Here is a 57,671-nt window from a genome sequence, read left to right as displayed (position 1 = left end):
TCCGTGAGCCAGATATTGCCGCCGATAATTGAACCTTCGCCGATAATCGTCTCCCCGCCGAGAATAGTGGTGTTGGCATAGATGATGACATTGTCCTCTATGGTTGGATGGCGCTTTTTATTGCGCATTTCTTCTCCGGCATTGCGGGGCAGCGACAGGGCGCCGAGGGTAACTCCCTGATAAATACGTACATTATCGCCGATTATGGTGGTTTCACCAATGACCACCCCGGTACCATGATCGATAAAAAAGTTTGAGCCGATGGTCGCACCGGGATGGATGTCAATGCCGGTCAGGCTATGGGCATACTCGCCCATGATGCGGGGAATGATCGGCACCTTGAGCAGGTACAGTTCATGGGCCAACCGGAAGACGACTGTCGCCAGCAGTCCCGGATAACAGAAGATGACCTCGTCCGGGCTTTTTGTCGCCGGGTCCCCGCGCAGTGCCGCACGAATATCGGTTGCCAGAATCGCCGCAACTTTAGGCAGGGATTCAATAAAAGCCAAGGCCATTTTATGACTCTGCGCCTCGCAATTGGTACAGAGCCGATCATTTCTACGGCAGTCATGGCGGATGGCCATGACGATCTGCTCGGCTACCTTGTCATAGAGATCGGTGGTCTTTTTGCCGATATAATATTCCAGGTTGGAGGCATGCAGTTTGGTATGGGAAAAGTAGCCGGGAAAGAGGATGCGCCGTGCCTGCTCGACAATCTCGATGATTTTCTCCTGGGAAGGAATGGACACCGGACTGATATGTTCATAGCACTCTTTGGTGCTCCACGAAGACAGCAGTTCCGTGACCACCCTGGGCACCTTGTCATGCTGACTGCAACTGGTGACCTGGATGTGATCGCACAGTTCGGGGATCGATGCGGCATTACTCAACGAAAGAATTTTCTCTGACATGGCTTTTTGCTCAGTTAAGTGTTATTTCCTGATTTTTTCAATAATGTAAATACCGTACGTTGCCCGGAGATCACTAAAATAGCGAATAACAGAGCCTTCACTGTTGGCCGGGTTGGTACGGATGGTAATTTCTTTCAAGATATTATAACCAACATCGCGGGAAAATTTCCTGAAATCCTTTAAGGTGATCACCCGAATATTCGGCGAATCGTACCACGAGTAGGGCAGCTGGTCGTTTTTCGGGGCAACGCCTTTGTATAAAAGCTGCAGTCGAATAGTATAGTGACTGAAATTCGGGAAACTGACGATCACTTTTCTGCCGATTCTGGCCAGGGAGCAGAGCAGCCTTGCCGGCTCAAACACCTGCTGCAGCGTCTGGCTGAGAATGACATAGTCGAAACTGCAGTCGGGGTAGTCTTCGACCTCTTCGTTGAGATCGCCCTGCAGGACGCTGAGGCCGCGGCTGATACAGTGCGCCGCCTTTTTCTTGTCCTGTTCGATGCCGGTGCCGACAACATTTTTGCAGGCGGCCAGCCAGGCCAGCAGATCCCCGCTGCCGCAGCCGAGATCAAGTACCCGGCTGCCGGGCTCGATCATCGAGGCAATGATGCGCAGGTCAAAACGGATATTGTGCGATTCAGGAGATACCATCGAGAAATCCCCCGATCAGCCTGGTGAACCGTTGGTCCGGGATGAGAAACGCATCGTGGCCGCAGTCCGCTTCAATTTCACAAAAACTGACATTTTGCCCGCAGCGCTTGAGGCTCTGCACCAGTTCTTTCGCCTGATAGGTCGGGTAAAGCCAGTCGGAGCTATAGGAGACGACGAGGTATTTAATTTTGCTCGCTTCCCCCCCCTTGGTGAATCCGGGCGTGCAGATCTGCTCGACTACATCGAAATAGTCCGAGGCCTTGGTGATGTAGAGCACGGAGTTGGCGTCAAAGCGGTTGACGAATTTGGAACCCTGATGATGCAGATAGCTCTCCACCTGAAAATCACCGTCGAAGCCGAAGGAGAAATTGGCCTTGTCCTGCAGTCTTCTGCCGAATTTTCGGCGCATGGCCTGGTCCGAGAGATAGGTGACATGGCCGATCATCCGGGCCACCGCCAACCCCATATCGGGTTTGGGTCCGCCGTAATAATTGCCTTTTTTCCAGTTGGGGTCGGCCATGATCGACTGCCTGGCTATTTCGTTAAAGGCTATGGCCAGGGCCGAATGGCGCATGGTGGTGGCAACAGGCACCGCTGCCCGGACCATTTCCGGAAAACGGACGCACCATTCAAGCACCTGCATGCCGCCGACGGAGCCGCCGATGACGGCGAGCAGGCGAGAAATGCCGAGATGATCGATCAGGGCCTTTTGGGCAACCACCATGTCGCCGATGGTCATCATCGGGAAGTCGAGGCCATAGGGTTGCAGGGATTCCGGGTTGATGGAACTCGGTCCGGTTGAGCCCATGCAGCTGCCGAGGATGTTCGAACAGACGACGAAATATCGGTCGGTATCAATGCCCTTGCCGGGACCGACGAGAAAATCCCACCATCCCGGTTTGTCGTCGGCGCTGTCGCCGGCATGATAGCCTGCGGCGTGGGCGTCACCGGAAAAAGCATGGGTCAGCAGGATACAGTTGTCCTTCTGCTCATTGAGCCTGCCGTAGGTCTCGAAGGCGATGGTTACCGGTCCGAGCCTGGCCCCGCTCTCGAGAAGGAGTTTTTCGGGTGCTTCGGCAAAGGTAAAATACTTCGTTGCAACGATCCCGACAGAACTCTCCCGGCTGGTTGTCGTTTCAGTCATTTGGTACCTTCCCCAAGCTAAGCCTCCTACGCTGCTGCACAGGCCAGCGCCTGCTCAATGTCCGCTTTAATATCATCGATATGCTCGATGCCGATGGAGAGTCGAATCTGCCCCTCACCGATATGGCACTCTTGCAGCTGCTGCGGCGATAACTGCGAATGGGTGGTTGATGCCGGATGGATGGCCAGCGACTTGGCATCCCCGACGTTGGCCAGGTGGGAGATGAGCTGCAGGCTGTCGATAAATTTCCTGCCGGCCTGCAGGCCGCCTTTGATGCTGAAACCGACCATGCCGCCAAAGCCGTTGCGCAGATATTTCTCCGCCAAATCGCTGCCGGGCGAGCCGGGCAACCCGGGGTAGTGCACCCAGTCGACGCCGGGGTGATCATTGAGGTACTCGGCTATCTGCCGACCATTTTCGCAGTGGCGTTCCATCCTCAGGCTGAGTGTCTCGATGCCCTGCAAGAAAGACCAGCAACTGTCCGGGCTGATGCTGGCACCAAGATTTCGCAGAGGCACCAGCCGCATCCGCAGGGCGAAGGCAACGGGGTTGAGATCCCCCAGATCATGGGCATAGCGCAGGCCGTGGTAGGAACCATCGGGCTCGTTAAAAAGCGTGAATTTCGGATCCTGCCAGTTGAATGTACCGGCATCGATAACGATACCGCCGATAGCGGTGCCGTGGCCGCCGATCCATTTGGTCAAGGAATGGACGACAATATCCGCGCCATGGTCAATCGGGCGCAGGATACAGGGCGGCGTAAAGGTCGAGTCGACAATGAGCGGCAGGTTATGGTCCCGGGCGATTTTCGCCAGGGCCTCGATATCGGTCATGTTCAGTGACGGATTGCCGAGGGTCTCGCAATATATTGCTCTGGTCTTGTCGTTTATCGCTGCGGTAAAATTATCCGGGTCGGCAGGATCGACCATCCGTACGGTGATGCCGAGCTGCGGCAGGATGGTGTTAAATTGCACATAGGTGCCGCCGTACAGGTTGTTGGCCGAAACGATTTCGTCGCCCTGTCCGCAGATATTAATTATGCTGTAGAAAATAGCCGATGTGCCGGAGGCCAGTGCCAGTGCCGCCGCGCCGCCTTCCAGCTGGGCCATGCGCTGCTCGAGCACGTCCTGGGTCGGGTTGCCGATCCGGGTGTAGATATTGCCTAGTTCCTTCAGGGCAAAGAGATTGGCCGCATGTTCGGTGTTTTTAAACATATAGGCGGCGGTTCGGTAAATGGGAACCGCCCTGGACAGGGTATCCTGGTCGATGCGCTGGCCTGCATGCAAAGCGAGAGATTCAAATTTCATAAAGGTTTCTCCTCTTATCCCGGCTGGCTGCCGGTTTTCCAGGCTTAGTTGGTTTTGCTCAGGTCCGCTTTGACTTGATCGACAAATTCGCGGATGGGTTGTCCGTTTGCCGTTTTTGCCTGGGGATTGATACGCAACAGCTCTTCCCACGAGGCAATGGCCCCGGTCGCATCATTGAGATCATTGAGCAATACAATACCTTTATTGAACCTGGACGGTTGATGGCTGGGATCTTGCTGAATTGCCTGATTAAAAAGCTCTATGGCTTTTTCCGGTTGCTTGGTTCTGCGGTACATCACCCCCAGATCGGTGAGCAGGTTGGCGTCTGCGGTGTGAAATTCCATGGACTTGGTATACGCCGCAATTGCTTTTTCCGGTTGATTGCTGTCATAATAGAGGTGGCCGAGGCGAATCCAGCTCTGGAAATTTTCGGGATTGGCGGTGACCTCGGCCTCCAGATGAATAATCGCCTGCTGGGTTTCATCGTTTTGCGCCGCCGGCTGTTCTCCGGTGATCGCTGTCGGCGGAGATTCCGGCGAACCGCCTTTGTAGACGGTAAAAGCTATCCCGGCGAGAAAGCCGCAGACAAAAATAATAATAAAGGTGACCAGCCGTCCCGGTTGGTTTTTGCTGTCATTCTGTCGGGTTTTATCCTGATGTGCGGTGCTGTTCCTGTGTGCCATAAAGCCTCAGTTTCTTTCTGTTGATATTGCCGGGAAAAATTGTAACATTATCATCACGTGTTCCTGCAGCTCCACGCTCTTCCCACCATGCGGTTGTTGCTGCTTGCTACTTTATACCACTTGGTGGTAGGAGGTCCAGTGAAAATTGCAGGAAGAGTGCCGGTAAGAAGAGTCGCTGGGAGAAAAACAGTGAAATACCAGGCGATGATATGGCCAATTTCCTTATGTGCCTTATAATGCAACAGCATGTTGCTGTATTTTAGTGATTGGAAACCATCTCGGCTTCCTTTTTGTGTATCGGAATAGAACAATAGATATATCCGTTCCGGGTATTTGTCCAGTGTCCGGCACAAATCTCCGCAACCGAAAATGACTACATAAATTTACTGCGGATTGACCGGCGGCTGTCAGTCTGTTACGTGCTGTGCGCACTATCCTCTGGAGGATTTCATATGATGAAGGTGATGGAAAAAGTTGAAAGTCAGGTCAATCAGGGCGAAGACATCTGGCCGGCCGTGGCGTTTCCCTCAACCGTCAACGCCATAAAAGAGAACATCATCCACCATCTGATGAGTTTTCAGGGACGGGATCCTGAACGTTCGGGGGCACGCGATGTCTACATGGCCCTCGCCTATACCCTGCGCGATCTGATGGTGCAGAAATGGATTTCCACGCAAAAAACCTTTTACGCCCAGGAAAAGAAGCGGGTCTATTACCTGTCGCTTGAGTTTCTTATCGGCCGCTCGCTCGGCAACAGCATGACCAATCTGGGCATCCTCGAGGATGCCAAACAGGCTGTGGAAGAACTGGGTTTCGATATGGATGAGATACGCGATCAGGAGGAAGACGCCGCCCTCGGCAACGGTGGGCTGGGCCGGCTGGCTGCTTGTTTTATGGATTCCATTGCCACGCTGAAAATTCCTGCCTACGGCTATGGTATCCGCTACGAATACGGTCTTTTTTTCCAGAAGCTGGTTGACGGTTATCAGGTGGAGGGCCCTGATAACTGGCTGCTGAACGGCACCCCCTGGGAGTTTGAGCGTCAGGTGCCGGTTTTTCGGGTGCAGTTTTTCGGCAATGTCACCAGTTATCTTGATGAAAATGGCCGGTATCGCACCAAATGGATAAATTCCAAGGATGTCATGGCCAAGGCCAGTGATATCATGGTGCCCGGCTATAAAAACGATCATGTCATCAATATGCGGCTCTGGTCGGCCTTTTCTTCACGGGAGCTGGATCTCACCGATTTCAGCAGAGGGGACTATATCAAGGCGGTCGAATCAAAGGTGAGCTCCGAGACCATTTCCAAGGTCCTCTATCCGCCGGATCACAACTATGCCGGACAGGAATTGCGTCTCAAGCAGCAGTACTTCTTTGTCGCCGCGACCTTCCAGGATATCATGCGGCGGTTTAAGAAGAAGCATTCCGGCTTCGACAGATTTACCTCTCTGGTTGCCGTGCAGCTCAATGACACCCACCCCTCGATTGCCATTCCGGAACTGATGCGACTGCTCCTTGACCTGGAAGGGCTGGGCTGGGAAGAGGCCTGGGATATCACCGTCAACACCTTTGCCTTTACCAATCACACCCTGATGCCGGAGGCGCTCGAGCGCTGGTCGGTGGAAATGATGGGCCGGGTGCTGCCACGTCATCTGGAGATAATTTTCGAAATCAACCGCAGGTTTCTCAACGAGGTGGCGCAGAAATATCCGGGCAACGAGCGAAAGCTGCGGGAATTCTCGATTATCGAGGAAGGTCCGGTGCAAATGGTCCGCATGGCCCATCTGGCCATTGTCGGCAGCCATAGTGTCAACGGCGTGGCCGAGCTGCATTCGCAGTTGTTGAAAGAACGAATTTTTCCAGGCTTCCATGAATTTTTTCCCGGTCGGTTTAATTCGAAAACCAACGGCATCACTCCGCGGCGGTGGCTGCTCGATATCAATCCTCACCTGGCCCATCTGATCTCAACGAGGATAGGAGCCGGCTGGATTACCGACCTCGACCAGTTGCGCGAGCTCGAGTCCTCTGCCGATGATGCGAAATTTCGCGCTGAATGGCGGGACATTAAATTAAAGAATAAATCTCGCCTGGCGGACTATATCAAAAAGAAGTGCAAGGTCACCGTTAATCCGCTGTCCATGTTCGATATCCAGGTGAAGAGGATTCATGAATATAAGCGGCAGCTGCTCAATGCCCTGCATCTGATCCACCTCTATCAGCGGATAATCCATGGCGAGGTGGAGAATATCGCCCCGCGCGTTGCCGTCTTTGCCGGAAAGGCCGCGCCTTCCTACTGGCGGGCGAAGCTGATTATCAAGCTGATCACCTCCATCGGTGATGTCGTGAATAAGGATCCCCGGGTGAGGGATCGACTGAAGGTGGTTTTTCTGCCCAACTACAATGTTTCCCAGGCGGAAATTATTATGCCGGCGGCGGATCTTTCGGAACAGATTTCTACTGCCGGCACGGAAGCGTCGGGCACCGGCAATATGAAGTTTGCCCTGAACGGCGCGCTGACCATCGGCACGCTCGACGGGGCCAATATTGAGATCCGCGAGGAGGTTGGCGAGGAGAATATTTTTATCTTCGGCATGACCGCCGAGGAAGCGGAGTTTGAGCGGAAAAATGTCAGTCGTACGCCCTGGCAGGTCTGTCAACGCAATGAAGGTATAAAAAATGTCATTGATTCCATTGCCGATGGCTCTTTTAGTAACGGTGACAAGGAACTGTTCAGGCCCCTCGTCGACAGCCTGATGGACAAGTACGATCCCTACCTGCTCCTCCTCGATTTTGAATCGTATATCGACTGTCAGAACCGGGTCAATGATGCCTTTCTTGATACCGATACCTGGACGCGAACCGCGATTCTCAATGTCGCGAGAATGGGTAAGTTTTCCACGGATCGAACCATCAAGCAGTATTCCGAGGAGATCTGGTCTATCCCAGTGAAATCGCGAGATGTCCCGCGGCCGCTTGACCATCCGGCTTGACCTCGAAGGGAATATCGTGTATTTACAGGCGGCAACACCAGGCAACGCCAGTGGAAATGAAAAAAGGGATGACAGATTAATATAATCTGTCATCCCTTTGAAATTGCTGGAGGCGGCGATCGGAGTCGAACCGATGAATAATGGTTTTGCAGACCACTGCCTTGGCCACTTGGCTACGCCGCCCTTCGTTTAAAGGACATCTTTATACCATAGCAGAATTTTTTAACAAGGAAAATGTTTATATGGGTATGGATATTGATTCGCTGGTGCGCATCAACAAGGAACAGCTGAGTACCTTGGAGAAAACACTCGGCTATCGCTTTACCGATCTCCGCCTGCTGCAGAAGGCGCTTGTTCACTCCTCCTATGCCTTTGAACAGGCGCAGGGCGGAAATGATAACGAAAACCTCGAGTTTATCGGTGATGCCGTTCTCGATCTGGTTGTCGGTCATATTCTCTTTCACCGATATCGCAACATGCGTGAGGGGGAACTGACCAGGCTGCGCTCATCTCTGGTCAATGAACAGCATCTGGCCAAGATGGCACGAGCTATCGATCTGGGCAGGTATCTGGCTCTTGGCAAAGGAGAAGACGCTTCGCATGGACGCACCAAGTCGTCGATTCTGTCCTGTGCCTATGAGGCGGTTGTCGGCGCTATCTTCGAAGATGCCGGCTATCAGACCGTCTGCGCCTTCATCGAGCGCTTTTTCCTGCCGGAGATCGAGGGGAAAAAGGAAGAGCTGCTGCTCGCTGACGCCAAAAGCCGTCTGCAGGAAGTTTTACAGGAAAAATACAATGAGGCGCCAAGTTATCGGGTCGACGCCGAGGAGGGACCCTCGCACCAGAAGCTGTTCACCATTGCCGTCTGTTTCCGGGAGCAGGTGCTCGGCACCGGGCAGGCCGGATCGAAAAAGGAAGCGGAGCAGCGGGCGGCCACCGCCGCACTGGCAAGTCTCGACAGCATAAACGGTTGATGGGGTGATGCTGGTTATTCCGATTTTTATTCCCCACCGCGGCTGTCCGCACGATTGTCTGTTTTGCAATCAACAGAAGATATCCGGTCATGACCGGGAGGAAGCCAGGCCGTCGGTCGCCCTGACCATTGAGGTCTGGCTGGAACGGAAAAAAGATCGTCACCAGGTGCAGGTCGCCTTTTTCGGCGGCTCGTTTACCTGTCTGCAAAAGAGCGAGCAGGTGGCAATGCTGGTCGAGGTCCAGCCGTATATCGTGGCGGGAAAGGTTGACACCATCCGTCTTTCCACCCGGCCGGACTGCATCGATCCAGGCGTTTGTGCGCTATTGAAAGAGTATAACGTCGGGGTGGTCGAGCTTGGGGTACAATCGCTGAGTGATGCGGTGCTGCAAAATTCGCTGCGCGGCCATTCCGCCGATGCGACCCGCAATGCTTGTCGCCTGCTCAAGGCAGCAGGGATACAGGTCGGGCTTCAGCTCATGCCCGGCTTGCCGGGGGAAACCAGTGCCTCGTTTCTGCGGGGTATTGATGAGGTCATTGCCCTGCGGCCGTCCTTCGTTCGTCTCTATCCGGCCTTGGTGGTCAAAGAGTCCGGTCTCGAAAAATTGTACCATGACGGCCGGTATCGACCGCTTTCCCTCAAGAAGGCTATCGCCCTCACCGCACGATGTTACCAGAAGTTGACGGAGGCGGGAATCGGTGTGGTGCGGATGGGCCTGCAGCCTTCGGCGCTGCTCGAACAAAACGTCGTGGCCGGACCCTACCATCCTGCCTTTGGCGAACTGGTGCACTCAAGGCTCTGGCTGAAGAAGATACGGGCCGGACTGGCTGCGCTGGCTCCGCAGCAGAAACTGCTCATTCATATCTCGGAGAGGGATATGTCAGCGGCGGTCGGGATGAACAAACAGAACACCAAGAGACTGGAAGCACTCGGTTTTTCCGGTCGTTTTACAATTTTACCGAACAAGACTATGGCGCGGGGAAGTTTACACTATGTTGTCTGTTAATCATTTGGATATTCGATATGGCGAGAAGCATCTGTTTAAAGATGTTTCGATCCAGGTACACGGAGGAAATCGCATCGGGCTGGTCGGGGTGAATGGAGCGGGGAAATCGACCTTACTGAAAATCATGGCCGGCATATCCGAGACCGACGACGGGGTAGTCACCAGGGCGAAACATTTCACCATCGGCTATCTGCCCCAGGAGTCCTCGGAATTGTTTTCCGAGCGCTCCCTCTACGAAGAAGCCGAGACGGCCTTTGCCCCCCTGCTCGCCCTGCAGGCTGAAGCGGCACAACTCCATGAGCAGATGCGGCAAATGGATCCGCACAGCGAGGAATTTCAGACTATTCTGCTGCGTCAGGGCGAAATCCAGCATCAGCTCGACGCCAGTGACATCTATACCATTGGCGGCAAGATCGAAAAAATCCTCCTCGGCCTCGGCTTTCGCCGGGAAGATATGGAAAAACCGGTCAACGCCTTTTCCGGTGGCTGGCAGATGCGGCTGAAGCTTGCCAAGATGCTGCTTGAGGCACCGTCACTGCTGCTGCTGGATGAGCCGACCAATCACCTCGATCTTGACTCACTGACCTGGGTGGAGCAGTTCCTGAAGAATTACAACGGTTCGATGGTCATTATCTCCCATGACCGAACTTTTCTCGACAAGGTTACCGAAACAACCTGGGAGCTGAGTTTCGGCCGAATCGATATCTACAAGGGCAATTATAGTTACTTTATCAAAGAAAGGGCGGAGCGGCGGGCCATCGAGAAGGGTGCCTATGATAATCAGCAGGCGAAAATCAAACAGACCATGCGTTTTGTCGATAAATTCCGGGCAAAAGCGACCAAGGCCAGGCAGGTACAGAGCCGGGTGAAGCAGCTGGACAAACTGGAACGCATTGAACTGTCTGAAGAAGAAAGCCAGATCAGGTTTACCTTTCCTCCGGCCCCGCCGTCGGGCCGGGATGTGCTGACGGTGGATAGTGTCAGCAAAAGTTATAACGGCACCAAGGTGTTCAGTGACGTCGACCTGCTGCTTAATCGGGGCGACAAGGTGGCAATGGTCGGCGTCAACGGTGCCGGAAAATCGACCTTGCTGAAAATCCTCGCCGGACAGATTGCCCCTGATTCCGGAGAGGTCCGTCTCGGGTCGAATGTCCGGCTTTCCTATTTTGGTCAGCATCAGGCCCAGGAACTTTCGCCGCAACTCACGGTGCTCGACACCATGGCGCTTTCCGGCGAGGAGATGACCGTCACCCGAACCCGTTCCCTACTCGGGGCCTTTCTCTTTCGCGGCGAGGACGTCGACAAAAAAGTCTCGGTCCTCTCGGGTGGGGAAAAAAGCCGGTTGGCGTTGGCCAAAATGATCGCCAGGCCGGCAAACTGTATGCTGCTCGATGAGCCGACCAACCATCTGGATATGAGTTCGCAGGACGTCCTGCAGGAGGCGATGGCCCAGTACGACGGCACCATCGTCGTCGTATCGCATAATCGCTATTTCCTTGAAGGCTTTGTCAATAAGGTCCTCGAGGTCAAAGACGGCCATATTACCCTGTACGAAGGCAATGTCGCGGAATACCAGGCGAAACAGGAACTGCTGCGCGAACAGGAAAAAGAGCAGACGGCGGAGGCGAAGCAGGCCGGGGAAGATTCAGCCGGGAAAACGGCCGACTCGCCGGACAGCCGGAAGGAGCAAAAACGGCTGGAGGCACAGCAGCGACAGGAACGGAGCCGGCGGGCCGGTCCCTGGCTGAAACAGCTCACCGAGGCGGAAAAACAGGTGGAGTTCTATGAACAGCAGAAAGAGGACCTCGAGGCCCTGATGGCCGACCCCGAGCTCTATTCGGATGAGAGAGGCTGGCAGAAGACGAGCAAAGAGTACGAAGACTGCAAGCGCCGCCTTGCCCGCTGGTATGAATCGTGGGAAACCGCTCAGGAGAAAATTGACCGGATCGATGCTGAATTACAGCTGGGCTGATTCTCGGCTGTTTGTCATGGAACATGAACGGATCAATGCGCAGCACCCGGTTTAAAGATCTCCGTTAAGCGAGGTATCCTCCAGCGTCAGCACCCTTTGTTCCACGCCAACGACGCCGCTGTCGACCTGCCCCTGATTGAAAAGCAGGATAAAGAGCAGCCACCCATAGCAAATGATTGCCAGCACAGCCGCGACGGGAAAAAAATATCCCAGGGGACAGAGAAAGAGCACCGTCAGCCAGTGGAGCACGATGACTTTATGTGAATGCAGCTGAATGGGGAAGTCGCCATGCCGGCTGATAACCGCCAGCCCGCTGAGGTTCCAGCCATATAGGGCGGTAAAGGCGTGCAGTCTGAGCAGGGGCAGGCTCTCTGTCCGGTTGTACGCGTCGGAGAAGGCGAGAAATATATACAATATCCCGGTGATGGAGGTGATCAGTAAAAAGAGAATGCCGGAGGTGAGAAAGGCCTTCTGCTGCAGGCGGATGCCCTGGTACAGATAGAGGTAGAGGATCAGGGAAACTGCCAGGAACAAGGTGGAGGCAATAATTACCTGGGGGATAAACCAGTTCGCCAGGATGAACAGAAAGAAGACAATGACTCCCAGATTGATCACCCAGAATGACAGCTCCTTGAGAAAGTGATTCGGCGGGGTGCTGTGATTTTTCATGAGCGCAAAAATCACCGACATGCTGATCAGCGAGACCGGGAAGGAAAAACCGAGGAAAAAAGTGTCCAGTTTCAGCTTATCCAGGGTCAGCCAGTGGCCGAACTGGCTGTTGAGAATGGCCAGACTGGAGGTGAACAGGGCCAGTGAAAGGCAGAGGAGTGCGGCCTGATGAAATTTTCTCGACGTGCTTTCCCGGCCTGAGAAAAGGGCTTTGGGGAGACACCTGCCAAAATGGTCCACCCGGACTTTTTCGATAATCACCGCCAGCAGCAGGGGGATTATCAGGGTGGGCGCATACCATTCCATAAAGGCGCACAGGGCAAAGGTGAGAGACAGCAGTAAAAAGGCCAGCGTCTTTCTGCTCAGCCTGCGGCTGTCCTCGGTGAAGTAGACCAGCAGGGTGCCGCCGCTGCACAGATTAAAGAGAAAGATATGCAGTCGTTCAAAATTTAAAATTTCCGGGGCGATGAGATGATGGAGAAACCCACAGGTCATCGCCGTGGTCATTATTGTCCAGAGGGCTATTTTAAAGCACTGATTCAAGGTGGTTACACCGTTCTTTTATGATGCCTGATTATCTCTTGTGCCGGCTCCTTGCCGAGCAGACTGCGCAGCGCCGTCTCCAGGGTCGGATGGCGGAATAGGAAGCCGGAATCCTGCAGCTTTTGTGAAGAGACACGACATCCCGACAGTAATATTTCCGAGGCCATCTGTCCATAGATCATCTTTAAAAACCAGCCCGGCAGGGGAAAGAGCAATGGACGACGTATGACGCGGGCGATGGTTCGCATGAATTCGGCATTGGTCACCGGTTCCGGTGCGGTGATATTGACTGGGCCTTCCAGTAAAGGGCAACTGAGGCAGTGCAGCATTGCCGCGACCATATCATCTCTGCTGATCCAGCTGATATATTGCCCGCCGCTGCCGAAGCGGCGGATACAACCGAGAGGAGAATTGGCAAGTATGCGCTGCAGTGCTCCTCCCCGGGGCGTCAGCCCAATGCCGAGGCGCATAAAAACCGTGCGAATACCGGCGTCTCTCGCCGGTTCGGTGCCCTTTTCCCAGAGCCTGCAGACCTGTGAAATAAAATCGACCCCCGGCGGCTGGTGTTCGTCGATAAATTTCTCCCCGCCGTCACCATAATAGCCAATCGCCGAGGCACAGAGAAACACCTTCGGCGGCCTGCTTCGGGCGGCAAGGGTTTCGGCCAGGAGCCTGGTGCCTCGTACCCGGCTGTCGATCACCCGGCGTTTTTTCTCATCCGACCACCTTTGAAGACCAATATATTCACCGGCCAGATGGATAACCCCATCGATGTCCGGCAGGTCCCTTTCCTGCAGCAGCCCTTTGGCCGGATCCCAGAATATTTCGCCTTTTGCTGCATCGGCTCGCCGCCGCACCAGGGTAAAGACTTCATGCCCGCCGGTGGTTAACAGTGGCAGCAGGTCGCGGCCGATCACCCCGCTTGCCCCGGTGACGAGGATCCTGAGGGGGGTGGTGCTGCTGCGCCGATGCAGGCTGATATCCTCGCGCAGCACTGTCTGCCGGTAGCGGAAAAGCTGCTGTAAACTCCTTTCGACATGAGCCTTGATAAAACCCGGTAGCATACGATGCCCGGGCAGGGCGTATTCCAGCTGATCGTTTAATACGGCACCCTGCACGGAGTCGCGGAAATAATGCGTGTGCGACCAGCTGCCGAACGGGCCTTTCTCCTGGATGTCCCGGAACATTTTCCCGGCTACATTGTCCGTATGGCGGGCGCGAAACAGATACGGCAAGGGGCCGGCCTGCATTTTCAGCTCGACCATGCCTCCCGGCTCAATGCCGCCATGGTGGGCCATGACTGAAATGTTTTGCCATGGCGGCAGAAGTCGCTCCAGCGCGCCTTTCCTGCTGTGCCAGGTGTAGAGCTCTTGTGCCGAGCATGGATACTCCGACTGGAATTCAATACATGTTGACCCTGTATTTCTGTGCATTCCCGGCCGGCCTCCTAGACGCCTAAATACCTGGACCGCAACTGGGGCTTGCGGCGCAGTTCGTCGGTTCGGCCGTGCCAGACAATCGTCCCTTTTTCCATAATATAGTGATGATCGGCAATGGCCATGAGCGCGTCAATGTTTTTATCGACGAGAAGAATGGCGAGTCCTTTTGCTTTCAGTATCTTCAGCCCACGCCAGATCTCCTGGCGGATAAGCGGGGCCAGCCCTTCGGTGGCTTCATCGAGAATCAGCAGCTTTGGATTGATCATCAGTGCCCTGCCGATCGCCAGCATCTGCTGTTCCCCGCCGGAAAGCTGGTTGCCGTAGTTGTGCAGCCTGTCGCCCAGTCGTGGGAAAATGGTCAGGATATCATCGATGCAGTACGGCTGCGGCGAGCGCCTGAAGTTGGCCGCCGTGGCGATGATGTTTTCCCGAACGGTCAGATTGGGGAAAATCTGCCGTCCCTCGGGAACGAGACCGACTCCCAGGCGGGCAATTTTATAGCTCGGCAGGTGCTGCGTTTTTATGCCGGAGAAGCGGATGGTCCCGGAATGTACCGGGGTGAGCCCGATGATCGAGCGTATGGTCGTGCTTTTGCCCATGCCGTTCCGGCCGAGCAGGGTGACGACCGCCGATTCGTCAATTTGCAGCGAGACGCCGAAAAGTGCCTGACTTGCCCCGTAGAAGGTCGATATATTGTCCACCGTGAGCATCAACTCTCCTCGCCAAGGTAGGCGGCCCGGACTTTTGTGTTGCACCGTATCTCGTCAGGCGTGCCGGTGGCCATGTTTTCGCCATATACCAGGACCGTCACCTGATCGGCCAGGGAAAAAACCACCTCCATATCGTGTTCGATGAGCAGAATGGTCAGTGTGCCTTTGAGCCGGCGGATGAGTTTGCTGAGTTCGGCCGTGCCGCCGGGCCCCATGCCGGCCATGGGTTCGTCGAGAATCAACAGTTGAGGGTTGCCGACCATGGCCATACCCACTTCCAGCTGTCGTTTTTCGCCGTGGGACAGATGCGATGCCGGCAGCTCGGCTCGATGGAGCAGGTCAACCCGGGCCAGGGCCTTTGCCAGCTCTTTTTGCACCGGCAGCGACCTTCGAAAGTGTCGCAGAAATCTGAAATTGTGGCCGGAGTGGGCGCAGATGGCCAGGCTCATGTTCTCGGTCACGGTCAGGTTCTCGAAAATATGGGTGATCTGAAAGGATCTGCCGATACCCAGTCGGGCCCGCTGATAGGCTTTTTTCTTGGTAACGTTCAAGCCGTTAAAGAGGATGGTCCCCGAGTCGGGCAGCATGTCACCGCTCAGCTGGTTGACCACCGTCGTCTTGCCCGCGCCATTGGGGCCGATGAGGGCGTGGATGTCATTTCTGCGCACCGCAAAGGAGAGATCATTGGTCGCCTGGACGGCGCCAAACGACTTGCAGAGTGCTGTCACGGTCAGTATTTCGTCAGTCATCTCTGCTGTTTCCTCCGGCCAGCAGGCCGAAAAGGCCGCGTTTGGCAAAAACAACCGCCAGGATGAGCACCGGGCCCATATAGACCATCCAGTGTTCCGTGTACATGGCCAGCCCCTCCTCGAGCAGGAGAAAACCGGCGGCGCCGAGTACCGGGCCAAACAGGGTCCCGAGGCCGCCGAGGAGGACCATGACCATCAGCTCGCCGGAAAGGGTCCAGTGCATCAGGCCGGGGCTGACATATTCCGTTTGATTGGCCAGCAGGGCACCGGCGAGTCCCGCACCGCCCCCGGCGATGACAAAGGTGACCAGCTTGTAGCTGGTGGACCGGATGCCCAGGCCTTTGATCCTGCGCTCGTTGTTACCGGCCCCGCGGATAATGAGGCCAAAGCGTGAGTTGACCAGTCGGCAGGTAAAGAGGAGAAAGAGACCGAGGGCGGCCAGGCACAGATAGTAGAAATGCACATCATTGCCCAGGTCAAGTCCCGGCAAACTATTTCTCGCATACAGGGACAGTCCGTCATCCCCGCCATATTTTTCCAGCGAGATAAAAAAGTAGTAGAGCATCTGGGCAAAGGCCAGGGTGATCATGATAAAATGCATTCCCGTGGTGCGCAGGCACAGCGCCCCGATGATCAGTGCGGCAAAGGCGGCGACGAGGATGGCCAGCGGCAGGACAAACAGGCCGTTTTCACTGCCGGATAAAAGAAAAGGGACGGACAGAAAGGGCGTCGCCTCATAGCTATGAAAATGAGAGATGCCCACCACATAGGCGCCGATACCGATAAAAGCGGCATGGCCGAGACTGATCATGCCGCTGTAGCCGAGGAGCAGGTCGAGACTGACCGCGGCCAGGGCGTAGATGACAACTCTGCTGCCCAGCGACAGCAGGTACGGCTGGCCGGTAAGCTCAGCGACGACGGGCAGAAAAAAAAGCAGCAGGGCCCCCCCGCCGATTACGATGGTTTTTCGTGAGAGTCGGGACATCATGCGTGCGCCGGAAAGAGGCCGCGGGGTTTCCAGACGAGAATGGCGGCCATGAGAATATAGATTGCCATCGAGGCAAGAGACGCGGCAAGGCTGTCTGCGGTCGATGATTCGAGGACAAGTCGGAGCAGAGCGGGCAGAAAGGCCCGGCCAAGGGTGTCAACCATGCCGACCAGCAGGGCGCCGGCCACCGCTCCTCGGATCGAGCCGATGCCGCCGATCACGATAACGACGAAGGTCAGGATAAGGATACTCTCGCCCATGCCCGACTGGACGGCCAGGATAGGGCCGGCCATCACCCCGGCCAGACCGGCTAAAAGGGCGCCAAGGCTGAAGACCAGGGTATACAGCAGGTTGATATTCACCCCAAGTGCGCCGATCATCTCTCTGTTGGAGGCGCCGGCCCTGATTTTCATTCCCGCCCTGGTTTTGGCAAAGAGCAGCCACAAGGCCAGGGCGACGAAAAGGCCGACGCCGATCACCGCCAGACGATAGAAGGGGTAGGGCAGGCCGGGCAGGATTTCGATGTTTTGCGCCAACGGGCCGGGTACATCCATAAACAGCGGCTGCCGTCCCCAGATAATCAGTGTCAGTTCATTGAAAAACATGATCAGCCCGAAGGTGGCCAGCACCTGGTCGAGGTGTTCTCTCTTGTACAGGTGGCGCAGGATGACTACCTCGACAACGGCCCCGACCAGTGCCGCGGCTCCCAGAGCTGCCGGGATAGCCAGCAGGAACGATCCGGTTTTCGCCGCGACCGTCGCCCCGACATAGGCCCCGATCATATAAAAGGAACCATGGGCGAGGTTAATCACCTGCATGATGCCGAAGACCAGGGTCAGACCGGCGGACATCAAAAAGAGAGTGATGCCGAGCTGCAGGCCGTTGAGTAATTGTTCGATAACGAGAAGCATAATAAAAACGGGTCCCTCGCGGGACCCGGAAAAGAACTACATCTTACAGTCTTGCGCGTAGGCGTCGACGTGATTGGTGAAGACTTTCCTGATGGTTTTGTTGGTAAAGCCGTCTGCCGTCTGGATGACTTCGCGGATATAGATATCCTGTACCGGGTGCTGGTTGTTGCCGAAGGAAAAATTACCGCGGACCGAGGCGAAGTCGGCTTTTTTCAGGGCAGCCCGTACAGCGGCCAGATCATCCGTCCCCCCGGTGGCCTTTAAGGCCGAAGCTATTAATCGGGCCGTGTCATAACCCTGGCTGGCATAGAGGGTCGGTGTCCTGCCGTAGGCTTTCCTATAGGCGGCGACAAACTGCTGGTTGGCCGGGTTGTCAAGGTCGTGGGTCCACTGTGAACCATTTTTCACGCCGAGGGCGGCGGCACCGACTGCGCCAAGCAGCCGCTCATCAAAGGAAAAGGCCGGGCCGTAGATCGGGATGGTCTGGTTCAACCCGGCCTGGGCATATTGTTTGACAAAATTAATGCCCATACCGCCCGGCAGAAAGAAGAACACCGCTTCAGGTGCCGCGGCCCGCAGGGCAGCCAGTTCCGCGGCATAATCCGATTGGTCGAGTTTGGTGTAGACTTCCCCGGCGATGGTGCCCTTGTAGTAGCGTTTAAAGCCGGCCAGGTGATCTTTTCCGGCCGGGTAGTTCGGTGCAATCAGGTAGACACTCTTGTGGCCTGCTTCAGTGACGTACTGGCCAACCACTTCATCAAGGCTGTCATTTTGATAGGAGACACTGAAATAATTGGCGTTGCATCCGTCTCCGGCCAGCTTCGACGGTGCGGCATTGGCACTGAGGTAGAGCACGTCATCCTGCACAACCTTTGGCACCACAGCCATGGCCACGTTGGAGAAAACAATGCCGGTCATGATCTTGATATTGTCTTTTTTTATGAATCGTTCTGCAATCTGCTTGCCTTTTTCCGGTTTGGCGCCGTCGTCTTCCACCAGGAGTTCAACCGGTACCCCGCCCAATGTGCCGTCTTCCTGGTCAATGGCCAGTTTGAACCCATCACGGATCTCTTCGCCAAGATACCCGGCTTTGGTGGATAAGGTGGTAATCATGCCGATTTTTACCGGTTCTGCCGCATAACAGAGTGTCGACAGCATGATGCCCACACCACAAAGCCCCATCGCAAGTTTTTTCATAGTCGCTCCCCTAGTCGCTTATTGTGAAAAGTTATAAAATATGGCTGATACAGCTGGGTTATATACTCATTTTTTTGCACTCTGCCTACCGGGTACTTTCTTTTTACTTCTTTTTTTGGCCAGGGCCAGGCGGCCTGCGGCGGCTCGTTTTTCCGCTTTTGCTATCAGCTGCTGATGGATGCACAGAGCATTTTTTTCGTTGTCGGCATGGCGCTGGACATAGGAGCCGTCGCTCTGCATCTCCCATACGTTTCTGCAATTCGTCAGTTGCAGGTCGAGTAATTCCCTCAGTAGAGCCTGGTGCTGCGGGCCGGTAATGGGGGTACACACTTCAACCCGGCTCTCCAGGTTGCGTTTCATCAGGTCGGCGGAACCGATGTAATACTCTTCGTCGCCGTTGTTTTTAAAATAAAAGATTCGGGTATGTTCGAGAAATCGACCGACCAGGGAAACTATCCTGATGTTATCCGATAACCCTTTGATGCCGGGCCGCAGCCGACAGGAATCCCGGACAATCAGATCCGCATGGACGCCGGCCTGGGAGGCGCGGTACAGCGCCTCGACGATGTCGCGGTCGACCAGGGCATTTGTTTTGAACTGAATGAGGCCGTTTTTTCCCAGTTTCTGGTGAGCTATTTCTCGGTCTATTTTGTTGAGCAGGGCTTTTTTCAGCAGTTTGGGGGATGGCAGCAGCTTGGTATAATGCCGCATCGGGGTGTACCCGCTGGTCAGATAATTAAAGAGTTCGGTCAGATCGGCGCCAATCTCCGGATCACAGGTTATGAGACCCAGGTCGACATAGCTTCTGGCTGTCCCGGCATGATAATTTCCCGTGCCTATGTGGGCATATCGGCGCAGGCCATTGTAATCTTTTCGGATGACAAAAATAAGTTTTGAGTGGGTTTTCAGGCCGATGACGCCATAGGTGACATGGATGCCGGCCTCTTCGAGAAAACCGGCCCATCGAATGTTCGCCGATTCATCAAAGCGGGCCATAAGCTCGACGACTACCGCGACCTGCTTGCCATTCTGCGCCGCATCTATCAGGTATTGGATAATGCGGGAATCCTTGGCTGTCCGGTAAAGGGTCATCTTGATGGCCATGACCTTTGGGTCCTGACTCGCTTCCCGTAAGAATCGCTCGACGGAGGTGTCAAAAGATTCGTAAGGATGTTGCAGGAGGACATCCCCATGCTCCCGGATGGTATGGAAAATATTCGGGTCGTCGCCAAGAAGCTCGGGGTTATCCACCGGATGATGCTGGGGAAAGTGCAAATCCGGTCGATCGATAGCGGCAATCTGGAAGAGATCTCGCAGGCCCAGTATGCCGTCCACTTCATAAACATCCTTGGTTTCATCGACCTGTAGCTCTGCGGCGAGTTTGCCTTTATGCTGGCTGAGGATACCGCTGCCCACTTCCAGCCGGACGATTTCGGCAAATTTTCTGTCGCGTAAGGCCGATTCGATAACCAGCAGCAGATCGTTGGCCTGTTCTTCGTGTCTTTCCGTAATGGCGTTGCGGGTCACCCGGAACGTCTCGCAGGATTCTACTTCCATGCCGGGCAGAAGGAGCTCCAGGTTATTGCCGACCAGATCTTCGAGAAGAATATAGACATGTTTCTTGCCGATTTGAATAAATCGCGGCAGGTCGGCACTGGTGGGAATCTTGATGCGATTGAGGTAGCTGTGGTCGCTGCCGGGGTAGCGCACACTGGCCAGCAGGTTGATGGATAAATTGGAAATGAAAGGGAAGGGGTGGGCGGGATCCATGCCCTGGGGCGTGAGCAGCGGGTAAATTTCATTGCGGAAATAATGGTCTATGGCTTCTTTGTCCTCCGCACTGAGGTCCTTGTATTTTTTTATTTTGATGCCTTTCCGAGCCAGCAAACGCTGGAGGTCATTTTCAAGAAGCAACTGCTGGTCGAGTATGTCACGAACAACGATATGGCAGAGATCGATCTGTTCCTGAGGCAGACGGCCATCAATAGAGAAGGTCCTGACACCGGCCCCGACCATCTGTTTCAGGGCGCCGATCCGTTTCATGAAGAATTCATCGAGATTCGAACCGACCACAGCGAGAAAAAAGACTCTTTCCAGAAGGGGGTTGCGCGGATCCTGGCCTTCATGCAGTACCCGTTTGTTGAACTCCAGCCAGCTCAATTCCCGGTTCAGATACCACTCGGACGACTGCAGGTTAAAGGTGGGCTGTTTTTCCCGAGGGTCAGAACCTGCTTCCGCTGTCTTCTTGGGTGCTGGCGTTTGTGTATTCATTGTCTATAGTTATTTTTGCCAAGGTTGTCGATATAGGCTTTTCCTCTTCAGGTCGGCGACTGACTCGGAGAGAACTTTTAGAAAAAGCCATTTTATCGGATATATCTATCGTAGCAGATCTGTGATGGAAAAGAAACAAAAGCCGCTTAGATGCTGCTTCTGGAACTATAACGTTGTCGCCGGCAGATGTATTGTTAAGATAATGTTTTCTTTATGTGTTAAATTGCCAGGAGGATATTCTTGTGCTACGTTGACATTTTCATAACCGAATGTATGAACGAAATAAAAAAGAGAGTTGGGTGGCCATGGATCCTTTTATCTTTAGTTTTCCAAAAGCACCGAGTCATAAAAATTTCTTGAAAAAAATGCCGAATATTCCTGAGTATACCATCTCGTTTGAGAGAGGTGAGAAGTGGCCGGCCGTTCTCCTTGACACCTTCGATGCCGAGCTGCTGGACTCGGCGAAAATGCTCTTTCAGCTGGAAGAAAAGTTGCTTTGTTTTGATGTACGGACCGGACAGATGGTCGAGCAGGCGGCGCCAAAAAAATGGTCCTTTGCCGTTGACCTGCCCGAGGGGCCGGTGACGTCTCAGTTGACAGGCGTCTCAAACCTCCGGGCATTTCTGCCGGTCGCTGAAATCGACATCTGCCTTCTGCATGGCCTGCTGCTTGACGATGAACAAAAAACCCGTGCCCGATTGTCTACCCTGAGCATGCAGCGTGGACAAAAAGTAGTCGGGGTGGGCAGTACCGTCTACCTCCGCGGCTATGGTCAGGCGCATACCGATCTCTGCCGCTGGCTGGAAAAACTGGGTGCGATTCCCTGTCCGGATGTCGGGCAGGTGTTTGCCTGGTTAGACATCAAGCGGGAGATATATACGGCAAAACCGACTGTGCAGATTCATCCTGATGCCCCTGCCCGGGAAAGTGCCGTAACGATAATCAATGCATTCATGCAGACTGCACGCCGCAACGAAAACGGTGTCGTCGCTGATTATGACACGGAGTTTCTCCATGATTACCGGGTCAGTTTTCGTAAGGTCAGATCGGTATTGAGTCTTTTTAAAGGCGTGTTCGAGGTTTCGGCGACGGCTCGCCTGAAGAAGGATTTTGCCTCTTTGATGCAAAAGACCAACACCCTGCGCGATCTGGACGTCTATCTGCTCAACAAGGAACAGTGTTTCAGCCTGGTCCCGACAGAGACCCACGAAGGTCTGCATATCCTGTTTGATTATTTAGCCGGGGAACGAAAAAAACAACACAAGAGCGTCAGTAAATTCATTCGGAGTAAAGTGTATCTTGAAGAAATTGACAGGCTTGAAAAGCTCTTTGCCGATAGTTCGGCTCTTGCCGGTGGTCCCAAAGGGCAGGAGAAATCCTTGGTATTTGCCTCGGGACTTATTCTGAAACGCTACACCACGGTATGTAAAATTGCCCGGAGCATAGACGAAAAAACCTCAGACGAGGGTATTCATCAACTGCGCATAAATTGTAAGAAACTTCGCTATTTAATGGAGTTTTTTGCGCCGCTTTTTGCCAAAGACGACATGAAGACGCTGGTCAAGGCGCTGAAATCTTTGCAGGACAATCTGGGGAATTTCAATGATTATTCCGTTCAGCAGATATTTCTCAGGCAGATTTTGCGCGAGAAGATGAGTGGTTTCCGAGGGGCGGAATTGAAGGTCGCGGAAAGCGTCGGGGCGCTTACCGCCATGCTCTACGGCCTGCAAAGCCACGAGAGGGGCCAGGTGATGAAAAACTTCATCCTCTTTGACAGCTCAGATACCCGTACGATTTTCACAAAACTATTTCATACCGAGGAAAGTGTTCATGAAGATAATAGCCTGTTACAGTAATAAAGGGGGCGTCGGCAAGACCGCCACTTCCGTGAATCTGGCCTATGCCAGCGCCATGAAAGGAAGATCGACCCTTCTCTGTGATCTTGACCCACAGGGTGCGTCGGGTTTTTATTTTCGGGTGAAACCTTCGAAGAAACTGCGGAACAAGGCCTTTTTTAAGGACGTGCAGGGATTTTTAGATGCTATCAGGGCCAGTGATTTTGACAATCTTGATCTGTTGCCGGCCAATCTGACCTACCGCGACTTCGATATCTTTCTCTCCAGGATGAAAAACAGTCGGTCCCGCTTGAAAAAGGCCCTGATGGAGCTTGATAGTGACTACGACGTCATTATTCTCGACTGCCCGCCGAACATCTCGCTTCTTTCTGAAAATGTCTTTAAAACCGCCGACAAAATTGTCGTTCCCGTCATTCCGACCACTTTGTCTGTGCGCACCTTTGAGCAGCTCAATAGCTTTTTCAAGGAGAACGAATATCAGCGCAAAAAATTACTGCCGTTTTTTTCCATGGTACAAAAGAGTAAAAAACTGCATAAGGATACCATGCTGACATTACGAAAAAATTATAAAAGCCTGCTGAAAAATTATATTCCTTTTTCCTCTGAAATCGAGAAGATGGGTGTCTATAGGGCACCTGTAATGACATTCGCCGGCAAAAATTCCGCGGCAAATGCTTACAGTAAAATATGGCATGAGATCGAGGCACAGGTAAAAATCAAAAAATAAGCCGATTGGGGGGTTTTCGGTTTTTCACTTGCTCCAGGAGGCCCGGCATGGCTAAGAAAAAAAAGAAAAAGAAATGTTGTGGAAAGTACAAAAAGAAGGAAGGGAAACGTTGTCCTAACTGCCCGAAGGCCTAGGAAGTATTATCGTTAGCGCTGCGTACGTTCCGCGCCGACTCTTCGGCCTTTGATGGATCTGACTATATAGCGTCCCTGACTGAAGAGTTGTGAGTTCCATGTACAGCGGAATTGAACTTCCTTGCCCACTGAAACTTTCCTTATATCTCGCATGGCAATATCAAAGCCGATACCATTCTGAGAAATGTCGAAAAGATCGACCTCAACGCACGTGCCGTCGCTTATGGACATCAGCACTTTTCCTTTCTGCTGTTCACGCTGGATCAAACGACGATTAAAGCTCGCCTGGGTAATCTCGCCGCATTTCTGACAGCGGATGGACCTTCTCCGCACGTCCTTGGGGATGGCGACCATTCGTATACTCTGACATGCATGACATTTGAAGCGTATCCGTCCATCGACCACCCTGAAGGTTTGTGTTTTCGGCATGTATTTTTCCTCTTTCCTCGAAATTGCTGTCTTGGCGATCTTCCGGTGCACGTTTATATGCAAGCAGCCTGCCTGCCGCTAAGAATACGTAGCCATAGGTAACGCATATGGAAGGCTTTTTCAATAAGTCGGTGAAAAAACGTTTACCTTTCTGTTTTCAACCATCAATGTCCCCACCACTTTTAAAATGAGATATTTTTAAAAAAATGTTGTCAAGGAATTTTTTTTCGATCTGTAAGCCATCTGTAAGAGACTTTTTGTTATCCTGATAATAAGAGGAGAAGTCTCTCTGCCTGAACATTTCTGGAGATATTTTCAGGGCCGACAAGAAAAAAACAATGTAACCCCGGTAAACGGGAAATAACTGGTGCACGAAAGAGTGGTCTTTGTCGCGGTTTTTTGAAAAAAACAGCACAAGGGGGGTGGCCATGTTCTATAATTGTCAGGAATTCATTGTCTGCATGTTACTGTTACCTGTTGTACTTTACATTGCCCTGCCTTTAGCGATGTTGGTCATATGGCTTTTGAAACAGCTGGTGATGGGAAAAGGGAGGCATGAAGAAGTTGCTCATCCCGGCTAGACTGTCGGATTTCCCTCCACACCAGTTGATGGATGGGGCACACGCTCGAAATGTTCTCCGCTGGTGGAGCAAGTACAAAGCTACCTTCGCGATGGGAACAGATGCCGGAGGAAAGCCTGTGTTTTGCTGCCGAAGCTGATGCCCTGCTCTAGAAGTAAGGCCTCGCAGCGACGGATAATCGCACATGCCTCGGCGCTTCTGCCCTTATTGCAAAATGAGCTGACGAAAAGCGGCAAAACAGAAGCGGCGGTATCGTCTACGGCGAGCGCTTTCTCCAGCACATTCCGGTGTGCCGAAGTTGTTTCGACGAACAGAGGGACGGCTGCGGCTAGAGTGTGATGCCATAATTTTTCCAACTGCTCTCGGTAGCTTGTCGCCACCGGCATATGTTCATAGCCGGTCATGTATGGTCCCCGGTACATTTGAAGCGCTCTGGCGAGATATTCTTTTTTAGCGGGAGATGCCGGAGGAATATCGATCTGCTGTGCTAACCATGCAAAATGCCGGGCGTCAATCCAGCAGAAACGACTATTTAAAATCAGTTGACCGTTGCTCAGGACAACAGCCTTGTCACTGCCGAGAAGTTTACGCAGGCGGTGTAACGTTGTGTTGAGATTCTGCACCGCCCGGTCGCCATCGGTATCCGGCCAGAGCCGGGCAGCGACTGCAGCTCTGAAAACGCTCTTCTCCCCGCCGCAAATAACGAAGGTCAGAAGCTCCAGTGGCTTCCGCTGCGGTTTGCTTCTGCCCTGAAGTGGTTTGTCATGGCAATGGATGGCAAATCGGCCGAGGGTGTAAATCCGCACCGGCCAGGGCCAGAGATCAGAAACGGTCTTTGCGTCAGGAGGACAAAGATGAAAGCGCTTGATGATTTCCTTGACCGTATCAACCTCGATCCCTGCCTCCAGTGTTTTTCTGCATATATTGCCTAATCTTCTGGAGCTGAGGCCAAAGGGCATCGACAGCCCATGTTTCCGGGCAATCGAAAAGGCTGCATGCAGGTGTTGCCGGGCTTTTTCCGCCTGGTTTGCGGTAGCGGCGCAGTCAGCAAGAGAGAGTTGGCCAATGAAATGAACTGCTTTGCTGTTTCCCAGTCGCTGGTCGTTGATAACGGTAGTCAAAAGACTTTCAACCTTATCCGTCTCGCCAAGTTCGAGCAGCAGCTGTGACTGCAGTACCCGGTTGAGAGCGATGGTAAAAGGGTTGTCACAGCTTTCCAGAAGCATTGAGGCTATTGCCGTCTCGTTTCTGGCCGTAAGCGGCCTGCCGCACTGCATTGCATACCATGCCCGCAGGAAGTGGTAGTTTCCCTGATCCCAAACGGCAAACGGCATCAACCTTTCCTGCATTTTTTTCAGGGTAGCCTCTACCGCACCGAGTTCACCCGTTGCCAGCATGGCGCATGCGCTCTGGGTCAACACCATCGCGTCATGGATATGAATACCGGTTTTATCTGCCAGGGCGAGGGTTTCCGCAGCCTTTTCCAGGCAGCGCCGGTGGTTTCCGGCGATGACCGCGGCCAGGGTCAGGGTGTAACTCAAAGTGACCTGTACCAGAGCAGGCACCTTGCCGGCATTGCCTAATATCTGCAGGCGTTCCTCCATAAGCTGCGCTTTATGCACCTGGCCTAGCCACTGGTAGGATAAGAAAAGATTTTTCATAAGGTCGGCTGTTACCTGCAGGTCATGACAGCGATCCAGCAGCACCTCACACCGCTCCTGCCATTTTTCCAGGTCCGGATGTCCCAGGTCGAAAAGCAATATTGCCAGCAGCATGCTTGCGGCAAAGCGTCCGGTAAGATCACCGGTATCCTCCCCAGCCGGGAGCAGAGCTGCCAAACGTTCACCTGCCGTAATGCACAGATCGAGGTCGGTGAATCCGCCGCGCACTATAAAAATGATCTCGACCGTAGCCGCCCAACTGAGAATTTGACCGGTTAGGTCACAATTATTATTGAACATATTGCAGGCCATGGTGCAGAGAGTCCGGCTTGCCGGGGCATTCCTGGTCACCTGGGCCTGGCTCTGCCAAAAAAGCAGCCAGGGGTTTTTTTGTCTATATTCACACGGCAGCAACGCTATCCACGCGGCAAGTGTCGTGTCTCGGCCTTTGGCCATGAGGATCGGCGCCACGTCCAAAATGATCGAGGCCGCTGATTTATAGTCTTCTGCCTGAGCGTACAGGTCGATGGCCGCCTTCTTCCAACCTTTTTTCCGAAGAATTCCGGCGGCGCGGCAGCACATTTCCCGACGTGATGCGGCCGGATAGACGCGTGCGGCGGTGAGGAGGAGAAACCGACGGAACAGAGGCTGATAACAATAGGTCGGGTCGGGCAGGCGGCATTTGTCAATAAAATAATTTTTTCGTTTTAAGGCCAGAAGGACATCCGCTGCTGCCGTATCTGCCAGTTCGCCGGCCATGTCTGCCGTCATGTGCGGCAAGTGGGCGCTCTGCATCAGGAAATGATAGACAGGATGAGAAACTTTTTCGAGAATTTCAGCAGTAAAATAGTCAAAAATGTTTTGTGGAACCCCCTCTGTCAAAAACATGCCGGGGCTTGCTTCGCCCTCGGCCTGCAATAGCCACAGGATGGCGCCGGCGATCCATCCTTTGGTTATTCGGTGCAGTCGTTTGCCGGCCTCCTGGTCAAGGCCGGGCTTGGTCAAGGTGAGAAATGCGGCAAACTCCTCGCGACTAAAGCGTATCAGGTTGCCACCGATGGCCTGCATGGTTCTATTGGCGATCAAGCGAGAAACAGCAGCCGGTGGCTCCTCGCGACTGACCACGGCGATGGTGAAGTTTCCAGGAAGTTGGTTGATTGCCGAGACAATAATCTGCAGCAGGGGTGACTCCTCCGGTGCATCTTGAAAATTGTCGAAGACCAACCAGGAACCAGGTGGTATGTGCTGGTACAATGTCGCAAAATAGCCAAGGACAAAGGTTTCCAGGCTGGGAGGGTGTTCCGGCCTGAGCAATGGCATCGACCATGCTGGGGGCTCAAGCAGCGATGCGGCGGCCTGACCGAAATAAGAGAAAAATGTGGCGGGATCACCAGCCATGGCATCGACCTCATACCAGAGATGCGGAATTTTTCTTTCTGCAAGATACGTTGCAACAAGGGTGGTTTTTCCTGAACCAGCGGGGCCGGAAATCCAGAAAGAACGTGTTGGTGACTGCCGGTCAAGGAGAGTGAACAGCCGTTCACGATGCAGGACATTGTCGATGACCTGCGACGAAATCTTGCTGATGGTTGCCGGTTTCCTTTGCATGGGGCGGCATGGGGCATAGTTAAAAAGAATTCAAGAAAGCCCTTTTCCGAAAAAAACACCTGACACAGGAGTTCTCTTCTGACTCATATTATCCTAACGGATAATCCAGCCTGACTCAAGCTCTTTTCCCAGCGGTAAAAACGGCACTGGTCTGGAGCCGTTCACCGGAAAATGGTAAAGGACAGCCTGTCTTGCCGACGGTTCATGGCCTGCACAGTTCTATGGCGGTGACCTGCCGGCCCAGGCCCAGGAGGAGGATCTTGCTCTTTTCGCTGGTTATGGCAATGTCGACGCCTCCCGCCAGAGCACCGGGGATATGGCCCGAGTCGAGGAAAGAAGCAGCCAGTGCCGTCGCCACCGCCGAGGCGGAGGCAAATTCACCAATATATTTTCGATAGTCGACAACAGGGACGGCCAGCTGCGAAAGCGCCATAAACTGTGCGAGCTGCTGTTTTCCTTCCCGGTGCATGGCGGCGGGGATACCGGCCAGAATAAGCGCATAGCCGGACGGTTGGTTCGGGCGGACGCCGAGCGCATCAACCAGTGCGGCGATGACGCCTTCCGCCTTGCCGCTTTGATAGAAGGGGATGGAAAGAACACAGGGACCATCTTCTGTTTCCCTCGTGACGCATAGGGCGCCGCCGCCATCGGCAAGAACCGTTTCCGGGCGGATAGAAGGATCGAGCAGTCGCGACAACGGATCGTGCCCTTCTTCGACGCCGAGGATGAGTGCCGGCTGCGTCGCATCCTCAAGCATAAGTTCCGCGGCCATTACCGCCTGTTCAAATGAATAGTCCCCGCCACTGGTGGTGATATTCGGCCCTGTCGCGCCGAACATGATCGCCACCTGGCTGGCCGGACCGTTATGCACGGAGCCGACAAAATCGGTGGGACTTGGAAATTTTTCCTTGGATTCCTTCAGGCGGGTGAGGAAATCATGGGTTTCCGACAAGGCCCCCCAGCCGGTGCCCATGAAAACAGCACCGGGTTTTTGTCCGTTGACCGCCATTTTTTTCGCATGCTCATAGGCCGCTGCGGCTAAAGAGAGGGTCATTTTCGGCAGCCGTTTGAGCCGACGTATCATCCGAGGCGGCAGGTTCTCGGAAAATGTCTTGCCTTCTGGCATTCCGGCAACAGGTTCACCTCTGCGCATTCGAGCAATGGTCGCGGCGCTGTCGCCGGCGCCGGTCAGACAGGAATAGCCTTGAATGGCCAGTCTTACGACGGGCTGCCGGGCCGGCGCTTGCTGAAAGGTGTCGACGGCACCGATGATCAGAGAGCCGTTGTTGCCGCCAAAACCAAAGGAGTTGGACAGAACGGCCCGCGCGGGAAGCTCGATCGGCCGGGTCAGCGGCTGCAGGCCAAGTGCCGGATCGACTGTCTGCAGCCCGGTATTGGCGGGCAACAGCCCATGGGCAATGGTCATTGTCGCAACGACCGCTTCAACAGCCCCGGCGGCGGCCAGACTGTGGCCGGATGCCCCTTTGATTGAGGAGAGGGGCGGCGGCAGGCTGAAAAGTCTGCGTACCGCTTTTGACTCCGCCAGGTCGTTATCCGGAGTTCCGGTGCCGTGCAGGTTGATGTAATCGATATCGTCCGGGCACAGGCCGGCGTCGGTCAGGGCCTGCTGCATGGCCATGAACGCACCCTCGCCTTCCGGGTGCGGCGCGGCGGGGTGGTAGGCGTCGCAGGAAAGTCCGGCGCCGAGGAGTTCGGCAAAACAGGTGTCGGTTTTCTGGGTGGTGAGGAGCAGCATACCTGCGCCTTCCGCTACCGCCATGCCCCGCCGGTTCAGGTCGAGCGGTCGGCAGCCGGCCTGATCGACCAGCTGCAGGGAATGAAAACCAAAATAGGTCAGACGGCTCAGGGAATCTACGCCTCCGGCAAGAACTGTTTCGACCTGCCCACGGCGGAGCATTCTCAAGGCCAGGGCAAGGGCGACAGCGCCGGAAGAACAGGCGGTGGACACAACAAGGGTCGGGCCGGTACAGTTCAATTGCAGGGCGAGGTAATCGGCAACGGTGTTCAGGCCGTGGTGGCGATAGCGTTCTTTTTGTTGGTTGTTGCTGCGCAAAAGCTGTTCGGTGGTGAGAATGCCGCCGGTTGTCGTGCCGAGAATTATGGCGTCGGGCGGACAATTGACTCCGTCCATGGCCTGCCGGGCGGCAATAGAGGCCAGCAGATGGGTTCTTGGAACAGTTGCAGAGTCGCCCAGTTCGCCCAGTTGGCTAGATCGACCAAGGTCGCCAACCTGGCCAACCGGCAGCGGCGCCCCGTGCAGCAGGGGAAACAGGGTCAGGGGCCCTATGGCCGAACGGTTGCCGCGCAGACTATTTTCCGTGGCGGTCAGGCCGGAGCCCATCGAGCTGATTATGCCTGTGCCGCGGATATACACCGGTTTGTCGGTCAAGATGCTGCCTGGCCTGAATGTTCTTTGATATAGGCGGCCAGGTTGGTCAGTGAGGAAAATACCTTTTCGCCGACCTCCTGATTATTGATGATAATGCCGTAATCTTTTTCAACCATGACGACCATTTCCAGGACATCGATGGAGTCGATACCGAGTTCGCCGCCGACAAGTTGACTGTTTTCATCAAAATCTTCAGGTGTTACATCCGCCAGATTGAGTATTTCTATAAGCTTGACTTTGAGTTCTTCTATCAGTTCATGCATAATTTTTTGCTTTTAATGTTGGGTTGGATTAATAAAACCGGCAGGAGACCGACACGGTGACCAGCTTGAAGGTAGCGCCGTCTTTTCGGTTTTGCGATGAACCTAGCATAATGCCAGCAATACCATAGAATGCCAACAGGAATTTGTCTGCTAATGTGGTGGCGGTTTCTTTAATAGTAAGGTATCTTTTTTGCTCTCAATTATGACATCAATGTTATGACAACAATAACCTTCTCCGACCTGACCCTGGAAGATTTACTGCCGCATCGCGGCCCGATGCTGCTTATCGAAAAAGTTCTTCAGGTTGATGCCACGCATGCGCTGACGCTCTGCCGTGTGGCACAATCCTGGCCGATGGCCGATGAAAAAGGTGTACACCCATTACTCTTGATCGAATTGGCGGCGCAGACCGCGGGGGTGTGCAACGGCTGGGACAGAATACAGACCAGGGGGCTTGATTCGGAAAAGATGGGTTGGCTGGTAGGTATCAAAAAAACGGAGATACTCATTGATTACCTGCCATTTGGCGGCGAAATTATCACCAGTGCCGAAAACAGTTATAAGTTTGAGAATCTCCGCGAAGTGTCCTGCGAACAGCGCATGGGCGATACAATAATCGGTAAAAGTACTCTGCAGCTCTTCCAGGCTTGAATGTAATGATCGCCGAAAACGAACAGAATAAACAGAACGATAACAACAGACCAGGCGAACAACGGATCGCCATAGTAACCGGCGGCAGCAAGGGCATCGGCAGGGCGATCTGCGTCGAACTGGCTCGCCATGACTGTTACCTCGTCATCAACTATATGGCTGATAAAAACGGTGCCAAAGAGACCCTGGCCCTGGTTGAAGACGTCGGCGGACGCGGTGAGACATATCAATTTGATGTCCGGGATGGGCAGGCGGCGGAAAAGGTGGTTGCCGATATTGCCGCAAGACTGGGCAGGGTGGATATCCTCATCAACAACGCCGGCATCGTCGCCGATGGTTTATTCATGATGATGTCACCGAAAAACTGGCAATCGGTCATCGATACCAGTCTGAACGGCTTTTACAATATGACCCGCCCGGTGGTCGAACAAATGGTGCGGCGACGCAAGGGGGCCATTGTGTCCATTTCGTCGGCCAGCTCGCTGATGACCAATCGTGGGCAGGCGAACTACTCAGCGGCCAAGGCCGGTCTGAATGCCGCCAGCAGGGTCGTTGCCTCCGAGGTTGCCCGTCTCGGTATCAGGGTCAACGTGGTGGCGCCGGGGCTGATCGAGACGGAGATGATCGCCGCCGCCCCGAAGGCGGAGATCAAGGCGATGATCCCCATGGCCCGCATCGGCAGGCCGGAAGAGGTGGCCCGGGTTGTCGGCTTTCTCTGTTCCGATGACGCCTCCTATGTGACGGGGCAGGTCATTTCGGTGAATGGCGGCATGTTTTAATGAAAATGCATGTGCTGTATGTGCTGCATGGGCTGCGAATCGCCGTGTGCTTCTTTTTTCTTCAGCTCGTTTCTTCCGGGCAGGCTGCTGGGCAGGACGCGTTTCGTCTGCAGTCGATTCAAGCGGATTTTGTCCAGGAAAAGCACCTGAAGATTCTTGTCCGGCCGCTTGTTTCCACCGGGACCTTGAGCTTTCAGGCGCCACAGTCCCTGCGCTGGGAATATCAAACGCCCGTGCCGTCGATATTGCTGCTGCATGGCGGCAGGGTGCAGAAATTTATTGCCAGAGATGGCCGACTTGTGGAAGACAAGGGAATGGGACTTGACTCGATGCAGGTTGTCCTCGGCCAGATCAGCTCCTGGCTCGACGGCCGCTTTACCGACAGCGAGATGTTCCGCGTCTCTTTTGTCGATGACCGGACCATCCTGCTCACCCCGAAGCAGCAGGCGCTTGCCGGGGTGATCAGCAGCATTGAACTGCAGCTTGCCGACCGCAAAGGGTTGCTCGATGCGGTGACCATTTATGAAGGTCCCGAATCGTACACACGGATGACCTTTAGCAACAGGGTTCTGAATAAGCAAATCCCGGCCGCCGTATTTACCGTGAAATGAAACCGTTCTCCCTCTTCTTCTCCGTCCTCTTGTTTGGCCTGGTGGCCTGTGCCGCAGAAACGCAGCTTCGCCTGCCGCAGCTGATAGGGGCGGCTGAGGGCCTGGGGGAAAATGGCTGTGCTGCTGTTTTTCCACAGGAAAACCGGCAGTTTGTCCACGCCATCGACTTTACCATGCAGGATGGCTCCGGTACGGCGGTGGTCGGTGTGACCAGCCTGAACGACGATGATATCGCCTGCGCCCTGGTCACCGTCGAGGGGTTGACTCTTTTTGAGGCGGTTTTCCGTCATGGCAGGAGTTTTCAGGTCAAACGGGCGGTGCCTCCCTTTGATAAACCGGCGTTCGCTCAAGGAATGATCGGTGATATCCGGGCAATTTTTCAGCCGCCTCCCGGCCGCGGCAGCAGGGGACAAGTACTTTTACCGGCACCGGCAGCAGGGCTGACAGCTGTCTGCCGCTATGAAGATCCGGCCGGCGGGGTGGTTGATGTGCTGCCGGATGTCGATGGCTGCTGGCAGATAAGGAGTTATACCCCGGACGGTACCATGAATCGCGCCATTGTCGGACGGTCCTGCAGAGTGCAGGGCACCGGCCTGATCCCGGACCTCATCGAGCTGAAAACCTACGGCCGGACCGGCTATACCCTGAAAATGACCTTGATACGTGCTGATACTATTCTATGAGATTTAAACTGATATACCCCAAATGGGCCAAGCTCAACCGACAGACAGAATTCCATCTGCCGCCGCATGGCCCGGTAGTCTTTGCCGCGACACTCCCCGAGTATGTTGCCGTCGATTTTGTCGATGAAAATCTGCAGGAGATAGATTTTGACGAGGCCGTCGATTTCGTCGGGATCTCCATGATGCTCACCGTCCAGGTGAAAAGAGGCTGGGCGATTGCCGACAGGTATCGCAAGAAAGGCGTGAAGGTCATCTTTGGCGGCATCGCCACCATGCTCCATGCCGAGGAAACCATGGCCCACGCCGATGCGGTTTTTCTCGGCGAAGCGGAAGGCCGGATGGAGCAGGTGCTTGCCGATTTTCGCCAGGGAAAGTTGCAGCCCTGTTATGATTTTATCGACGACCGGCCGGATATCGCCCTGGTCGGTCCGGCGCGCCGAGATATCCTCGATCGCAGGCTCTACAACTATAAGGGTGTGCAGATGGTCGATCTGGTGCATGCCTCACGCGGCTGCCGTTTCAACTGCTATCCCTGTGCCGTGTCCTACCTGGGCGGAAGACAATTTCGCCCCCGGCCCATTGACAAGGCGATAGCCGAGATCGCCGGCATCGACAATAACCGGTTGTTTATTGTCGACAATTCCCTGGCCCAGGACACCACGTGGGAGATGGAGCTGTTTAAAGAGATGATTCCACTGAAAAAGAAGTGGTGTTCTCACCCCATTGAAGATAAACCCGAGGTCCTCGACCTGGCTGCCCAGGCCGGGGCCTGGTATGTCTACCAGGCGGTTTTTGATACCTCGGATTACATCAAGCAACGCATTCAACGCTACCACGACCACGGCATCGGCGTGGAGGGCACTATTCTGCTCGGACTGGACAGCCACACCGAGGATTACATCAAGCAACTGATTGATTTTCTCCTGGAGATCGAGCTCGATCTTGCCGAATTTACCGTCCTGACGCCTTTTCCCCATACCAAGGCCTATGACGAACTGAACCGGCACAACCGCATCCTGTCCCATGACTGGAATGAGTATTCCGCCGATCAGGTGGTCTTTCAGCCGAAGAACATGTCCCGGGAGCGGCTGCAGGAGCTGCTGGATTACGCCTGGAATACCTTCTATCAGGAGGAACCGCAATCGATCAAGATGGCCAGACTGTTCCAGCAGGTTGTGAAAAAAGAAATGGCCGACAACAGCTTCAAGCCGCGGGACAGGGAGCTGAGCGGACAATCCTTCGGCAGGCTGGTCACCAGAGAGTAGATGAACGCTGATTTTTCACTGGATAGAGAGCAGGCCATACATCGCCTGCTGCAGGGGCCGAAATATCCCAACCGGGAATTTGTCCGTTGCGGCGCCACCTTTGCCGAGGTGTATGCCATGGCCGCCTGGTTGCGTGCTGCGCTGACAGGCCCCGAGTACCAGGACGCGGCAGTCTGTCTCGCCGCCGACAACAAAGCCGTTATCGCCGCGGCCCTGCTCGCCTCCCTGGCCGGCGGGCCGACCCTGCTGCTGCCCTATGCATTTTCCACCAAGGTGCTGGCCCGGATGCAGCAGGCTGCCGGGTTTACCACCGTTATCTCGGATGTGCCCAGGCCATGGCCGGAAGGGGTGCGGGTGATCTGTCCACCGCTGCCGCGATCACCCGCGGCCGGACCTGCGTTACTGCCGATCAGCGACGAGGCGTCACCCCGCGACGAGCTGCTGAAGATTTTTACCGGCGGATCCACCGGTACGCCGCAACTCTGGGCGAAAACCGGCGAAAATGTTTTTGGCGAAAGCTTTTTCCTGGTCGAGCGGTTCAAGGTCACCGAACGGGATTGCATCATGGCCACCATTCCGCCGTATCACATCTATGGCCTGCTCTTCTCCGTGGTGTTGCCCCTGGTCTCTTCGGCGGTTGTTGTCGGCGAGACACCCTCTTTTCCACACGAAATTGCCGAGGTCGCCCAGGCACACCAGGTGACCCTGCTGGCCAGTGTCCCGGCACATTACCGGGCATTACGCGAGGTAAAAAAAGATATCGCGCTGCGCCTGGCCTTTTCCTCGGCCGGCATGCTTGACCCCGGTGATAATGCAGCTTTTTATCGCAGGCACGGGGTGGGGGTGGTCGAGGTATACGGCTCGACGGAAACCGGCGGTATCGCCACGCGCAACCGGTCGCTTGGGGAAGATTTCTTTACCCCGTTTCCCACCCTTGAATGGCAGATTATCGAGGGGCGCCTGGCGGTACGTTCGCCCTATATTTCCCCTGATCTGCCCATTGACACGAACGGTTTTTTTACCTCGAGTGATCGGGTGGAAGCCTGCGGAATGAATGCCTTTGCCCTGAAGGGACGAGCCGACGCGGTCACCAAGGTAGGGGGCAAGCGGGTGGATCTCGAAGAAATCCGTGCCCTGATTATGAAGGTAGCGGGCGTTGCCGACTGTGCCGTCATGGCCTTGGCCGAATCCGGCGGCAGAGAGCACCAGATCGGCGTATTGGTTCAGGGGCAAGAGGCTGGAGTTGGGGCTGGGGTTGATACGGAGTTGATCAGAAAAAGTCTGGTCGACGCCCTGGAACCCTATGCCCTGCCGCGCCGGATGAAAACCGTCGAGCGGATTCCAATGAAAGAAAACGGTAAATACGACTGGCCGGCCATTGGCCGGATTTTGAGTACATGAGCGATCTTCGTCAAAGCTTTGCCGCAGGCTATGGGGGCCTTTCCGCCTGGGCCGATCTGCTCGACCGGATTAATGTCTTTCCCGTCGCCGATGGGGATACCGGCACCAATCTGCGCATCAGTCTGGCGCCGCTACGTGATCTTGGCGAAGACAGCGAGAATATTCCCGAACTGCTCGCCCGCACCGCCACCGGCAATTCCGGCAACATTGCCGCGGCGTTTTTCCGGGAATTCTGCCGGGCGAAAAACTATGCCGACCTGGCGCAAACAGCAGCATCCGGCAGGAATGCGGCCTGGCAGGCCATTGCCGACCCTCGGGCGGGGACGATGCTCACGGTTTTCAACCGCCTTGCCAACGTTCTTGCACTGCAAAGTGACATGACCGCACTGTATATCCCGCTGAGTATTGCGATGCAGGATGGTGTCCGTGCTACCGCGCAGCTCCTGCCTGAACTGAAGGCTGCCGGGGTGGTCGACTCCGGGGCCTTGGCCATGTACGTTTTTTTCGATGGTTTTTTCCGGCAGGCCACCCACCAAAAAGATGCATCCTGTTCCATCCTTGATCTCTTTGCCGGCAAATTGGCTATCAACAGCTCCTTTCGACCGGAAATCAGTGACAGCTATTGTGTCGATGCGCTCATTCACATGGCTGATAAAAATGCAGCGGTTGAAGACGACATTGCCGCAATGGGCGAGAGTGTGGTCATGGTGAAAGAGGAAGCGATGCTCAAGGTTCATCTCCACACCGCAGACCTCGACCGGCTGCGCGGGGGGCTTGGATCGTTTGGGGATATAGTCCACTGGTCTGCCGAGAAAATCAACCAGAGAACCGAGGAGCAATATTGCCAACCGATAGAAAAATCAGCTCTGCATATTGTCACCGATGCCGCCGGGTCGATGACCAGGGACATGGCCCGGCAACTTGGCATGACGCTGCTTGACAGTTATATAATAACGGCTGACAGCTCAAGGCCGGAAAGTCTCTATCGTCCGGAACAGATCTATCCCTTGATGCGCAGTGGTGTCAAGATAACCACCGCCCAGGCCTCAAATTATGAAAGGCATCAACAGTACCAGACTATTGGCCGGCAGTTCGGCCGTTCCCTGTATCTCTGCGTCGGCTCCGCTTTTACCGGCAACTATGATACTGCCGCGGCGTGGAAGAAAGACCATGATGCCGATGACCTGCTCAGGGTGATCGATACCGGTGCAGCCTCCGGGCGGCTTGCCCTCATTGCCCTGCTCACCGCCCGGCAGGCCAGGCGCGTTGCCAGTCCGGATGAAGTCATAGCTTTTGCACAAAAGGCCATTGCCGATTGTCAAGAGTTTGTCTTCATCGATGAGCTGAAATATCTGGTGGCCGGTGGCCGGGTTTCCAGAGCAAGCGGATTTTTCGGTGACCTGTTGTCGATGAAACCGGTGATCAGTCCGACCAGCGAGGGAGTGCGGAAAGTCGGACTGGTGCACAGCAGAAAGGGGCAGCTCGCCTTTGCCATGGCCAGGCTGGGGCGGCGGTTTAACAGGTCCGCCGCAGCCGTGGTTATGCTGCAATATACCGATAATGAACAGTGGGTGGGGGATACTGTCCGACAGCAGATAGAAGCTCTTTTGCCGCAAGCGGAAATTCTGCTTGTCCCGCTGTCGCTGACTTCCGGGGTGCACATGGGGCCGGGAACCTGGTCGATTGCCTTCAGCTCAGCTTCAATTGAAACATGAACCCTGCCGTCATTATCCCTGTGTACAATCATGGTCGGCAGATTGGCGAGGTTGTTCGGCGAACCCTGAAACTTGATCTTCCTGTTTTTGTCGTCGATGACGGCTCGACGGATTCTACCGCCGAGATTATAAATGCAATCAGCGGTATCACTGTCCTGCGCCATGCCGTCAACCGGGGCAAAGGCGCGGCCATTCTTACCGGGTTGGTGGCGGCACATGAAAACAGATGCGATTGGGCCATTACCCTGGATGGCGATGGGCAGCATAATCCTGAGGATGCCGGGGCACTGCTTGATGCAGTGCGTGTTGCTGAGCGCTGCATCGTCATCGGTAAACGGCAGGGGATGGCAGATATAAAAAATGTGCCATGGACCAGTAGATTCGGTCGCGGGTTTTCCAACTTCTGGGTCTGGGCGGCCGGTGGGCCATGGGTGGAAGATTCCCAGTCGGGATTCAGGCTCTATCCCCTTCCCGAGGCACTGCAGCTGGGGGTAGAATCCCGGCGCTACCAGTTTGAGGTGGAAATACTGGTCAAAGCCCGGCAGCATGGGATGAAGACCAAAGAGGCACCTGTGGCGGTCGTCTATCAGGCAAAGGGCGAGCGGGTCAGCCATTTTCGGCCCTGGCGTGACTTTCTGCGTAATTCCGCCACCTTCAACAGACTGATCTTTGCCCGTATTTTCAGGATATTTCGCCGATGAACGGCTTCTGGTATAGACTGCTTGTCCGGGTGGCCAACCTGGGTGGATCGTGGTTCTTTGTCCTTGTCTCCCGGATTATCGCCGCCGGGTATTTTGTGTTTTCCCGGCGGGTTCCTGAAAGCCGCCGTTTCTACGCAGCCCTTTTTCCCGAGCGCGGACACCTCTACCACCTCTGGTGCACTTTCCGGCAATATCAGAATTTCACCACCATCCATTTCGATCGGTTCTTGATGGCCAAAGCCAGACCAGCGACTTTTACCGCCGAGGGATGGGAGAATATGGCCGCTGCCACCGGCCAACAGGGTGGCATTCTGCTCATGTCACACCTCGGCAACTGGGAAATGGCGGCGACGCTGCTCAAGCAGCAGGAAAAGGATCTGCAGCTCCTGCTCTATATGGGCAGGAAAGAAAAAGAAGGAGTGGAACGAGTGCAAAAAGAGCAGCTGCGTCGATCCGGAATAACCATCATCGCCGCTGACAAGGAAAACAGTTCACCGTTTACCGCCGTGGAGGGCATTCGCTTTCTGCAGTCGGGCGGTTTGGTTTCCATGGCCGGGGATATGGTCTGGCGCAGCGACCAGCGCAAGGTGCGGGTGACCTTTCTTGGACATGATGCCTACCTGCCGGAAGCACCTTTCATCTTCGCCCTGGTCTCAGGCGCGCCGCTGCTGGTCTTTTTTGTCTTTCGTGCCGGTGAAGGCCGCTATCATTTTACCCTTTCCGAACCCATTGCCATCCGGCCGGCATCCCGCCAGGCCAGACCGCAAGCCATCGCCCGGGCCGCCCAGCAATATGCCGATCTGCTCGAACAGTCACTGCGCCGACATCCCTTCGAATGGTACCATTTCGATCGTTTTATTCACTGATGCTTTTCGATAACTTATTTGTCGGGTCTCCTTCGTTTATCATGTCAGAGAGAACCTGTTTTTCCTGGAGCCCTGGAATTATGCCGAAAAGATCAGCTTGTAAAACCGTTATGTGATGTTGATTGGTCAACACCGCCTCGGCCTTGGCACGACCTCTTTCGTCTATTGCAATAAGGGTGAGATCGCATTTTATGGTGTCCCCAATATAAACCGGCTTTTTGAATGCAAAGCTCATTCCCGAAGCCAGCCAGCCGATCTGTCCGCCGATCTCGGTAACCAGACTGGCAACGAGCAGGCCATGACAAATCAAGCCATCAAAGTTTTTAACCTTGGTAAATCGCTCTTCAAAATGAATAGGATTATAGTCGCGGGAAAGCTCGGCAAATTGCAGGACGTCCTGTTCGCTAAAAGTACGGGAAACAGAGAATTTGTCGCCTATTTTTAATCCTGTAATAGCTTTTTTTCGAATGAGTGACATCCTGCAATAACCTTTTTACGAGTTTGTCGAAACTAGTGATTTGTCAAACATCAGCATCATTGTCGATATTTACCAAGCTTTCTCGTGCACTGGTTGGCGGTTCCGGAGCAGAGGCGGTTGTCGGGAGCGCATGCTGTGCTTCATGGAAAAGATGCACATCCCGTTGTGGGAATGGGAAGGAAATACGTTCCGCATCAAAACGCTCTTTTACCATTCTGGTCAGATCCCAGTACACTGTCCAGTAATCACTTGTTTTAGCCCACGGACGGCAAATGAAGTTCACCGATGACTCTGCCAGCTCATGAACCTGGATAACTGGTTCGGGGGAGGCTAACACCAGTGGGTGTGAATTGACAACATCCGCCAGCACTTCCCGGGCATGGCCGATATCGTCGCCGTAGCTAATACCAAACACCAAATCAACCCGCCGCTCCTCACTACCGGTGATATTTGTGATGATATTGCCCCAGATGGAATTGTTGGGCACAACCATAATCTGGTTGTCGGCGGTGGTAATCGTCGTGGTTACAAGGTTCATAGACCGTACAACGCCCATAACCCCCGCGACATCGACAAAATTACCGACATCGAAAGGCTTGTACAGCATGATCATAATGCCACTGGCGAAATTGCTCAAGGTGTTTTGCAAGGCGAAGGCTACGACAAAACCGGCGGCGCCGATTAAGGCCAGCAGCGGGCCAATGTTGACTTCCAGGGCTGCCAGGCCGATTATTACACCCATAAAGAGAGTGATCCGACGCACCGAGTGAACGACGAAATTGCGGAGCAGGATGGAACTATTCCTGGCAATTCCGAAGGCTTTTTCTGTGATTTTGCCAAGGATCCGACCCAGAATCCAGAACGCTAGAACTGTGGCGAGAAAAATGGTGATGTTTATCGCCCAGCGAAGCCCTCCTTCATCCGATTGTAACCAGCCGGTAATCGTCGACCAGGCCGCCTCTTTGTCTGAGACATCCACCTTGATGCCACCAACAGAATTGGCATAGAGGCGATAAGGGACAACGACTTCGTTGTCCTTGCCATCAATGGTCTTACCAAGCTTGGTGTTCAGCTCGTTGAGTACGACGTTTAGCCTGTCGATCAGCGCTGTCCGTTCATCGCGCAGATCGGCCACCGCCTTGAGAATCTGCGTTTTAACCTCGGCATAGGTTTCAGCAGCTGTTTCCGCTTGGGCACCAATCTGCGCCAGTTTTTCGGCACTTGTTGGCGCCTGCATGGTCTCACCGGGCAGATCGACCTCTGCTTTTACCGCTCTACCAGTGGCTTCCAGGGCCTGTTGTGCTTTGTCAGCGGCGACGGTGGTCTCCTTGGCTTTACGCGTCTGTTCGCCCTGTTCACCCTGTGCTCCGGCAGCTTGTGTCTCCTTAGCGGACTCGGTTACCTCCGCAGTTGCAGACTCCGCCTCTTGGGCGACCTTTACGGCGTCCATGGATCCAGTCGATTTATCTCTCAATGGTGCTTTAATGCCAGTTGCCTCGAGAGCTTTCTGAGACGTTACGTTCTGTGCCACCTGTTGCGAGGTAGAAATAGCTTCATCGATTTTTTTCGCCATCGATTCGGTGGCCTGTTGGGCATTTTCCGCAGCGGTTACGGCTTTTTCGGCCGCTTTTCCCGATGTATCCGTCTCGGCGTTCTGCGCCGCTTCCTTAACTTCCTCAAGGGTTTCCTTGACCGCCTCAATTTCTTTTTTTACATCTTTGGCCAGTTGAATTTCCTTGTTTTTTTGTTTAATGGCGATTTCCGCCGCGCTCACTTCCTCCACCTTGGTTTTAACTAAACCAAGCCAGGCGTTGGCCTCAATAACCAGCTCGTCTGTGGTCAATGGCTTGACAAGCATCTCCAACTCATCGACGGGGATATCAGGGTGCTTCGTGGTAATGGGTTCTGGAGGTGGCTGGTCTTTTGGTGCGGCTTCCTCGGCCCAGCTGCCGCCAGTCATCAGAATACTTGCCGTAAACAGGATTATTAAAAGTCGAAAGCATAGAAATTGACGGATCACCAATGAGTCCTCCTTTGATGAGGTGATAAATGATTACAAAGACAATCCCATTTCGGGATGAAACGAACAAAATGGTCAAGCTATTCATTAAAAACGATTTACACAAGTTTTTTTCTGCTGCAATAATTTCCAATTCAATTGGCATTGCTGCTGTAGTACGACCGCTCTGTTTCTAATATTATCAATATCCAGAGTGACACTCCCGCAACAGCTTTTTGAGCAAATTCTTGTCATAGACAACATCAATGTGTTACGAAGACCGAAACGTCGACGAAGTGTCTACCGAGGCAAAAGACAGAGATGTTCTCTCATTCCCGGCTATCCTAGCTCAAAACAAGGACAACGAAAAAGACTTTCACGCACAACGTCCCGAATCAACCGCTAATATGCGGAAGCAACCGCTGTACCTGGAAATGACGTTTCCGAAGTCATTAGCCCCTCTGTGAAAACTCAGATGATCGGCCCCTACACGAAAATTAGGGCAGAGGAGATGGGGATCGATTTCACCCCCGAACTGTCAGGGTATGCCGGTCGGGAAAATCCAGTGGGAAAACGCTTCCAGGGGCTTGTTCGCTGGGCAACTCCGATTATAAAAATACATCCTCGCCAAAAGGCAGTTATCGCCAGCGGCTTTTCGGAAAGCGAAAAAGTAGTTGAAACACAAAAGCTGGGTACCGGGCCATATTGGAAAAAACTGTACAAACTAATCGACATTGTAATCGACATTGCCTTGATTCTCCGGACAGTTCTCTCGGAAAAATAATTATTGCCCGCGGATCAACACATTATGCAGAACATGTGTCAGGTCTTACCCCTAAAACGGGAATCAGATGGCCGACCCGATGATTCCGCGTACCTTCACCTGCAATACCCTTCATACAATTCCGAGAGTTGATCTGAAATGAGGTTAAAACCAAATTCCTCCACAAGAATCATTGTCAGATTATCCTGTGATGATATCTTCGTGATCACAGTATTTCCTCCTCTGATACGATGAAATTCACCATTTTTCAGTAATCGAACGTCATGGTAAGATTTTAGTGAAACAACCAGATTATTGACAAATGTCGCGTCGGCGTGTGTTGATGAATAATGATGTCCGCAAAGACAATCGGCTTCCGTGTATAGACCGTTATCAAAGCTATAGAGAGTGAACCATCCGTCGACCTGTTCTATTTGAAGAAAAAAGCGTCCCCGGTCAGGTTGAATTATACGATAGACAGCGTCACCCTGGTCTTGAGGTTTATCACAATCAAGATTTAAGGGTACACGCGGGCACAATGGCCCAAATCCCACATCGACAATATAATTGCACTCTTCAAAGGTGACTTTTGTAATTCGATGGGTTCGCGGGACATCAATGTCGCGATTATGAAGCACTCTGCCTAGAGCTATATCACATTGAAATCCCAGGTTTTTTAGAATCTCAAAAAAGATTTTATTATGTTCAAAGCAGTAACCACCTCGTTTGTTTGTGACAACTCTTTCAAAGAGGACTTGCGACTCAAGGGAAAGATTCTCGTGCAGCAATACGCCCAGGTTACTGAAGGGAAAGGTGGCAAGATGGGCGTTTTGCAGTTGTTTTATGAACGAAATTGAAACTTCCGGGGACTGATTTACCAAAACATGTTTGAGGTAACTCCGGATATTATTTTCACTGAGCATGTGGATGTCTCGTTTAGTCATCTCAAATTAAAGCACTTGACAGACTACAGCTACAAGTCGGTTAACAGCCGATCCTGTGTACAATTGGAACGGGATATTCTTCTCCCGTTCCTCTCTCAAGCAGGCAAGATCAAGCCGTATGACGTTTCACCCAGGCGACATAACGGTCGATCCAACCCTGGAAGAAGGCTTTGCTTTCCATGCCGATGTTACCGGACTCGTCAAATAAGCCTTCCTTTGCCTGGATGAAGGCTTCCGGCTGGCCAAGTGTGGGTACATCGAGATACGCCAGGACAGTACGTAAATGTTGCTGCGCGATGGCTGTGCCGATGGTCCCAACCGAAACTCCCAGCACACCGGCGGGTTTACCGGCCCAGGCATTCTGGCCATAGGGCCGGGATGCATGGTCAAGCGCATTTTTCAAGACACCGGGAAGAGAACGGTTGTATTCCGGGGTTACAAAAAGCAATCCCTTTGCCGCATGGATGTCACTCTTCAACCGTTTGACCGAATCAGACGGATTACCGTCATCATCTTGATTGTAGAGTGGCAGGTCACCAATCTCCAGTTGCTTGAAAGTGAATTCCGCAGGTGCCAGCTTAATAACGGCGCTTGCCAGGGAACGGTTGAAGGAGTCCTTACGAAGGCTACCAACGATTACGGCAATGTGATACTGACTCATGATTCTCTCCTGTAATGTTCTGTTTCTCACCTGCAGCACCCCATGCATGTTATTTTCAACTGCAGGTGCCGCTGTAGAGGTGTTTATCGTCCATATAAACGATACAATGCAGATTATAATAAGAAAGACCATTCAGAATACAATCCACTGATCGACATTTTTACTGTGCAGTGAAGTGAGTTTACCCATGGTTCTTGATCCCGTTACGGACTGAAAAAATAAGGGTAAAGGTGGTTCCTTCGGTGCAGTCAATCTCGTATCGACCGCCCAGCTGCTGTTGGCCGAGCATGCGTACGAGGGTCAGTCCCATGGTTTTGGCGGTGCTCCAGTCGTAACCGGGAGGAAGGCCGACCCCGTTATCGGCCACCGTCAGGGTGAAGCGATAGAGTAAAAAATGACCTTCCCGGTGTTGCCTGCCAGTCGTCAGGGAGTGCCCTCATTATTTCGCCATGTCATGCGGCAGGCTCCGGTGGTCGGCACTTTAGGGTGGAAGATATGCAGTGAGGATGGGGGGCAATACTTACCCAGCGAGAGGGCACACCATACTATTGCAGTTTATCCAGGTTGCGGGAAACTCTCCCGAGACAGGATAAACTGCAGGCTTTCTCACCAGGTGTTATGTATAGATTTGGTCTGTCTACTCTTTCTTGCCGGGTATAATCAGGGTTGGTATCGGAGAACGCCTGATGACGTTCTCGGCCACTGATCCGATCATTAAATGAGACAGGCCGGTACGTCCGTGGGTCGACATGACAATCAGATCAATCTTTTTTTCCTTGGCAAAGTCAATGATGACCTCCGCTGCTCTGCCGATGAGAATAGCAGCCTCAACCTCTATAGTGTTCGGCACCTTGTTGGCGAGCGTCTCTTCCAGCGACTTGCGCGCTGACTGCATGAGATCCTGTTCATATTGCTGGATATCGAGGTTGCTCATTGACGGAATGGCATCGGTGTAGGTGGGGATCTCAGAAACGACCTGCAGTCCATACAGTTTCGCGCCAAATTGTTTTGCCATTTCAGTGGCGACTTCCAAAGCTTGGTTGGCAGCTTCGCTTGCATCGGATGGCCAGAGAATCGATTTAACGGGTAGCAGCATATTGTCCTCCTTCGTTTTTCTATTGGTTACTTATTTGTTGCTGTAAGGGTATCCAGAGGGTGCTGAAAATCTTTTTCCGCTGAGCCATTCTCAGCTTTGTCTCGTCAGCTGTCCACTGTCCATTTGCTTTTGTTCTTTCAACAAATATACCATCAGGAATAAAATGATAAAAATACCTGGAATTATAGTATAATTCCAGGTAATCATAGGAATATCTGCTTGCTTGAAGCACGTCCTGTTCAGGCGGAATAGTCCTGCTCAACCGGAATGTATATTTACCGGCAATTACAAGAAAATATCATCAGCTTAGCCGGTGTCGTTCTGATCTCGACCAGTATGTTCTTCTTCGGATAAAAATTGTTTTCGCAGCTTGGCCAGATTGTCACTGTGCGTGAGAATAACCACTTCATCCTCTGGTTGAATGGTGTACTCCCCGTCAACCAGATGAAAGGTTTCATCCCGGTAATAACAGACGACTCGGGCCGATTTGGGCAGAGCAAGGTCATCGACCGGTCCTGCCCGGTTCTTGTCGGCGACGAAGGTGAAAAAACGCGCCTCGTCCTTGATGATCGTCGACAGCTCGAGGATGTCTACACCTTTGACAATATCGGCCAGGTATCGACTGATGGTCCGTGATGGATTGATGATATCGTGCAACCCCAATTCACTGCAGATTGTTTCGAAATCATGATCTTCAATACGGGTTACTACCCGGCTGAACCCCAGCGAGCGTCCTACCAGGCTGGCGATGATGTTATTCTGATCGACATCGGACAGGCAAAACAGCACATCGGTCTGTTTCGGTCCCGCCTCGCGCAGAATCGGCGGCTTACTGCCGTCCCCTCGCAGAAAACTACAATCGAGGTCATCGGCGAGAGTTTCAATCTTCTCTTTATCGGATTCGATGATGACAACTTCATGGCCCCGCTTGATCAGCAGTCGTGCCGTTTCCACGCTTAACTCACCGGCACCGACAAAAACAATCCGCATCTACACCTCCGCTCGCTTGCCGATCCAGGTTTTTGGATAAAAAAGGACGATCCATGCGACTATTTCCAGGCGTCCCATGAGCATGTCGGCGCCGAGAATACCTTTGAGAAACCAGGGCAGATCGGCACCGGTGATGCCTGTGGAAAGGCCCACTGTCCCCGTAGCCGAGACAACCTCGAACAGGGCGTCCAGCGGATCATAGCCCATGACCAGAAAGGGCAGCCAGGAACAGAGAACCACGGCGATAAATAGCAGAATAATCCCCAGCGCTTCGAGGATTTCTTTATCCTGCAGTCGCCGCTTGCCCAGATACGGGTCGAGCACCGCATGCGGCGGCAGACAGGTCCGGACAATTGTTACATGCAAAAGACGAACCAGAATGAGCAGACGGAGGAGCTTGAAACCCCCGGCCGTCGAACCTATGCCACCACCGATGGCCATGGAACAGATGAGGATACCCTTCGATGCATTATCCAGGCTGCCCGGATCCAGCGTCGAGAAACCGGTGGTAGTCTGTGCCGACAAAGCCAGCAGCGGTGCATGATGCCAAGCCTCAGACCAGGTCATGCCATTTGCTGTCAGACAGAGCAGCAGCAGGGTAATAACCAGCAGTCCGGTAAGCAGCAGGGCGCGCAGCTGCAGATCTTCGTACAGCAGTCGCGGGCTTTTTCGGCAGGCGTTGTAATAGAGGGCCAGGGAAATCGAAGCGGCCAAACACAGCAGCGTCACCGTCCACTGCACGGGCCAGCCGCCGTACCCTTGCAGGCTGAGGTCATGGGGTGAGAAACCACCGGTTGATACGGTGGCAAAGGTATAGAGAACCGCGTGGAAGAAGTCCCCGTCGAGCAGCCACAAAATGCCAATGCCAATAACGGTAAGGCCGCCGTAGGACAGCAGCACCCGCCGGGCATGCGCCCTGGTGCCGCCGGCCAGGTCTTCTTCATGTTCGTCGGTGCCAGCCAGGGTTTTTGCGGTAAGCCCTGGGTGGACGAGGATGGCCAGGGATAAAACGACAAAGCCCAGTCCGCCGTACCATTGCATCCACGCCCGGGCAAAGAGAAAAACCGGCGGTTTGTCGGCGACCGTGGCCAGGGTGCTGAGTCCGGTCGTGGTGCAGGCGGAGACCGCTTCGAACAGCGCATCGACAAAATTCAAGCCTGAGGCCATCATCGGATAGGTCATCAACAGCGGCATGAGGAGAAAGACCAGGGTGACGATAACCATCGCTTCATTGGTCTGTATCCTCGGTGATGCCTGCAGGCGGGACAGGATGAAACCGGCAGCGCCGAGCAGCAGGACCGCCGCTGCGTAGCGTATGCTGCTGGCCGTATCCCGAAAGAAGAAAGAGACGGCCAGCGGCACCGAGGCGAGGAGCGTCAGTGCCAGACAAATCTGGCCGGAATATCTGCCTATTGTCGAAAAACGGATTGCGTAACTCAGCTCTAATGCCTGTCGACTCATGGCCGGATAAACATCCCCGAAGAACAAGAAAAAAAGAGTATTTGTTGCGTGGATACAAAAGTTCGCTGCTGTCCTGTTCTGCCGGACAGTTGCATCGAAGATCGGACAGGTTCCTTGATCAATTACGGGTGCATGCCGGATAGCGCAGGCATGGATAGCCGCCTATTTTGCCGTGCGGTGACATCACCACCTGCCAGACCTGGAGGGCTCTGGCCCTAAAACACCCGGCGACGGAGAGGAGGTAGTAACGCCACATACGATAGAATCGTTCACTGTAGCGATTCTTCAGGCTGGGCCAGCTGCCCTCGAAATTTTCATGCCAGGCGAGCAGGGTGCGGTCATAATCGACGCCGATATTGTGCCAGTCTTCCATGATAAACTGCTGTTCCATGGAGGCACCGAGCTGTTTGATGGACGGGAGCATACCGTTTGGAAAGATATATTTATCAAACCAGGGATCACAGTGGCGAACCGTATTGTTTGAAGCGATGGTATGCAGGAGGAAAAGGCCGTCATCTTTCAAGCAGTTGCGGGCGACCTCCATGAAGGTGCGATGGTTCTTGTAGCCGACATGTTCGAACATGCCCACCGAAACAACAGCGTCAAAGGTCCCTTGCGTCTCGCGGTAGTCCTGCAGGCGGATTTCCACCGGCAGATCGGCGCAACGTTTCTGGGCCAGCGCCGCCTGTTCCCTGGAGATGGTCAGACCGACCGCAGAAACGCCGTAATGGCGTGCCGCGTAACGTACCAGGCTTCCCCAGCCGCAGCCGATGTCGAGCAGTTTCATGCCTGGGGCGAGCATCAGCTTGCGACAGATGAGCTCAAGTTTGGCCTCCTGGGCCTGGTGCAGGTCTGCCGCTTCGTTCCAGTAAGCGCAACTGTAGGCCATATGGCGGTCAAGCATTTTTTCAAACAGATCGTTGCCGGCATCATAGTGTTTCTCGCCGACTTCAAAGGCTTTTCGCCGGCTTTGACGATTGAAGATCATCGCCTTGATCGCATTGGTAACGACGGGGGGGCTGTTGCGGAACTTCTGTTCAATGCCATGCAGCATGAGTTTGAAAAAAAACTGATCCAGGGCTTCGCATTCCCACCAGCCATCCATATACGCTTCCCCGAGGCCAAGGGAACCAGAGGCGGCAACACGCTCAAACAGTTCGCTGTTTTTTATCCGGATATCCCATGGTCTCGCCCCATTGACCTGTATATCTGCCGTTGCCAGCAGATCGGTCATGTGCCGCTCGGCTGATTTTCGCATGAATGCCAGCATATCTCCTCCAAGCCGTTGTTGAGAGTCAAATGCAGTCGTTCACTATGCAATATTTACTAGTTTACAAAATGTATGCCAAACGTACCGGGAAAGAGCATGTAGTGCGTGCAGGAATGATTTTTTTTTAAACAGTACAGCGATTCGCTCCATCCATGGTGTGCATTGTATCGCTGCCGTATCGGTTGTTACCCCGTCAAATCGCCGGCAACATCTGCTGTGCAGGAAGAAATTCCTGTTGGCCCGGCATCGATTCCTGTCACACTGGACAAAACACAGCCCATTGGCAAAGCCCTTTTGATATTTCTCCGGGATTGTGTCGTAGCCAAGGGCTTGCCTTGCAGGATTTCCCACCAAAATTACCGGCACCTTTTTTGCAACATTTTATCCCATGAAACTCTATATCGAAAATATTGCCGCCTGCATCATCGATATCGACGGCGTGGTGACCCAGGAAGGGGGAGAGGCTTTTGCTTCGACCATCTCCTTTATCAAAAAAGGCCGGGCGGCCGGGCTGCGTTTCGCGTTGATTTCCGCCCGCCGCCATGGCCGGGCGATGCTGGAGACTGCAGGGGTGAGCGATCTCTTTCAGGTGGTCATTGATGCGGATTGCGCCGCTGCAATGGGTCTGGCCGCTAAACCTGCGCCTGATATCTTTCTTGAAGCCGCCGACAGGCTCGATGTCGAGGCAAACAGGGCGGTGGTCATTGCCGATGGTCCGGCCGGGGTTCAGGCGGCGAAGGCCGGAGGTTTTGCCCGGCTTATCGGTCTTGATCGGCACCATCAAGGCACGAAATTGAAAAATTCAGGCGCCGATCTGCTGGTGCAGAGTCTTGGTGAGCTGAGCATGGACAGCGGTGCCGAGCCGGGCAGAAAAAAGAAAAAACTGCATTCGGCCCTGGAGAAGCCCCAGAGGATCATCAAACGGCTGCAACAGGGACTGCCGGCAATTTTTCTTGATTATGACGGGACGCTGACGCCCATTGTCGATGATCCCGCCGAGGCCAGGCTTGATGAAAAAACCAGGCAGGTGCTGCAGCGGATTGCCAAACATATGTTCGTTGCCGTCATCAGTGGCCGGAGCCTTGCCGACGTCCAGCAGATGGTCGGCCTCGAGGAACTGGTCTACGCCGGCAGCCATGGCTTTGAGATAAGCTCCGGCATCGGTTATTTCGATGACGACGAGCTGCGGCAGCAGTACCTGTCGATTCTGCAGCAGGCGGAAGACCAACTCACCGCAACCACCGGCGATCTGCCGGGGGTGCGTATCGAAAGAAAGCCCTATGCCATAGCCGTGCACTATCGCGGCGCAAAAGAGTCGGTCATTCCCGAGGTCGAAAGTCAGGTCGACAGCCTGGTCGAGCGGTTTGCCGAACTGGAGAAAAGTTCCGGCAAGAAAATTTTTGAGCTGCGTCCAGCGGTGGACTGGGACAAAGGCAAAGCCCTGCAGGCGATGCTCGACCAGTTTCACGTCGATTGTTCCCGGATGACGCCGCTGTATATCGGCGATGATACCACGGACGAAGATGCCTTTCGCAGCATCGGTGACCGGGGCATCACTATTCTCGTCAGCGAGCAGCCCCGCCGGACCAAGGCCCGCTTTATCCTGCGCGACCCCGCCGAAGTAACAATTTTTCTCGAGAAGCTGGCCGAACTGGCCGAAAAGGACATAATTAAAGGCATCTGGTCCTTGACCTATGATGGCTTTGATCCGGAGCAGGAGAAACTGCGTGAAGCGCTCTGTACCCTGGGCAACGGCTCTTTTGCCAGCCGCGGTGCCGCTCCGGAATCAACCGCCGGCAGGAGACATTATCCAGGGAGCTATATCGCCGGCTGTTACAACCGGCTCGAGAGCAGTATCGCCGGGCAGACTATTGAAAATGAGAGCCTGGTCAACATCCCCAACTGGCTGCCTTTTACCTTTCGTCTTGAAGATGGGCCCTGGTTCGGCAGCGACTTTCCGGCGTCGGCCGCCTATCACCAGGAACTCGATATGGCCTGCGGTATCCTGCACAGGAAGATCCGCCTCGTCGATGAAAAAAAGAGAGAAATTCACCTCAGCGAGCGTCGTTTCGTCAATATGGACATGGCCCATCTGGCCGGACTGGAAACCGTTATCACCGTGAAGAACTGGTCCGGCAACCTGTATCTCCGCTCGGCCCTCGATGGGCGGGTGGCCAATACCCTGGTCGCCCGCTACCGTGAACTGAACAATGATCATCTGCTTACCGGCAGCCTCGGGGTCAGCGATGATGGTGAGATTATCTGGCTGCAGGCCGAGACCAGCCAGTCGCACATCCGTATTGCCGAAGCAGCCCGCACGCGATTTTTTCAAGAGGGGAAAACGCTGAGCGATGTCAAGCGCCGCACTGTGCAGGAAACCGGGTATATAGCCCAGGAAGTGACTGTGCCGATCAGGGCCGGTGAAAAATTACGCACGGAAAAGATTGTCGCCATTTATAATTCGCGAGACCGGGGCATCTCGGAAAGCCTCGATGAGGCGCGCCTGCAGGTGGCAAAGGCCCCTGGATTTCATGTTCTGCTGCAGCGGCATCAGCGCGCCTGGCGCCATCTCTGGCAGCGTTGCGGCTTTGATCTGCAGGCGATCAGTCCGCGTATTTCCCAGATCCTCAATGTGCATATCTTTCATCTGCTGCAGACGGTATCGGTGCATTCCATCGATCTTGATGCGGGTATTCCCCCCCGGGGACTGCATGGCGAAGCCTATCGTGGTCTGATCATGTGGGACGAACTGTTCGTCTTTCCTTTCTTGAATCTGCGTATCCCGGATCTGACCCGGGCGCTTCTCAAATATCGCTATCGACGGCTGCCCCAGGCCAGACTGGCGGCCGCGGCAGCAGGCTGTGACGGCGCGATGTTTCCCTGGCAGAGCGGCAGTAACGGCCGGGAGGAAGCCCAGTCGCTGCATCTCAATCCGCAATCGGGCCATTGGGTGCCGGATACCACGCATATTCAGCGCCATATCAATATTGCCGTGGCGTACAATGTCTGGCTCTATTACCAGGTAACCGGCGACCGTCACTTCATGTCCTATTACGGGGCCGAGATGATCATAGAAACAGCCCGTTTATTTGCCGGCCTGGCCACCTACAACAAAGCCCTTGATCGCTACGAGATACGAGGCGTCATGGGGCCGGATGAGTTTCACACCGGCTATCCCGACGCAGAAGAACCGGGCCTGGCCAATAACGCCTACACCAATATCATGGCCGCCTGGCTGTTCTGCCGGGCGATTGACGCCCTGGAGATGCTGCCGGTGGAACGGCGGCAGGCGACCTGGGAAAACCTCGGTCTGGAGGACAGGGAACTGCAGCGCTGGCAGGATATGAGCTGCAGGATGCGCGTTGTTTTTCATGGTGATGGGATCATCAGTCAGTTCGAAGGGTATGACCGCCTTGAAGAGTTCGACTGGGAGGGGTATAAACAAAAATACGACAATATTCATCGTCTCGACCGCATCCTCGAGGCCGAGGGCGATAGTCCCAATCGCTATATGCTGTCCAAGCAGGCCGACGTGCTCATGCTCTTCTATCTGCTCTCGGCCGATGAACTGGACCAGCTGTTCATGCGCCTCGGCTATCCCTTTGCCTTTGATACCATCCCGAAAAATATCGATTACTATCTCAAGCGTACGGCCCACGGTTCAACGCTCAGCCGGGTGGTGCACGCCTGGGTCCTCGCCAGGTCCAGACGGCAGCAATCCTGGCACCTGTTCTGTGACGCCCTGAAAAGCGATGTTCTGGATATTCAAGGCGGCACCACCCATGAAGGCATCCATCTCGGCGCCATGGCCGGGACGGTCGACCTGATCCAGCGCTGTTACAGCGGCCTGGAAACCAGGCAGGATACGCTCTGGTTAAACCCGGCCCTGCCCGAAGAGCTGAAAAGCCTGGCCTTCAACATCCTCTATCGCGAGCATTGGCTGCGGGTGATCATCCAAAAGAAAAACATACGTGTTGTCAGTCGGGACGGGACTTCCGCCCCGATCACCCTGGGCTTGCGGGGCAAGCTCTATGAACTGCAACCGGGCCGGGCCATTGAAATGGACTTGGACCGTTGAGGCTGTGTTGTGGCGAAAAATCAATACTAAACCGTTACTTGCTTCGGGTTAGTATCTTTTATGGGTACTAAAAAAAGTCCCGGCGTATTTCCAGTTTACCTGGTTGGGGAGGTGTTCCTATGGATGCAGATAAAAAACGCACCATTGAAGACAGGCTCAGAGAGCAGCGGAAAGAACTTATTATCAAGCGCCTCGGTATTGAGGAATCCTGGCAGAACCTGCACTTGAACGAAATCGAATTAACGGAAAAGGCCACCAATGAGTATCTGGCTGCCGGCCTTTCCCAGCTCGATGCACAGGACAAAAAAAAGATAGAGGCCATAGACCGAGCCTTAGCCAGACTACAGGCGGATATCTACGATATCTGCGAAAGCTGCGGCGAAGTCATTTCTGAAAAGCGGCTTGAGGCGGTGCCCTGGACAACTCTGTGTCGTGACTGTGCCGAGGAGAAGGAGCAAGGCGCAAGATTGAGAAGGCCTGCGGCGGAAATTGAGGAAGACGCTGAGTGATCGCTGGTGACGGCAAAAACACTCTTCTGCGAGTCGGCAGAATATGTCGGATGAAAAATTGACAGACTCGTAAAAACCTTAATATTACGGATGGTAACAAGATGACAACGATAGAAAAACACGATATCGAATCTCTTCTGCAGCACGAAGGATGGCCGGCAATATCGATCTATATGCCGGTCAGTCGGATTGGCGATCAACAGGATCCCCTGCGCTATAAAAAAATTATCACCGAGGTGACAACCAGACTGCTTGACGAGGGCATGCGGCCGCCGGAGGCCCGCAGCCTGCTGGAGCCGGAGTCTGCGCTGGTAAACGATGCCGATTACTGGAAGCATCTCGGCACCGACGGCCTGGCGGTCTTTCTGGCCGGACAGACTGCCTTACGCTACCCGCTGCCCCTCTCCTTTGCCGAGCAGGTCATGGTGGGACGTCGCCTGCATATCCGGCCTCTTCTGCCCTTGCTGATTGGTGGACCGTATCTGGTGCTGGCCCTCAGCCGGAAACAGCTGCAGCTTTTTCGGGGAGATCGCTATCAGCTGGAGGAAATCGCCCTGCCCGAGGGGACACCAAAAAGTATCGATGACGCCCTGCAGTACGATGATCCGCAGCGGCATCTGCAATTTCATACCAAAACCGGGACGTCCAGAGGGCAGAGAGATGCAATGTTCCACGGGCACGGAATGGGCTTTGATGATCAGAACGAAGACCTGGTCCGCTATCTTCAGGCAATCGATCGGGCTCTTTTTCCCCGGCTGGACGAGGAGAAGGTGCCGATCATCCTCGCCGGTCCGGAAGAACTCCACGCCGGCTACAGAAATATCACTAAAGGTCGGGCTCTTTTGTCCCGTGGCATTGCCGGTAACGTGAGCGAGCTGTCACCGGAAATGCTGCATCAGAAAGCCTGGGATATCGCCCTGGAATATTTTAGTGAAGAAGAACGGCAGGCGGTTGGCAGGTATCAGGATAGTCTCGGTGGCGATAAGGTCGTCGATGAGCTGCAGTCGGTGGTGATGGCGGCCTTCGATGGGCGGGTGGAGAATCTTTTTGTCGCGGAAAATGCTCAGATCTGGGGTCAGTTCGATCCCGACAAACGACAGGTGATCATCAAAAAAACAGGCGAATCTGGCGGCTCCCTGGTCGATCTGCTTGATGAAGCGGTGTATTGGACATTGCAGAAAAAAGGAACGGTCTTTATCAGAACAAGAGATGCCATGCCGGTGGACAGGGTTGTCTGCGCGCAATTGCGTTATTGAACCGGGGCAGCGTTTTCAGGCTGGCGGCGAGCTGCATGCCATATGGTAGCCGAAAGCGGCAATGGCCTGGCGGGCCATTGCCGCTTTCGTGTCGCCAGGCTGTAATTTTTTTATAGACGGACAACATTGGTCGCCATCTGGCCCTTTTGGCCCTCGGCGATATCAAAGATGACCCGTTCTCCTTCACTTAAGGAACGAAACCCCTCCGCCTGGATTGAGGTGTAGTGGACAAAAATATCCTTGCCGCCTTCCTGCTCGATAAAACCATAGCCTTTTGCTTCGTTAAACCATTTTACTGTTCCTTCAGCCATTTCCGTACTCCTGTGTTATGTCGGTTGTTGTCTACCTCGGAAATCGATGGGTCAGAGAAGTTCGTCGAGGTACCTCCCTTCCTGCTTTTTTCCCTTGCGGTTTCGCTCAATCGCTGCGACCAAACCTGCCGGGTTATTTCGTAACGGCTGCTAAACAGATTTCGGTGCAATACTCCACGCCGAAACCAATACTGTTCTGCACATGAACTCTTCCGCCGAACAATCCGGCGATCATGCCGGCATAATAGAGGTTGCCCGCGGCATGGTTGCCGCTCGATTTTTTCCCGTTGCGGTCGGCAGGGAGAAAAAGCGCCTTTTCTTTTTCCAGCGGAATGCCAAGGCCTGGGACGGTAAGAGTAAAATAGATGGAGCACCAGTTGCCGCTGAAAGGCTCCCATTCCACCTCCAGCCCGGCTCCTCCCGAGCCGAGATAGACCTGACTGTAACTGGCGATATCCCAGAGAAGAAAGCCAAGCATCAACAGCTTGCCCTGGAAAAATCTCGGCAGATCAGGACTGATTGCCGTGGTCAGACAGTATCCTTTGCGATCGATGGACCTGTCGTACCAGTGACAGAATTCGTCAAGGAGTTTATGGAGATCGAAGGGGCCTCTGTTGTCGGCCAGACGCCAGCATGCCTGGTCCGGTTCAGCGATCTTTTTTCTTGTGGAATGTCGGGGGCCAATGCCATACGACGTCGGCATGCGGGAGAGGGTATTGAGGGTCTCAGCCGAATATATGGTCTGCCGGGTGTCACTCTTTTCTAGGTTTTGGATAGAGAGCAATTTTTCCTCCACACAATGAATGGGTACTTTTTTAAAATCATCCAAGGCAGCTTGTTACAGATTCCACTCAACTTTGAGCCTTTCAAAACAGGCCGGGCAGCAGCCGTGTGAAAGGATGACGCCTGTCTTGCGTGTCAGATACTCTTCCCATTGTATCCACTGCACTTTCTCTTTTTCCCCACTGTCATCTTTGACATCTCGACAATACGCGCAGAGCGTCAGAATTTTTCTGGGCATGGTAATTTTCTGTCGTTCTTCCTGTTTGTTAAGAAGTTCCGTCAGTCGAAGCAGCAAATCTTCGGTATCAAGAGGTTTCAGGAGATAATCGTCGGCACCGAGACGCAGCGCCTCAACTGCCGATGTCATGTCGCCATAGCCGGTGAGAACCAGGGCGCAGATCGTCGGATTGCGTTTTTTTGCCTGGCGCAATACCTCAATGCCGCTGGGACCGGGCATGACCAGATCGGTAATGAGCATATTGAAGTTGTCTTCCCAGAGAGCGCGTATGGCCTCTTCGCCGTTCGATGCGGTGGTGACGGTATAGTGTTCTGCCCGAAGGTCCCTTGCGTACGAGCGCAGGATGCTCATCTCGTCGTCGACCAGCAGGAGGGTTTTGTTGGACATTGTGCTACTCCTTCGTAGCTTCCGGAGGGTGATGTACCGTCTGCCGACTTGTTCTCCGTTTATCGGGGGTAACCGCATGGGTTCATGGTCATTTACTCTTAGTTGGCGATATTCTGACATGAATATCACCTCTTGCCTAGGTCATAAAATCAGGAAGAGAATGGTGATGCAGACTACCCATTGGTTGCCAGCCGGGCAGGGTGATATAGCGTGCCAATGAAGCCCGGGATGACCATGGTCTATTGGTATCACGGCGGTATTGGTAAGGCTTCGGTGGCGGGTGACAGCGGCGTTGCGCTGGCGGCGGATGAGCCTTTATCTGGCGCGGTCCGGGCCCCTTACGGGCAGTTTTATGCGAAATTCCGAGCCGTTGCCCGGGCTGCTGTGCACCGTGATGGTGCCGTTGTGATGCCTGATGATGCCATAACTGACCGACAGGCCGAGTCCGGTCCCTTTCACCTCGGCCTTGGTGGAAAAAAACGGCTCGAAGATTCGCTCCTGGTGCAGCGGATTGATACCGACCCCGTCATCCTTGATGATGAGCGTGATGCACGACTGCTCCGTTTCCGTGCTGATGCAGATAATGCCCCCACCTTCACAGGCATCGACGGCATTGGCGAGAATATTCATGACCACCTGTTTGATCTGGTCGGCGATGCCATACAGGATGGGGATTTGCTCTCCATAGTGCTTCTCGACCCGGATATTTTTTGTATCAAATTTCTTTTTGTAGAGCAGCAGTACACTGTCCAGCGTGCTGTGCAGGTCAAGCGGCGCACGTGTGCCGGATGTCGGCCGGTTGAAATCCTGCAGTGCCTTGAGCAGGTTGCGCATGCGCTTGCATTCATCGACCGCTATGTCCATCAGTTCGCTGTCTTCCGGCTCGAGAGAAACCCGGCGTCGGACGCCCTTGAGGACATTGAGCACACCCTGCAGCGGATTGTTCAGCTCATGGGCGATCGAGGCGGCGAGGGTGCCGATGGCGGCGAGT

General features: G+C 54.0%; 49 protein-coding genes and 1 tRNA gene (1 of these 50 running past the window's edge). 19 read left to right on the top strand and 31 right to left on the bottom strand.

Annotated features, from left to right (window positions below):
* The 5 genes in view from ACYQ8U_RS16870 to ACYQ8U_RS16850 are tightly spaced (at most 44 nt apart) and all read right to left on the bottom strand, a layout consistent with a single transcriptional unit that may run on beyond the window.
* Nucleotides 1-911: the 5' portion of a serine O-acetyltransferase gene (locus ACYQ8U_RS16870; protein WP_459946728.1), read on the bottom strand. Its footprint begins 67 nt before the window's first position; only the first 911 of its 978 coding nucleotides appear in the window; its start codon is at nucleotides 909-911; the stop codon falls past the left edge of the window.
* A gap of 21 nt (nucleotides 912-932) precedes the next feature.
* Nucleotides 933-1,562: a methionine biosynthesis protein MetW gene (gene metW, locus ACYQ8U_RS16865; RefSeq protein ID WP_459946727.1), complete on the bottom strand. Its 630-nt coding sequence runs from the start codon at nucleotides 1,560-1,562 to the stop codon at nucleotides 933-935.
* Nucleotides 1,549-2,706: a homoserine O-acetyltransferase MetX gene (gene metX / locus ACYQ8U_RS16860; protein WP_459946726.1), complete on the bottom strand. Its 1,158-nt coding sequence runs from the start codon at nucleotides 2,704-2,706 to the stop codon at nucleotides 1,549-1,551. The genes metW and metX overlap by 14 nt, the downstream gene beginning before the upstream one ends.
* 26 nt (nucleotides 2,707-2,732) lie before the next feature.
* Nucleotides 2,733-4,013: an O-acetylhomoserine aminocarboxypropyltransferase/cysteine synthase family protein gene (locus ACYQ8U_RS16855; RefSeq protein ID WP_459946725.1), complete on the bottom strand. Its 1,281-nt coding sequence runs from the start codon at nucleotides 4,011-4,013 to the stop codon at nucleotides 2,733-2,735.
* A gap of 44 nt (nucleotides 4,014-4,057) precedes the next feature.
* Nucleotides 4,058-4,696 (bottom strand): tetratricopeptide repeat protein, encoded by a 639-nt coding sequence (locus ACYQ8U_RS16850; protein WP_459946724.1) that lies wholly within the window; start codon nucleotides 4,694-4,696, stop codon nucleotides 4,058-4,060.
* A gap of 452 nt (nucleotides 4,697-5,148) precedes the next feature.
* Between ACYQ8U_RS16850 and ACYQ8U_RS16845 the strand changes: the two genes are divergently transcribed.
* A complete protein-coding gene (locus ACYQ8U_RS16845; RefSeq protein WP_459946723.1) occupies nucleotides 5,149-7,686 on the top strand; it encodes a glycogen/starch/alpha-glucan phosphorylase in 2,538 nt (845 codons plus the stop codon).
* Between the two features lie 107 nt (nucleotides 7,687-7,793).
* Here ACYQ8U_RS16845 and ACYQ8U_RS16840 read toward each other — a convergent pair.
* Nucleotides 7,794-7,869: transfer RNA gene (locus ACYQ8U_RS16840), tRNA-Cys, on the bottom strand.
* Between the two features lie 65 nt (nucleotides 7,870-7,934).
* Here ACYQ8U_RS16840 and rnc point away from each other — a divergent pair.
* Genes rnc through ACYQ8U_RS16825 form a run of 3 tightly spaced genes read left to right on the top strand, consistent with a single transcriptional unit; the run spans nucleotide 7,935 to nucleotide 11,638 of the window.
* A complete protein-coding gene (gene rnc / locus ACYQ8U_RS16835) occupies nucleotides 7,935-8,660 on the top strand; it encodes a ribonuclease III (RefSeq protein ID WP_459946722.1) in 726 nt (241 codons plus the stop codon).
* A gap of 7 nt (nucleotides 8,661-8,667) precedes the next feature.
* On the top strand, nucleotides 8,668-9,666 hold the full coding sequence (locus tag ACYQ8U_RS16830; RefSeq protein WP_459946758.1) for an elongator complex protein 3: 999 nt from the start codon (nucleotides 8,668-8,670) through the stop codon (nucleotides 9,664-9,666).
* Nucleotides 9,653-11,638 (top strand): ABC-F family ATP-binding cassette domain-containing protein, encoded by a 1,986-nt coding sequence (locus ACYQ8U_RS16825; protein WP_459946721.1) that lies wholly within the window; start codon nucleotides 9,653-9,655, stop codon nucleotides 11,636-11,638. The genes ACYQ8U_RS16830 and ACYQ8U_RS16825 overlap by 14 nt, the downstream gene beginning before the upstream one ends.
* 51 nt (nucleotides 11,639-11,689) lie before the next feature.
* On the opposite strand, the gene ACYQ8U_RS16820 is transcribed toward ACYQ8U_RS16825, so the two are convergent.
* The 8 genes from ACYQ8U_RS16820 to ppk1 all read right to left on the bottom strand — a co-directional run bounded on the left by ACYQ8U_RS16820 (nucleotide 11,690) and on the right by ppk1 (nucleotide 21,115).
* Nucleotides 11,690-12,850 carry a hypothetical protein gene (locus tag ACYQ8U_RS16820; protein ID WP_459946720.1) on the bottom strand — a complete coding sequence of 387 codons (1,161 nt, stop codon included), beginning with the start codon at nucleotides 12,848-12,850 and terminating at the stop codon, nucleotides 11,690-11,692.
* 5 nt (nucleotides 12,851-12,855) lie between these two features.
* Nucleotides 12,856-14,283 (bottom strand): TIGR01777 family oxidoreductase, encoded by a 1,428-nt coding sequence (locus ACYQ8U_RS16815; protein WP_459946719.1) that lies wholly within the window; start codon nucleotides 14,281-14,283, stop codon nucleotides 12,856-12,858.
* Nucleotides 14,284-14,297: 14 nt separating this feature from the next.
* Nucleotides 14,298-14,999, bottom strand: a complete 702-nt coding sequence (locus tag ACYQ8U_RS16810) for an ABC transporter ATP-binding protein (RefSeq protein WP_459946718.1) — start codon at nucleotides 14,997-14,999, stop codon at nucleotides 14,298-14,300.
* Nucleotides 14,999-15,748, bottom strand: coding sequence for an ABC transporter ATP-binding protein (locus ACYQ8U_RS16805; protein ID WP_459946717.1), 750 nt, complete (start codon nucleotides 15,746-15,748; stop codon nucleotides 14,999-15,001). The genes ACYQ8U_RS16810 and ACYQ8U_RS16805 overlap by 1 nt, the downstream gene beginning before the upstream one ends.
* Complete coding sequence (locus tag ACYQ8U_RS16800; protein ID WP_459946716.1) at nucleotides 15,741-16,736, bottom strand: branched-chain amino acid ABC transporter permease; 996 nt, start codon at nucleotides 16,734-16,736, stop codon at nucleotides 15,741-15,743. Before ACYQ8U_RS16800 ends, ACYQ8U_RS16805 begins: the two co-directional genes overlap by 8 nt.
* The gene (locus ACYQ8U_RS16795) at nucleotides 16,733-17,647 is read right to left on the bottom strand and encodes a branched-chain amino acid ABC transporter permease (RefSeq protein ID WP_459946715.1); all 915 of its coding nucleotides are present in this window, start codon (nucleotides 17,645-17,647) and stop codon (nucleotides 16,733-16,735) included. Before ACYQ8U_RS16795 ends, ACYQ8U_RS16800 begins: the two co-directional genes overlap by 4 nt.
* 36 nt (nucleotides 17,648-17,683) lie before the next feature.
* The gene (locus ACYQ8U_RS16790) at nucleotides 17,684-18,844 is read right to left on the bottom strand and encodes an ABC transporter substrate-binding protein (RefSeq protein ID WP_459946714.1); all 1,161 of its coding nucleotides are present in this window, start codon (nucleotides 18,842-18,844) and stop codon (nucleotides 17,684-17,686) included.
* 66 nt (nucleotides 18,845-18,910) lie between these two features.
* Nucleotides 18,911-21,115 (bottom strand): polyphosphate kinase 1, encoded by a 2,205-nt coding sequence (gene ppk1 / locus ACYQ8U_RS16785; RefSeq protein ID WP_459946713.1) that lies wholly within the window; start codon nucleotides 21,113-21,115, stop codon nucleotides 18,911-18,913.
* 269 nt (nucleotides 21,116-21,384) lie between these two features.
* On the opposite strand from ppk1, the gene ACYQ8U_RS16780 reads away from it, so the two are divergent.
* On the top strand, nucleotides 21,385-22,971 hold the full coding sequence (locus ACYQ8U_RS16780; RefSeq protein WP_459946712.1) for a CHAD domain-containing protein: 1,587 nt from the start codon (nucleotides 21,385-21,387) through the stop codon (nucleotides 22,969-22,971).
* A complete protein-coding gene (locus ACYQ8U_RS16775) occupies nucleotides 22,946-23,698 on the top strand; it encodes a ParA family protein (protein WP_459946711.1) in 753 nt (250 codons plus the stop codon). Before ACYQ8U_RS16780 ends, ACYQ8U_RS16775 begins: the two co-directional genes overlap by 26 nt.
* Nucleotides 23,699-23,844: 146 nt before the next feature.
* Here the strand turns inward: ACYQ8U_RS16775 and ACYQ8U_RS16770 are convergent, their stop codons facing one another.
* From ACYQ8U_RS16770 to ACYQ8U_RS16755, 4 genes are all read right to left on the bottom strand, one after another.
* Nucleotides 23,845-24,261 (bottom strand): hypothetical protein, encoded by a 417-nt coding sequence (locus tag ACYQ8U_RS16770; RefSeq protein WP_459946710.1) that lies wholly within the window; start codon nucleotides 24,259-24,261, stop codon nucleotides 23,845-23,847.
* Nucleotides 24,262-24,922: 661 nt separating this feature from the next.
* Nucleotides 24,923-28,111 carry an AfsR/SARP family transcriptional regulator gene (locus ACYQ8U_RS16765; RefSeq protein WP_459946709.1) on the bottom strand — a complete coding sequence of 1,063 codons (3,189 nt, stop codon included), beginning with the start codon at nucleotides 28,109-28,111 and terminating at the stop codon, nucleotides 24,923-24,925.
* A gap of 202 nt (nucleotides 28,112-28,313) precedes the next feature.
* Nucleotides 28,314-30,521 (bottom strand): beta-ketoacyl-[acyl-carrier-protein] synthase family protein, encoded by a 2,208-nt coding sequence (locus ACYQ8U_RS16760; protein ID WP_459946708.1) that lies wholly within the window; start codon nucleotides 30,519-30,521, stop codon nucleotides 28,314-28,316.
* Nucleotides 30,518-30,784, bottom strand: a complete 267-nt coding sequence (locus tag ACYQ8U_RS16755) for a phosphopantetheine-binding protein (RefSeq protein ID WP_459946707.1) — start codon at nucleotides 30,782-30,784, stop codon at nucleotides 30,518-30,520. Before ACYQ8U_RS16755 ends, ACYQ8U_RS16760 begins: the two co-directional genes overlap by 4 nt.
* 216 nt (nucleotides 30,785-31,000) lie before the next feature.
* Between ACYQ8U_RS16755 and ACYQ8U_RS16750 the strand changes: the two genes are divergently transcribed.
* The 9 genes from ACYQ8U_RS16750 to ACYQ8U_RS16710 are packed head-to-tail and all read left to right on the top strand — an operon-like array spanning nucleotide 31,001 to nucleotide 39,456.
* Nucleotides 31,001-31,435, top strand: coding sequence for a hotdog family protein (locus ACYQ8U_RS16750; protein WP_459946706.1), 435 nt, complete (start codon nucleotides 31,001-31,003; stop codon nucleotides 31,433-31,435).
* Nucleotides 31,436-31,440: 5 nt separating this feature from the next.
* Nucleotides 31,441-32,214 carry a 3-oxoacyl-ACP reductase FabG gene (gene fabG, locus ACYQ8U_RS16745; RefSeq protein ID WP_459946705.1) on the top strand — a complete coding sequence of 258 codons (774 nt, stop codon included), beginning with the start codon at nucleotides 31,441-31,443 and terminating at the stop codon, nucleotides 32,212-32,214.
* Nucleotides 32,214-32,825 (top strand): LolA family protein, encoded by a 612-nt coding sequence (locus ACYQ8U_RS16740; protein ID WP_459946704.1) that lies wholly within the window; start codon nucleotides 32,214-32,216, stop codon nucleotides 32,823-32,825. Before fabG ends, ACYQ8U_RS16740 begins: the two co-directional genes overlap by 1 nt.
* Nucleotides 32,822-33,508 carry a hypothetical protein gene (locus ACYQ8U_RS16735; protein ID WP_459946703.1) on the top strand — a complete coding sequence of 229 codons (687 nt, stop codon included), beginning with the start codon at nucleotides 32,822-32,824 and terminating at the stop codon, nucleotides 33,506-33,508. Before ACYQ8U_RS16740 ends, ACYQ8U_RS16735 begins: the two co-directional genes overlap by 4 nt.
* Nucleotides 33,505-34,773 (top strand): B12-binding domain-containing radical SAM protein, encoded by a 1,269-nt coding sequence (locus tag ACYQ8U_RS16730; protein ID WP_459946702.1) that lies wholly within the window; start codon nucleotides 33,505-33,507, stop codon nucleotides 34,771-34,773. The genes ACYQ8U_RS16735 and ACYQ8U_RS16730 overlap by 4 nt, the downstream gene beginning before the upstream one ends.
* On the top strand, nucleotides 34,774-36,174 hold the full coding sequence (locus ACYQ8U_RS16725; protein WP_459946701.1) for an AMP-binding protein: 1,401 nt from the start codon (nucleotides 34,774-34,776) through the stop codon (nucleotides 36,172-36,174).
* A complete protein-coding gene (locus ACYQ8U_RS16720) occupies nucleotides 36,171-37,889 on the top strand; it encodes a DegV family protein (RefSeq protein ID WP_459946700.1) in 1,719 nt (572 codons plus the stop codon). Before ACYQ8U_RS16725 ends, ACYQ8U_RS16720 begins: the two co-directional genes overlap by 4 nt.
* Nucleotides 37,886-38,590, top strand: coding sequence for a glycosyltransferase family 2 protein (locus ACYQ8U_RS16715; RefSeq protein WP_459946699.1), 705 nt, complete (start codon nucleotides 37,886-37,888; stop codon nucleotides 38,588-38,590). Before ACYQ8U_RS16720 ends, ACYQ8U_RS16715 begins: the two co-directional genes overlap by 4 nt.
* Nucleotides 38,587-39,456 (top strand): LpxL/LpxP family acyltransferase, encoded by an 870-nt coding sequence (locus ACYQ8U_RS16710; RefSeq protein WP_459946698.1) that lies wholly within the window; start codon nucleotides 38,587-38,589, stop codon nucleotides 39,454-39,456. The genes ACYQ8U_RS16715 and ACYQ8U_RS16710 overlap by 4 nt, the downstream gene beginning before the upstream one ends.
* On the opposite strand, the gene ACYQ8U_RS16705 is transcribed toward ACYQ8U_RS16710, so the two are convergent.
* Complete coding sequence (locus ACYQ8U_RS16705; protein WP_459946697.1) at nucleotides 39,446-39,934, bottom strand: MaoC family dehydratase; 489 nt, start codon at nucleotides 39,932-39,934, stop codon at nucleotides 39,446-39,448. The two genes, ACYQ8U_RS16710 and ACYQ8U_RS16705, sit on opposite strands and share 11 nt — an antisense overlap.
* Nucleotides 39,935-39,977: 43 nt before the next feature.
* Nucleotides 39,978-41,894, bottom strand: a complete 1,917-nt coding sequence (locus tag ACYQ8U_RS16700) for a mechanosensitive ion channel family protein (protein WP_459946696.1) — start codon at nucleotides 41,892-41,894, stop codon at nucleotides 39,978-39,980.
* 514 nt (nucleotides 41,895-42,408) lie between these two features.
* On the opposite strand from ACYQ8U_RS16700, the gene ACYQ8U_RS16695 reads away from it, so the two are divergent.
* Nucleotides 42,409-42,717: a hypothetical protein gene (locus tag ACYQ8U_RS16695; RefSeq protein ID WP_459946695.1), complete on the top strand. Its 309-nt coding sequence runs from the start codon at nucleotides 42,409-42,411 to the stop codon at nucleotides 42,715-42,717.
* Between the two features lie 95 nt (nucleotides 42,718-42,812).
* Here the strand turns inward: ACYQ8U_RS16695 and ACYQ8U_RS16690 are convergent, their stop codons facing one another.
* The 7 genes from ACYQ8U_RS16690 to cfa all read right to left on the bottom strand — a co-directional run bounded on the left by ACYQ8U_RS16690 (nucleotide 42,813) and on the right by cfa (nucleotide 49,106).
* Entirely contained in the window at nucleotides 42,813-43,619 is an 807-nt protein-coding gene (locus ACYQ8U_RS16690; protein ID WP_459946694.1) for an arylamine N-acetyltransferase family protein, read from the bottom strand.
* Nucleotides 43,620-43,749: 130 nt separating this feature from the next.
* Nucleotides 43,750-44,301, bottom strand: a complete 552-nt coding sequence (locus ACYQ8U_RS16685; protein ID WP_459946693.1) for an NADPH-dependent FMN reductase — start codon at nucleotides 44,299-44,301, stop codon at nucleotides 43,750-43,752.
* Between the two features lie 181 nt (nucleotides 44,302-44,482).
* On the bottom strand, nucleotides 44,483-44,668 hold the full coding sequence (locus ACYQ8U_RS16680) for a hypothetical protein (protein ID WP_459946692.1): 186 nt from the start codon (nucleotides 44,666-44,668) through the stop codon (nucleotides 44,483-44,485).
* Between the two features lie 270 nt (nucleotides 44,669-44,938).
* Entirely contained in the window at nucleotides 44,939-45,397 is a 459-nt protein-coding gene (locus ACYQ8U_RS16675) for a universal stress protein (RefSeq protein WP_459946691.1), read from the bottom strand.
* Between the two features lie 306 nt (nucleotides 45,398-45,703).
* A complete protein-coding gene (locus ACYQ8U_RS16670; protein WP_459946690.1) occupies nucleotides 45,704-46,387 on the bottom strand; it encodes a potassium channel family protein in 684 nt (227 codons plus the stop codon).
* Entirely contained in the window at nucleotides 46,388-47,848 is a 1,461-nt protein-coding gene (locus ACYQ8U_RS16665) for a TrkH family potassium uptake protein (RefSeq protein WP_459946689.1), read from the bottom strand. It abuts the gene before it with no gap.
* Nucleotides 47,849-47,966: 118 nt separating this feature from the next.
* Entirely contained in the window at nucleotides 47,967-49,106 is a 1,140-nt protein-coding gene (gene cfa / locus ACYQ8U_RS16660; protein WP_459946688.1) for a cyclopropane fatty acyl phospholipid synthase, read from the bottom strand.
* A 400-nt stretch (nucleotides 49,107-49,506) separates the two neighbouring features.
* Between cfa and otsB the strand changes: the two genes are divergently transcribed.
* The 3 genes from otsB to ACYQ8U_RS16645 all read left to right on the top strand — a co-directional run bounded on the left by otsB (nucleotide 49,507) and on the right by ACYQ8U_RS16645 (nucleotide 54,961).
* Nucleotides 49,507-53,196: a trehalose-phosphatase gene (gene otsB, locus ACYQ8U_RS16655; RefSeq protein WP_459946687.1), complete on the top strand. Its 3,690-nt coding sequence runs from the start codon at nucleotides 49,507-49,509 to the stop codon at nucleotides 53,194-53,196.
* 119 nt (nucleotides 53,197-53,315) lie between these two features.
* Nucleotides 53,316-53,705 carry a TraR/DksA family transcriptional regulator gene (locus ACYQ8U_RS16650; protein WP_459946686.1) on the top strand — a complete coding sequence of 130 codons (390 nt, stop codon included), beginning with the start codon at nucleotides 53,316-53,318 and terminating at the stop codon, nucleotides 53,703-53,705.
* A 101-nt stretch (nucleotides 53,706-53,806) separates the two neighbouring features.
* Nucleotides 53,807-54,961, top strand: a complete 1,155-nt coding sequence (locus tag ACYQ8U_RS16645) for a baeRF7 domain-containing protein (protein WP_459946685.1) — start codon at nucleotides 53,807-53,809, stop codon at nucleotides 54,959-54,961.
* Between the two features lie 110 nt (nucleotides 54,962-55,071).
* Here the strand turns inward: ACYQ8U_RS16645 and ACYQ8U_RS16640 are convergent, their stop codons facing one another.
* The 4 genes from ACYQ8U_RS16640 to ACYQ8U_RS16625 form a co-directional block, all read right to left on the bottom strand.
* Nucleotides 55,072-55,272: a cold-shock protein gene (locus ACYQ8U_RS16640; protein ID WP_459946684.1), complete on the bottom strand. Its 201-nt coding sequence runs from the start codon at nucleotides 55,270-55,272 to the stop codon at nucleotides 55,072-55,074.
* Between the two features lie 133 nt (nucleotides 55,273-55,405).
* A complete protein-coding gene (locus ACYQ8U_RS16635) occupies nucleotides 55,406-56,056 on the bottom strand; it encodes an ATP-binding protein (protein ID WP_459946683.1) in 651 nt (216 codons plus the stop codon).
* Between the two features lie 54 nt (nucleotides 56,057-56,110).
* Nucleotides 56,111-56,680: a response regulator gene (locus tag ACYQ8U_RS16630; RefSeq protein ID WP_459946682.1), complete on the bottom strand. Its 570-nt coding sequence runs from the start codon at nucleotides 56,678-56,680 to the stop codon at nucleotides 56,111-56,113.
* A 315-nt stretch (nucleotides 56,681-56,995) separates the two neighbouring features.
* Nucleotides 56,996-57,671, bottom strand: a 676-nt coding sequence (locus ACYQ8U_RS16625; RefSeq protein ID WP_459946681.1) for a sensor histidine kinase, incomplete at its 5' end; no start/stop codon positions are given.

The organism is Desulfocastanea catecholica, assembly GCF_054657295.1.
This window is presented reverse-complemented; position numbering and strand designations above follow the sequence as displayed.

Bases quoted from the DNA above. Each gene is read 5' to 3' on its own strand.
- metW (WP_459946727.1), bottom strand. From the start codon at position 1,562: ATGGTATCTCCTGAATCGCACAATATCCGTTTTGACCTGCGCATCATT.
- metX (WP_459946726.1), bottom strand. From the start codon at position 2,706: ATGACTGAAACGACAACCAGCCGGGAGAGTTCTGTCGGGATCGTTGCA.
- ACYQ8U_RS16855 (WP_459946725.1), bottom strand. From the start codon at position 4,013: ATGAAATTTGAATCTCTCGCTTTGCATGCAGGCCAGCGCATCGACCAG.
- ACYQ8U_RS16850 (WP_459946724.1), bottom strand. From the start codon at position 4,696: ATGGCACACAGGAACAGCACCGCACATCAGGATAAAACCCGACAGAAT.
- ACYQ8U_RS16845 (WP_459946723.1), top strand. From the start codon at position 5,149: ATGATGAAGGTGATGGAAAAAGTTGAAAGTCAGGTCAATCAGGGCGAA.
- rnc (WP_459946722.1), top strand. From the start codon at position 7,935: ATGGATATTGATTCGCTGGTGCGCATCAACAAGGAACAGCTGAGTACC.
- ACYQ8U_RS16830 (WP_459946758.1), top strand. From the start codon at position 8,668: ATGCTGGTTATTCCGATTTTTATTCCCCACCGCGGCTGTCCGCACGAT.
- ACYQ8U_RS16825 (WP_459946721.1), top strand. From the start codon at position 9,653: ATGTTGTCTGTTAATCATTTGGATATTCGATATGGCGAGAAGCATCTG.
- ACYQ8U_RS16815 (WP_459946719.1), bottom strand. From the start codon at position 14,283: ATGCACAGAAATACAGGGTCAACATGTATTGAATTCCAGTCGGAGTAT.
- ACYQ8U_RS16810 (WP_459946718.1), bottom strand. From the start codon at position 14,999: ATGCTCACGGTGGACAATATATCGACCTTCTACGGGGCAAGTCAGGCA.
- ACYQ8U_RS16805 (WP_459946717.1), bottom strand. From the start codon at position 15,748: ATGACTGACGAAATACTGACCGTGACAGCACTCTGCAAGTCGTTTGGC.
- ACYQ8U_RS16800 (WP_459946716.1), bottom strand. From the start codon at position 16,736: ATGATGTCCCGACTCTCACGAAAAACCATCGTAATCGGCGGGGGGGCC.
- ACYQ8U_RS16795 (WP_459946715.1), bottom strand. From the start codon at position 17,647: ATGCTTCTCGTTATCGAACAATTACTCAACGGCCTGCAGCTCGGCATC.
- ACYQ8U_RS16790 (WP_459946714.1), bottom strand. From the start codon at position 18,844: ATGAAAAAACTTGCGATGGGGCTTTGTGGTGTGGGCATCATGCTGTCG.
- ppk1 (WP_459946713.1), bottom strand. From the start codon at position 21,115: ATGAATACACAAACGCCAGCACCCAAGAAGACAGCGGAAGCAGGTTCT.
- ACYQ8U_RS16780 (WP_459946712.1), top strand. From the start codon at position 21,385: ATGTATGAACGAAATAAAAAAGAGAGTTGGGTGGCCATGGATCCTTTT.
- ACYQ8U_RS16775 (WP_459946711.1), top strand. From the start codon at position 22,946: ATGAAGATAATAGCCTGTTACAGTAATAAAGGGGGCGTCGGCAAGACC.
- ACYQ8U_RS16770 (WP_459946710.1), bottom strand. From the start codon at position 24,261: ATGCCGAAAACACAAACCTTCAGGGTGGTCGATGGACGGATACGCTTC.
- ACYQ8U_RS16765 (WP_459946709.1), bottom strand. From the start codon at position 28,111: ATGCAAAGGAAACCGGCAACCATCAGCAAGATTTCGTCGCAGGTCATC.
- ACYQ8U_RS16755 (WP_459946707.1), bottom strand. From the start codon at position 30,784: ATGCATGAACTGATAGAAGAACTCAAAGTCAAGCTTATAGAAATACTC.
- ACYQ8U_RS16750 (WP_459946706.1), top strand. From the start codon at position 31,001: ATGACAACAATAACCTTCTCCGACCTGACCCTGGAAGATTTACTGCCG.
- fabG (WP_459946705.1), top strand. From the start codon at position 31,441: ATGATCGCCGAAAACGAACAGAATAAACAGAACGATAACAACAGACCA.
- ACYQ8U_RS16740 (WP_459946704.1), top strand. From the start codon at position 32,214: ATGAAAATGCATGTGCTGTATGTGCTGCATGGGCTGCGAATCGCCGTG.
- ACYQ8U_RS16735 (WP_459946703.1), top strand. From the start codon at position 32,822: ATGAAACCGTTCTCCCTCTTCTTCTCCGTCCTCTTGTTTGGCCTGGTG.
- ACYQ8U_RS16730 (WP_459946702.1), top strand. From the start codon at position 33,505: ATGAGATTTAAACTGATATACCCCAAATGGGCCAAGCTCAACCGACAG.
- ACYQ8U_RS16725 (WP_459946701.1), top strand. From the start codon at position 34,774: ATGAACGCTGATTTTTCACTGGATAGAGAGCAGGCCATACATCGCCTG.
- ACYQ8U_RS16720 (WP_459946700.1), top strand. From the start codon at position 36,171: ATGAGCGATCTTCGTCAAAGCTTTGCCGCAGGCTATGGGGGCCTTTCC.
- ACYQ8U_RS16715 (WP_459946699.1), top strand. From the start codon at position 37,886: ATGAACCCTGCCGTCATTATCCCTGTGTACAATCATGGTCGGCAGATT.
- ACYQ8U_RS16710 (WP_459946698.1), top strand. From the start codon at position 38,587: ATGAACGGCTTCTGGTATAGACTGCTTGTCCGGGTGGCCAACCTGGGT.
- ACYQ8U_RS16705 (WP_459946697.1), bottom strand. From the start codon at position 39,934: ATGTCACTCATTCGAAAAAAAGCTATTACAGGATTAAAAATAGGCGAC.
- ACYQ8U_RS16700 (WP_459946696.1), bottom strand. From the start codon at position 41,894: ATGACTGGCGGCAGCTGGGCCGAGGAAGCCGCACCAAAAGACCAGCCA.
- ACYQ8U_RS16695 (WP_459946695.1), top strand. From the start codon at position 42,409: ATGATCGGCCCCTACACGAAAATTAGGGCAGAGGAGATGGGGATCGAT.
- ACYQ8U_RS16690 (WP_459946694.1), bottom strand. From the start codon at position 43,619: ATGCTCAGTGAAAATAATATCCGGAGTTACCTCAAACATGTTTTGGTA.
- ACYQ8U_RS16685 (WP_459946693.1), bottom strand. From the start codon at position 44,301: ATGAGTCAGTATCACATTGCCGTAATCGTTGGTAGCCTTCGTAAGGAC.
- ACYQ8U_RS16675 (WP_459946691.1), bottom strand. From the start codon at position 45,397: ATGCTGCTACCCGTTAAATCGATTCTCTGGCCATCCGATGCAAGCGAA.
- ACYQ8U_RS16670 (WP_459946690.1), bottom strand. From the start codon at position 46,387: ATGCGGATTGTTTTTGTCGGTGCCGGTGAGTTAAGCGTGGAAACGGCA.
- ACYQ8U_RS16665 (WP_459946689.1), bottom strand. From the start codon at position 47,848: ATGAGTCGACAGGCATTAGAGCTGAGTTACGCAATCCGTTTTTCGACA.
- cfa (WP_459946688.1), bottom strand. From the start codon at position 49,106: ATGCGAAAATCAGCCGAGCGGCACATGACCGATCTGCTGGCAACGGCA.
- otsB (WP_459946687.1), top strand. From the start codon at position 49,507: ATGAAACTCTATATCGAAAATATTGCCGCCTGCATCATCGATATCGAC.
- ACYQ8U_RS16650 (WP_459946686.1), top strand. From the start codon at position 53,316: ATGGATGCAGATAAAAAACGCACCATTGAAGACAGGCTCAGAGAGCAG.
- ACYQ8U_RS16645 (WP_459946685.1), top strand. From the start codon at position 53,807: ATGACAACGATAGAAAAACACGATATCGAATCTCTTCTGCAGCACGAA.
- ACYQ8U_RS16640 (WP_459946684.1), bottom strand. From the start codon at position 55,272: ATGGCTGAAGGAACAGTAAAATGGTTTAACGAAGCAAAAGGCTATGGT.
- ACYQ8U_RS16630 (WP_459946682.1), bottom strand. From the start codon at position 56,680: ATGTCCAACAAAACCCTCCTGCTGGTCGACGACGAGATGAGCATCCTG.